We start from the raw sequence: 48,358 nt of genomic DNA on the forward strand, positions 1-48,358 counted from the left end.
CGCGCGGACGCATGCGGCTCCAGGCGGAATCGTCGAAGGCCTGGCGCGCGGCCTGCACGGCACGGTCGACATCCTCGGCGGTGGCAGAGGGCACTTCACCGAGGATTTCGCCAGTCGCAGGATTACGGAAACTCATGGTGTTGCCCTTGACCGCGTCCTGCCACCTGGCGCCGATCAGCATCCGGTGGGGGCGGTCCAGGAACGAGCGGGTTTGCGGAAGAATCGGGGGAGTCTGCATGGGCGGGGCCTCTTGTTGTTGGTGTATGCCCGGCGGGAGCAAGGCCTGTGCCAGCGCCCCGGAAGGCCAGGCGGAGCGCCGCGCGCACAGGGGAACGCATCGTCCTGGCAACGCATCGATTCGGCGGGGTTGTGCCGGACTGGGGCAGGTGTCTCCGAATGAGACAGTCCGGTTGTCTCGCTTCAGCCGAGTCGGCTCGGCGCGATGGCGCCCTGCAACGCGCCGAGGGCCATTTCGCGCAGCAGTGAGGGGGAGCATTGCTCGGGGAGGAAACGCGCGGGCAGCTGATTGAGCAGTGACACCATGCCTCGGGCCACGCTGCGCAGGGCGAGTTCGCCGGCACCGTCTGCCAGTTGTCCGAGGGGCATCAGGAAGTACCCTTCGTAGCGCTGGCGCAAGGCCAGGATGCTGTCGCGGTAGCGGTCGTCCAGGTAGTGGAAATCCTGTTCGGCCAGCTGGAAGTGCGTGGCCATGGTCCGGTGCAGGTCGAGGTGGGCATCCACCAGGGCGTGCAGACGCGCGGCGGGGGCCTGCATGTCGCGCTGTACCTGGCCGGCATTGGCCAGCAGCTCGGAGTAGAGGTCTTCGATCAGTTCCTGGAGCAGGGCGTCCTTGCTGTCGACATGGTGGTACAGCGAGCCCGCGCCGATGCCCAGGGAGGCGCCCAGGTCACGCATGCTGACCTGGGCGAAACCGCGTTGCGAGAAAAGCTCCAGGGCCTTGTCGAGGATATCGGCGTGCCGGTTGGCACGGTCACGAGATCGGCTCGGGGCGGATACGGCGTTGTCCTGGACCTGTCGCATGATGCATGTCCTCGTGGCCGGGAAGGGCCTACACCCGGAACTGTTTGAGGGTCTGGTTCAACTGGTTGGCCAGCGTTCCCAGATGATGGCTCGCCTCGTTCGACTGGCTGGCGGCGAGGGCACTTTCCTCGGCCAGGGAGGCCGCCTGCGTCACGTTCTGGTTGATGTCCTCGACTACCTGGGACTGCTCCAGGGTGGCGCTGGCAATCGACGCGTTCAGGCCCGTCAGGTTGCGTAATGACCGGGCGATCTGCTCCAGGCTCTGGCCCGCCAGTCGAGCCTGTTCGACGGTCAGCGCGGAGGCGTGGCTGCTTTCGTCGATGACCTGCACGGCGGCTGCGGAATTAGCGTGCAGACGTTCGATCATCGTCTGGATTTCCGCCGTGGATTTCTGTGTGCGCTGCGCCAGCAGCCGCACTTCGTCCGCGACCACTGCGAAGCCGCGGCCCTGCTCGCCGGCACGTGCCGCTTCGATGGCGGCGTTCAGGGCCAGCAGGTTGGTCTGTTCGGCGATGGCGCGGATGACCTCCAGCACGGTACCGATCTGTGCGCTTTCGTGGGCCAGGGACTGGATGACGTCGACCGCCTTGCCGATGGTCTCCGAGAGCTGGTCGACCTGCTGCAGGCTGCTGCCGATATTGTCCTGGGCACGCAGCGCCTGCTCTTCGGCATCGCGCATTTCGCTGGAGGCCTGTTCGGCGTTGCGAGCCACCTCCTGTACGGCATAGGAAAGCTCCTGGACCGCGGTGGCGACCAGTTCCATCTGTTGCGACTGCTGTTGGCTCTGGCGCTGGGTGTCGTCGGCGATGACCCCCAGGGATTGCGAGGCCCGGTCGAGCGAGTCGGCGGTTTCCAGCGAGTGGCCGATAACCCCGCGCAGCTTGTGGGTGAAGGCGTTGAAATGCGTGCCCAGGGCGGTCAATTCGTCACGCCAGTGCTCATCGAGGCGGCGGGTGAGGTCGGCCTCGCCGCTGGCGATGTTGGCCATGGCACTCACCGCCTGGTCCAGCGGCGACGCGATGCTGCGGGCGATCAGGATGATCAGGGCAGCGAGCAGCAGGCCCGTCAGCAGGAGGATGCCGAGGGTGTTGAGGGCATGCGCGCGGAACTCGACCTGCACGTCGTCGACGTAGATCCCCGAGCCGACTATCCAGCCCCAGGGCTGGAACAGCTCGACGTAGGAGACCTTCGGCACCGGCTCCTCGGAGCCGGGACGCGGCCAGCTGTAATGGACAAGGCCGGCGCCATCGCGCTTGGCCACCGCCACCATGTCGTCGAACGGCTGGTTGCCGTCCGGGTCCCGCGTGCCGGCCATGACCTTGCCTTCGACCTTGGCGCTGGGGTGCATGACCATGCGCGTGTTCAGGTCCTCCAGCCAGAAATAGTCCTCGCCGTTGTAGCGCAGGCTGCGCATCAGTTCGATGGCGTGCCGCTGGGCCTCTTCGCGGCTGAGCTTGCCGGCGCCTTCCTGCTGGTGGTAGTAGCGCAGGATGCTGCCGGCGGTCTCGACCACGTGGCGGGTCTTCAGGGCCTTGGCGGCGTGCAGGTCGCCGAGGTTCTGGCTGAGCATCAGCCCGGCCAGGGCGAGCAGTACCAGCAGGGAGGTCGAGAGGATCAGCCACAAACGGTGGCTGATGGCGATATGGCGCAGGTTGGGCATGGCGATTGGCTTCTTGTTGTGGGTCTCTGATGGCCGGAGCAAGGCCTGTGCCAGTCACTCCGGGGCCGTGTCGCGCGCTGGGGGCCGGTCGATCCGCCAGTCCGGCATCGTGCCCGGACAGGGCTGCTGGCTCCGAATGAGACACTGGGTTGTCTCATGCCGCCGCAGGGCAGGCTGCGGAGGAAGGATGAAATCGAGTGCAAAAAAAACCGGGCGCTCCACGGGAGCGGAGACGCCCGGAAAACGTGGGTGACTCAGAGTTGGTAGTTGGCCAGCTCGCGTGCGATCACGAGGCGCTGCACTTCGCTCGATCCTTCGTAGATCTGCGTGATCCGCGCATCCCGGTAGTACTTCTCGACCGGGTAGTCCTCCAGGTAGCCGTAGCCGCCGTGGACCTGGATGGCGCTGGAACACACCTGCTCGGCGATTTCCGAGGCGAACAGCTTGGCCTGCGAGGCCTCCGACAGGCAGGGCAGGCCGGCGCTCTTCAGGCGGGCGGCATGCAGGATCATCAGCTGCGCGGCATTGAGGCGGGTCTGCATGTCCGCCAGCAGGTTACCGATGCTCTGGTGCTCGATGATCGGCTTGCCGAACTGCACCCGCTCACGTGCGTAGCCCAGCGCCGCCTCGAAGGCCGCGCGGGCAATGCCGAGGGCCTGGGCAGCGATCCCGATGCGGCCGCCTTCGAGGTTCGACAAGGCGATGGCCAGGCCCTTGCCGCGTTGACCCAGCATGTTGGCTTCCGGCACCACGCAGTTGTTCAGGGTCACGGCGCAGGTGTCCGAGGCCTTGATGCCCATCTTGTGCTCGCTGCGGTCGATGTCGAAGCCGGGCGTCTCGGTGGGCACCAGGAACGCGGAAAGGCCTTTCTTGCCCAGTTCCGGGTCGGTCACCGCGAAGACGATGGCGAGTTTCGCCCGCTTGCCATTGCTGACGAACTGCTTGGCGCCGTTGAGCACCCAGTGGCCGTCCACCAGCTCGGCGCGGGTACGCAGGTTGTGCGCCTCGGAGCCAGCCTGGGGTTCGGTCAGGCAGAAGCAGCCGATGGCCGCGCCGCTCGCCAGGGCTGGCAGCCACTGGTCCTTCTGCGCCTCGCTGCCGTAGTTGAGGATCGGCCCGCAGCCGACCGAGTTGTGGATGCTCATCAGCGCGCCGAGGGCGCCGTCGCCGGCGGAGATTTCCTCCACCGCCAGTGCATAGGCCACGTAGTCGATGTAGGTGCCGCCCCATTGCTCGGGCACCACCATGCCGAGCAGGCCCAGGTCGCCCATCTGGCGCACCAGTTCGTCGTCGATCCAGCCGGCCTTTTCCCAGGCCTGGGCGCGGGGCGCGACTTCAGCGCGGGCGAAGTCCCGCGCCATGTCGCGGATCATGCGCTGTTCTTCGGTGAGTTCGAGATCGTGCATCGTGCTTGTTCTCCCGCAGGATGGCACCGTCAGGCGGTGCGAAGAGGTTTGCCGGCTGCGTTCGGGAAGCCGCTGAAGAAGGACAGGACCTGCTGTTGCGTCAGGTCTGCCAAGGTCGGCGGGTTCCAGCGCGGGGTCTTGTCCTTGTCGATGATCAGGGCGCGGATGCCTTCGATCAGGTCACCCTTGTCGAACCACTGGTCGTCCAGGTGCAGCTCCAGGGCGAAGCAATCGCCCAAGGGCAGGTGACGGCCCCGGCGCAGCAGCTCCAGGGTCACGGCCATCGCCAGGGGCGAGCGGCTGTCCAGCACGCGCACGGTTTCCTCGGCCCAGTCGGAGTATTCGGCGCAATCCTCGGCCAGCAGCGACTGGCGGATGGCGCTGATATCCGGCAGGGCGAAATGCCGGTCGATGGCTGGGCGCAGTGCTTTCAGCTCCGAGCCCGGAATGCGTTCGGCAGCCAGGCAGCCGAGCAGCTGGGCGAGGTTCTCACGGGGCGCGTAGCTCCATTTCAGGTTGTCCAGCGCCTGGTCCAGCTCCCCGATGCGCTCGCTGGGCAGGCAGTAGTCGGCGAGGCCCACATACAGCGCATCGGCTGCGCGTACCTGGCCGCCGGTGACGCCCAGGTAGATGCCCAGCTCCCCCGGCAGGCGTGGCAGGAAGTAGCTGCCGCCGACATCCGGGAAGAAGCCGATGCCGACTTCCGGCATGCCCATGCGGGTGCGTTCGGTGATGACGCGCAACGAGGCGGCCTGCGCCAGTCCCATGCCGCCGCCGAGGACGAAGCCGTCGAGCAGCGCCAGCACTGGCTTGGCGTAGTTGTGCAGGTACTCGTCCAGCGCATATTCCTCTTCGAGGAACACCTGGTGCTGGTTGTCGCCGGCTACATGGCTCTCGTACAGCATGCGGATGTCGCCACCCGCGCAGAAAGCCTTCTCACCGGCGCCGCGAATGACCACGGCGACGATGTCCGGGTCCAGTTCCCAGGCCCACAGGTGCCGATGCAGCTGGCGCACCATAGGCAGGGTCAGGGCATTGAGCCCGGCCGGGCGGTTCAGCGTGAGGTGGCCGACGCGGTTGCGCACGCTGGCCAGGATGGACGCCTCGTTGTCGCTCATGCTCAGGCTTCCCGGCGGAACAGGTTGATGATCGCGGAGAAGTCGAGGCCACCGTACCCTTGCAGGCTGAAGGTCTGGTACAGCTGCTGGGCGGCGGCGCCGAGCACGACCGGCTGTTTCGCGTGGCGCGCGGCCTCGGTGGCCAGCCCCAGGTCCTTGAGCATCAGGTCGGTGCCGAAGCCGCCGCTGTAGCCGCGCGAGGCAGGGGCATTTTCCAGCACGCCGGGGAACGGGTTGTTGATCTCCGAGCTCCAGCAGCGGCCGCTGGAGGTGTTGATGATGCCAGCCAGCACGTTCGCATCCATGCCGAGGGCGACGCCCAGGGCCATGGCTTCGGCGACGCCGACCATGGAGATGCCGAGCAGCATGTTGTTGGCGATCTTGGCCACCTGGCCGTTACCCGTGGCGCCGCAGTGGACGATGTTCCGGCCCATGGCAGCGAGCAGCGGCTGGGCCTGGTCGAACGCGTTGGTAGGACCGCCGACCATGAAGGTCAGGGTGCCGGCCGCCGCGCCGCCGGTGCCGCCGGAAACCGGCGCGTCGAGCATGGGGTTGCCCTGAGCCGTGGCCACCTTGGCAACGTCGCGAGCGCTCAGCGGATCGATGGTGGAGCTGTCGATCAGCAACACGCCCTGACCGATATTGGCCAGCAGGCCATTGGCACCCAGGTAGACATCTTTCACGTGTGCGGCGGTGGGCAGCATGGTGATGATCGCGGCGACGCCGTCACGGGCGAGCTCCGCCGGGCTGTTGGCCGTGCGTGCACCGAGCTCTACGAGTGCGGCGGTCGCCAGCGGCGAGGGGTCGAACACGGTCAGGGTGTGGCCGGCCTTGAGCAGGTTGCGGGCCATGGGGCCGCCCATGTTGCCGAGACCAAGAAATCCGATATGCATGCTGGTGTCCTCTAGATATTGGGCCGGGAAGTTCGGTCAACGATGGGTGAAGTTCGGTGCGCGCTTTTCCACGAAGGCACTCATGCCTTCCTTCTGGTCAGCGCTGGCGAACAGCGAATGGAACAAGCGCCGCTCGAAGCGCACGCCTTCATTGAGTCCCAGCTCGAAGGCGCGGTTGACGCACTCCTTGGTCATCATGGCGGCGGGCAGCGATTTGCTGGCGATGCCGCGCGCCACGGCCAGGGTTTCGTCCAGCAGGGATTCGGCCGGCAGCACGCGGGCCACCAGGCCGGCACGTTCGGCTTCCTCGGCGGTCAGCTGGCGGCCGGTGAGGCACAGTTCCATGGCCTTGGACTTGCCCAGGGCATGGGTCAGGCGCTGGGTGCCGCCGATGCCCGGGATCACCCCGAGGGTCAGTTCCGGCAGGCCGAAGCGGGCGTTCTCGGCGGCGTAGATGAAGTCGCACATCAGCGCCAGTTCGCAGCCACCGCCCAGGGCGTAGCCGGCGACCGCGGCGATCAGTGGCTTGCGCCGGGCACCGATACGGTCGGCGGCAGCGAAGAAGTCGTCGAGGTAGATCTGCGGGAAGCCGAAGGCGGACATTTCCTTGATATCGGCGCCCGCGGCGAAGGCCTTGGCCGAGCCGGTGATCACGATGCAACCGACCTCGGCGTCGGCCTCCAGGTGGTCGAGGGCGAGGTTCAGCTCGGCGACCAGCTGCGAGTTGAGGGCGTTCAGCGCCTTGGGCCGGTTCAGGGTGATCAGGCCGACACGTTCCTGTACCGAGACCAGCAGGGTTTCGTATTCCATGGTGTTTCTCCAGGCGGGCCGGCGCGTAGGGCGCCGGCCCGGTGGGATCATTTCAGGGTGATGGTGGTGTTCACCGGACCGCCGACATCGTCTTCGTCGAACCAGCGTTGGGTGATGGTCTTGGTCTGGGTGTAGAACAGCACCACCTGCTTGCCGTAGGGACCGAGGTCACCCAGCTTGGAGGCGCGGGAGCCGCTGAAGGAGAACAGCGGGACCGGCACCGGGATCGGTACGTTGATGCCGACCTGGCCGACGTCGATCTCTTCCTGGAAGTGCCGCGCAGCAGCGCCGGAACGGGTGAAGAGGGCGGTGCCGTTGCCGTTCGGGTTGTCGTTGATGAAGGCAATGGCTTCGTCGAGGCTGGCAGCGTTCACCACACAGAGCACCGGCCCGAAGATTTCTTCGCGGTAGATGGTCATTTCCGTGGTCACGCCGGAGAAGATGGTCGGGCCGACGAAGTTGCCGTCCTCGTAGCCGGGTACACTCGGATTGCGGCCGTCCAGGACCAGCTTGGCGCCTTCCTCGATACCGGTGGCGATCAGGCCGCTGATGCGGTCCAGCGCGGAGCAGGAAACCACCGGGCCGATGTCGGTGCCCGGCTCGACGCCGGCACTCACTTTCAGGGTCTTGGCCTTCTCTACCAGATCCGGCAACCAGGCTTGCGCCTCGCCCACCAGGATCACCACCGGCAGGGCCATGCAGCGTTGGCCAGCGGCGCCGAAGGAGGCACCCAGCAGGTTGTTCAGGGTCTGCTGCTTGTTGGCGTCGGGCAGGACGATGGCGTGGTTCTTCGCGCCCATCATGCATTGCGCGCGCTTGCCGTTCAGGGAGGCGCGGTTGTAGACGTGGGTGCCGACTTTGGTGGAGCCGACGAAGGACACGGCCTTGATGTCCGGGTGGTCGCAGATCAGGTTCACCGCATCGACGCCACCGTGGATCACGTTCAGCACGCCTTTCGGGATGCCGGCTTCCAGCGCCAGTTCCACCAGGCGCATGGTTACCAGCGGGTCCTGCTCGGAAGGCTTGAGGACGAAGGTGTTACCGCAGGCGATGGCCATGGGGAACATCCACAGCGGGATCATCGCCGGGAAGTTGAACGGGGTGATGCCAGCGCACACGCCGATCGGTTGCAGCAGGGTGTAGGTGTCCACGCCGTTGGCGACGTTGTTGGCCAGCTCGCCCATCTGCAGGGTGCCGATGTTGGCGGCATGCTCCACCACTTCCAGGCCACGGAAGACGTCGCCCTCGGCGTCCGGCAGGGTCTTGCCCTGTTCGGCGGTGAGCAGGGCGGCCAGCTCCTTGATGTTCTCGCGGATCAGTTGCTGGTACTTCAGGAAGATGCGGGCGCGGGCGCCGATCGGGGTCTTGCGCCAGGTCTTGAAGGCGTCCTGGGCGGCGGCGACGGCGGCGTTCATCTCGTCCTGGGTAGCGAAGGGCACGCGGGCCAGGACTTCCTGGGTCGCCGGGTTGACCACGTCGCGCCACTGCTGGGACTTGGATTCGACGAATTCACCGTTGATGAGCAGCTTGACGCTGGGAACGCTGGAAGAGGTCATGTATGGGTCCTGCCTGCTTTCGTTGGGTCGAGTGAGGCCCCTCGGGGCATAGGTCCGAGCGGTCGGGTTTTCGGTTGAGAGGGCCGGCGAGCCGGCCCGGATTCAGCCCTTGAGCTGCGGGAAGTCTTCTTCGAAGTACTCGCCAGCGCCCCGTGCATCGCCCTGGCGGCGCTGCACTTCCATCTGCCGCAGTTCCACGCGGCGGATCTTTCCGGAGATGGTCTTGGGCAGTTCGCTGACGAACTCGATGCGCCGCACGCGCTTGTAAGGCGCCAGGTGCTCGCGGGCGAAGGCGAGGATGTCCAGGGCCAGTTCGGCGCTGCCGGGCTCGTCATGGGCGAGGATCAGGAAGGCCTTGGGCACCGCCAGGCGCACCGGATCGGGGCTGGGCACGATGGCCACTTCCATCACGGCCGGATGCTCGATCAACGCGCTCTCCAACTCGAAGGGGCTGATGCGGTAGTCGGAGGCCTTGAACACGTCATCGGCACGGCCGACGAAGGTGATGTAGCCGTCTTCGCAGATCTGCGCGGTGTCGCCGGTACGGTAATAGCCGTCGCGCATCACTTCCGCGGTTTTCTCCGGGTTGTCTTCGTAACAGAGCATCAGGCCCAGCGGACGGACCTCCAGCGGCAGGGCCACTTCGCCTTCATTGGCAGGCTGGCCGTCGGGGTCGAGCATGGTCACGCGGTAGCCGGGCAGCGGACGGCCCATGGAGCCGGGCTTGAGTTTCTGGCCGGGGGTATTGCCGACCAGGGCGGTGGTTTCCGACTGGCCGAAGCCGTCGCGCAGGTCGAGGCCCCAGGCATGCTGGACCTGCTCGATGATTTCCGGGTTGAGCGGCTCGCCAGCACCCACCAGTTCGCGCAGGCGCAGGCGGCTGCGGTAGCTGGCCAGGTCTTCCTGGATCAGCATGCGCCAGACGGTGGGCGGCGCGCACAGGCTGGTGACGCCGTAGCGTTCGAGTACACCGAGCAGGGCCGGGGCGCTGAAGCGCGCGACGTTATGGATGAAGATGCAGGCGCCGGCGTTCCAAGGGGCGAAGAAGCAGCTCCAGGCATGCTTGGCCCAGCCGGGGGAGGAGATGTTCAGGTGCAGGTCGCCGGGCTGCAGGCCGATCCAGTACATGGTCGACAGGTGGCCGACCGGGTAGCTCTGGTGGCTGTGCAGCACCATCTTCGGTTTGGAGGTGGTGCCGGAGGTGAAGTACAGCAGCATCGGGTCGGTGGCGAGGGTCACGCCCTCGGCCTGGAATTCGGCCGGGTACTGCTCCGCTGCGCTGTGCTGTGTCCAGCCCGACGCATTACCGCCGACGCTGATGCGGGTGAGGCCTTCGGCCAGACCGTTGAATTTTTCCAGGTGGGCGGCGCCGGCCACCACATGGTTGATCCGGCCGCGCTCGATGCGATCGCGCAGGTCTTCGGAGGTGAGCAGGGCGGTGGCGGGAATCACCACGGCGCCAAGCTTGAAAGCGGCCAGCATGGTTTCCCACAGGGCGATGTCGTTGCCGAGCATCATCAGGATGCGCTCGCCGCGTTTCACGCCCAGGGCGCGCAGGTGGTTGGCGACACGGTTGGAGCGCTCGGACAGCTCCTGGAAGCTGTAGCGGCGCTCGCTGCCGTCCTCTTCGACAATCCAGAGTGCCGGTGCCTGGTTGCCCTTGGCCATCTCATCGAAATAGTCCAAGGCCCAGTTGAATTGCGTGAGCTGGGGCCAACTGAAACCGCGTACGGCCGTGTCGTAGTCGGTGCGATGGGCAAGCAGGAAGTCGCGGGCGGCAAGGAAGGGGAGGCTGTTGTTGTTCATGGCGCGAGCCCTTGATTGTTATTTTGAGTCGTTCCGGTTTAAGGCCGGGCTGGTGAATTGAGTATATGCAGGCGTTAATCAAATAAGAACGAGCACAAAAACCGGTGCGATGTGCAAAAAAATCATAGTTGTTCGCACGAGCCCGCGCTGGGGAACTCGATGTACGGGCCCTCTCCCCAACCCTCTCCCTGAAGGGAGAGGGGGCTGCCAGCGCGCGTAGGGTGGATGCCGCTTTTTGCATCCACCATGTGGGGCAGGCGGCAGTCCGTCACGTTGGGTTTCGCTGCGCTCTACGCCAACCTACGTGGGGCGAAGCTAAGTTCGGCGGGCAGCTTCTGTGTAGGAGCGAGCTTGCTCGCGAAAGGGTCCGGCTCGGAAGGTTCGCGAGCAGAGCTCGCTCCTACAAATGCTTCGGTACCGACCTTTGGGGGCGGGGTTGGGATTCGTCGCGTTGGGCGAAGCTAAGTTCGGCGGGGCAGCTTTTGTGTAGGAGCGAGCTTGCTCGCGAAAGGTCTGGCTTGGAAGGTTCGCGAGCAGAGCTCGCTCCTACAAATGCTGACGGGGTGGAATCGGTTACGTTGGGCTTCGCTGCGCTCTGCGCCAACCTACAGGAGCCGGCTCCTGTAGGGGCGAATTCATTCGCCAAGCGGGACGCAGTCCTGCCGCGGGGAACCCTTACCAGAGCGGCAGGGTGTAGCTGAGGATCAGGCGGTTCTCGTCGAGGTCGTTGCCGAAATTGGTCGAACGCACCGTGGCGTTGCGCCACTTCACGCCGACGTTTTTCAGCGGTCCGCTCTGCACCACGTAGGCGATGTCGGTGTCGCGCTCCCATTCCTTGCCGTCTTCGCGCCCGGCGCCCAGTTCCACGCCGTCGCCGCTGAGGTAGCGGGTCATGAAGGTCAGCCCGGGAATCCCTATGGCGGCGAAGTTGTAGTCGTAACGGGCCTGCCAGGAACGCTCTTCGCGGTTGGCGAAGTCGCTGATCTGCACGAAGTTCACCAGGTACGCATCGCTGCCGTTGACGTAGGCGAAGCCGGTGTCGCCGCTCATGCGCTGGTAGCCCAGGCCGACGGCGTGGCCGCCGAAGCCGTAGGTGAACATGGCGCCGAAGGCCTTGTTGTCGACATTGCTGCCACCTTCATCGGTGGAGCGGGCGAAGCGCAGGTCGCTCTTCAGGCTCTGGCCGTCGCCGAGCGCCAGCAGGTGGTTCAGGCTCAGGTAGTGCTGGCGGTAGAAGTCGTCCAGGCGGCCGAAGCCATAGCCGGTAGTCAGGGCGTCGTTCCACTTGTAGCTGAGGTTGGCGAAGTCGAAGGCGTCGCTGGTGGTCTGGCGCGCGCGGATGTTCTTCACCCCGACGGTGGTGATGCTCATGTCCTCGTAGTCGGAGGAGTCGCGCTGGTTCACCTGGGTGAGGCGTCCGGCATCGACGGTCAGGCCGTCGATCTCCAGGGAGTTGAGCTGGCCGCCTTCGAAGGTCTGCGGCAGCAGGCGCGAATCGTTGGCCAGCAGCACCGGCAGCTTGGGCATCAGGGTGCCGAGCTTGAGGGTGCTCTTCGAGGCGCGCAGCTTGGCGGTCAGACCCAGTTCGCCGTATTCGTCCTGGGCCCGCTTGGGGGCTTCGCGATCACGTTTGAGCAGGCCGGAGCCGGCGCGGTCGGGGCTGGAGTCCAGTTTGACGCCGAGCAGACCGATGGCGTCCAGGCCGACGCCGATGCTGCCTTCGGTGAAGCCCGACTCGTAGCGCAGGAGGAAACCCTGGGCCCATTCCTCGGCCTTGGCCTGCGGGGCGGCGTGCTGGCGGAAGTCGCGGTTGAAGTAGAAGTTGCGCAGCTCCAGGCTGGCTTTCGAATCCTTGATGAAGTCCGCCAGGGCGGGTGTGGAGCAACTGAGTGCACCGCCGACGAGCAGCAGGTGGGAGGTGAGGGAGCGGCGATCCATGGAGGCCTCTTATTGTTTTAGTGGACAAACGAATCCGTACCGGCCCGAGGGCCGGTAGCGGGGTGAGACGGAATTGAAAAGGGGCACGCCCCAAAGGAGCGACGAGCGTGCCCGCTAACTGGCTGCGCGATTCGCGTCAGTGGCTGCTGGCGGCAGCGGCTCCCAGGCCGGTCTGGGCGCGCACGAACTGGTCGGCATAAGCCGCCCGTTCACGGTTGGCGCGGGCGCTGCGATCGAGCGTGGAGACGACGATGATCACGAGGAAGGCCAGCGGCATGGAGAACAGCGCCGGCTGGTCGTAGGGGAACAGGGCTTTCTCGTGGCCCAGCACGCCGACCCAGACGGCCGGAGCGCAGATCACCAGACCCATGGCGCTGACCAGTCCGGTCAGCCCGCCCCAGAGAGCGCCACGGGTGGTCAGGCCCTTCCAGTACATGGCCATGATCAGCACAGGGAAGTTGGCCGAAGCGGCGACACCGAAGGTCAGGCCGACCAGGAAGGCGATGTTCATCTGCTCGAAGAGGATGCCCAGGCCGATGGCGACCAGACCAATGGCCACGGTGGCGATGCGCGATACCCGCATCTCGTCCTTCTCGCTGGCGTGGCCTTTCTTCAGTACGCTGGCGTAGAGGTCGTGGGAGATCGCCGAGGCGCCTGCCAGGGCGAGGCCTGCGACCACCGCGAGAATGGTGGCGAAGGCCACGGCGGAGAGGAAACCGAGGAACAGGTTGCCGCCCACTGCCTGGGCCAGGTGCATGGCGACCATGTTGCCGCCACCCACCAGGGCACCGCCCAATTTGCCGTCGACGAAGTACTGCGGGTCGGTGCCGACGATGACGATGGCGGTGTAGCCAAGCACGCACACCACCAGGAAGAAGAAGCCGATGAAACCGGTGGCGAACAGCACCGAACGACGGGCTTCCCTGGCGTTGGGGACGGTGAAGAAACGCATCAGGATGTGCGGCAGGCCGGCGATGCCGAATACAAGGCCGAGGGACAGCGAGACGGCGCTGATGGGGTCGGCCAGCAGGGTGCCGGGGCCCATGATCTTGCCGCCGCTGGCGTGCACGGCGACCGCGCGCTCGGCCAGGTTTTCGAAGCTGAAGCCGAACTCGCTCATGGCCATCACCACCAGCGTGGTGCCGCCGGCCAGCAGCAGGACGGCCTTGGTGATCTGCACCCAGGTCGTGGCGATCATGCCGCCGAAGATCACGTAGACCAGCATCAGCACGCCTACCACCACCACCGCCAGTTGGTAGTCCAGGCCGAACAGCAGCTTGATCAGCTGACCTGCGCCGACCATCTGCACGATCAGGTAGCAGCAGACCACCGTCAGCGAGCCGAGGGCGGCGAAACTGCGTACGCGGGTCTGGTCGAGGCGGTAGGAGACGATGTCGGCGAAGGTGTACTTGCCCAGGTTGCGCAGGCGCTCGGCCATCAGGAAGGTGACGATGGGCCAGCCGACGAAGAAGCCGATGATGTAGACGAAGCCGTCGTAGCCCTTGGCGAACACCAGGCTGGAAAGCCCCAGCAGGGTCGCCGCCGACATGTAGTCACCGGCAATGGCAAGACCGTTCTGGAAGCCCGAGATACCGCCGCCAGCGGTGTAGAAGTCGGCGGTGGAGCGGGTGCGGCGCGCGGCCCACCAGGTGATCACCAGGGTGGCGAGGACGAAGACGAAGAACATGCCGATGGCATGCAGGTTGAGCGGTTGTTTCTGCGCCGTGATGGTGTCGGCGAAGCTGGAGAGCGGTGCCAGGGCGAAGAGGGCGAGGAGGGCTTTCATGCCTGGCCCTCCGCGAGGATTTCTGCGCTCAGCGCATCGAAGCGGTTATTGGCGTGACGCACGTACCAGGCGGTCAGCAGCCAGGAAAGGACAATGATGGCGGCGCCGAGCGGGATGCCGCGGCTGAGGTGACTGCCCTCGTAGAGCGGCATGTGCAGCCAGCCGGGAACGAAGGCCACCAGCATGATGAACAGGTAGTAGACGGCCAGCACGAGGGCGCTGAGCGACCAGGCGAGGATGGCGCGCTCCTGGGCCAGGCGCTGGAATTTCGGGTTGGCCATAATGCGAGCATTGGCCGGGGCGTCGGGGGAGTGGTGAGGTTTCATTTCGGGCTCCGCTTTAATTGTTTTTGTCGTGCCTGTCGCCGCAGCTTTTTCAAGCGTGCAGCATTCCCGGCGGCGCCTCGGGAAGGCGTCGCCAAGTTCTTCGTCAGTGAGGTGTTCTTCAGTGACCGCGGCTCCCTCCGGGAGCCAGCAAATGGTGGGTAGCGCAAGGCGCGGGAAGGCCGGAAACCAGGCATGCGTTCATGCTGTCAGCCCTCCATCTGAGTGATCCCGGCCAAGGCGAAAAAGCTCTTGGCTGCGGGTCGATGGATGTGAGTATATGTAAGCATCCATCCCTTAAAGAACAGGCAAAATATCCTGATGGACATGCAAAAAAGTCCCAGCCAGGAACAGGTCAAATGGGACGACCTGCGATTCTTCCTGGAAGTTGCCCGAACCCGCACTGCAACCGGCGCTGCCCGCCGACTGGGTGTCGACTACACCACCGTGTCGCGACGCGTGCGGGCACTGGAGCAGGCGCTGGGTGCCTTGCTGTTCGAAAAGTCCCGCGCGGCCGGCTTCGTCCTGACGGTGGAAGGGCAGCGTCTGCTGAGTCATGCCGAGACCCTCGAAAGCACCTTGCAGGCCGCCTGCGAGCAGGTGTCGGGCACGCGCCTGGGGCTGTCCGGCCATGTGCGGATCGGCTGTACCGAGGGCTTTGGTTCCTATTTCGTGACGGCGCAGATGAGTCGCTTCCTCGAGCAGTATCCGCATATCTCGGTGGACATCCTGCCGGTGCCTCACTTCGTCAGCCTGTCGCGTCGCGAAGCAGATATCGCCATCACCCTGGAACGCCCCGAGCGCGGTCCCTATGTCTGTTCCAAGCTCGCCGACTACCGCCTGCGCCTCTACGGCACGCCTGAGTACCTGGCCAGCCAACCGCCGATCGAAACGCGCGAAGACCTGGCAAACCACCCCTTCATCACCTACGTCGAGGACCTGGCGTTCAGCCCCAAGCTGCTCTACCTGAATGACCTGCTGCCCGGTGCCATGAGCCAGCTGCGCAGCACGAGCGTCATCGCCCAGTACCAGGCCGCATTGCAGGGCAGGGCGTTGGCGATCCTGCCGTGCTTCCTGGTGGCGGGCGACCCGAGGCTACAGGCCGTGCTGCCCGGTGACGTGGAGGTCACCCGCCAGTTCTGGATCTATTACAGCGAGGACCTGCGCCGCCTCAAGCGCATCACCCTGGTGGCCGAGTACCTGCACCGTTGCGCCGATCTCAATCGCGGCTGGCTGATGGGAGAGGATGACCGGATACAGGTGCCGGCTTTCGAGAAATAGACCTCCAGGGCTCATGGCTCGTATCGCGAAAAAGCCCACATCCAGATCGCACCACTTGAACGAGAGACCGAATGATTACTTGCTACCTTCGTTACATCCTCGATCCCTACAAACTGGCGGAGTTCGAACACTACGGGAAGCTCTGGATTCCACTCGTGGAGAAGTTCGGCGGCCAGCATCACGGCTACTTCCTGCCGTCCGAGGGCGCAAACAATATCGCCGTGGCGATGTTTTCCTTCCCGAGCCTGGCGGCCTACGAGCAGTACCGGCAGGACTCGATGAAAGACGCGGACTGCATCGCTGCCTTCAAGTACGCCGAGGACACGCGCTGCATCCTCAGCTACGAGCGCACGTTCTTCCGGCCTGTCTTCGGTGCTTGAACGAGTACGCTCGGCCTCCTGAAGGGGCGGCGTCGCCCAACTGCAGTTGCTCACTATCAGGCTGCTGATTGCTTCAGGATTACTTGTGCCTCGCCGGCGCGAGTCACCCCTCGCCCGCTTGCGGGAGAGGGGCGGGGGAGAGGGGGCGCAGTTAACGCGCTCATACCCCCGGCCGAAGCGGTACTCGCCCCAGGGCGTCGATGCTGTTCGCCGACGGACATCGCGAGTGCCGGCCACCATGCTGCCGAATGCGCTTGGCATGCTCCGGCGCATCGCCCCGCAGGCGGTGGTGACGGTAAAGGTGGGGGCTAACTCCGCAATCTATCCGATGCTGCTCTAGGCGACGTGGGCATCGTCCGTCCTGGGCATTCTTCCCGAGGATGCCAGCGTGTTCCTGCCCGACTGCCGAGGACTGAGCTCGCTGCGCCACGTGCCGCTCTACGAGGAGGGGCTGAACGTGGTGGTGTCGGCCCAGCATCCGCTAGCCCGGCACCGCAGGCTGGTGTCGCTGGCCGAGCTCCATGATCTGGAGTGGATCGTCCCCACACGCGATTCGGCCACTACCGCGCGGTGCCCAAGTTCTTTCGCGAACAACAGCTGGCCGTGCCCGAGCATGTGATCGAGTCGGTGTCCATCCTCACCAATCTTGAGCTGATCGTGCAGTGCGTGCGCGAAGCATCCGCCCAGGAATGACAACACGGTGTTTGTATTCCTGCGGTTTATAACAGCGCGCCTCGAATTCATTATCCAGGTCGGCGCCCCGCTGAATACAGTCTCCTCATCGGACCGCCTTGCGCAGCGCGCGGGAATCCAAGGAGACAGACATGCGACAGATCGACCTGCAGAGCGCCTCGGACGAGGCGCCGTTCACCCGCCTTCACTGGATCGTGCTGATCTGGTGCGCACTGGCCATCGTGTTCGATGGCTACGACCTTGCCGTGGTGGGCATTGCCCTGCCGTCGATCATGAAGGACATGGGGGTCGATGCCACGCAGGCCGGCTTCATGGCCAGCTCCGCCCTGTTCGGCATGATGTTTGGCAACGTCATGTTCGGCGGCCTGTCGGATCGCTACGGCCGCCGGCTGGTGATGTGCCTGTGTATCGCGATCTTCAGCCTGTTCACGGCGCTGGCGGGGCTGATGCGAGATCCCCTCTCGTTCAGCATGATGCGTTTCATTGCGGGCCTGGGCATCGGCGGCGTGATGCCGAACGTGATCGCGCAGATGACCGACTATTCGCCTCTGCGCATGCGCAGCACGCTGATCACGCTCACGTTCAGCGGCTACTCGGTGGGGGGCATGCTGGCGGCCATCCTCGGCAAGGGGCTGATTGAAACCTACGGCTGGCAGACGGTGTTCCTTGCGGCTGCCGCACCCGTCGTGCTGCTTCCGCTGATCTGGTTGCAGATGCCCGAGTCGCTGGGCTTCATGCTGCGCAAGGGGCAGACCGAACAGCTCAAGCGCGTGCTCACCCGCATGAGCCCCGGCTATGTGCCCCGGGCCGACGACCGGTTCGTGCTGTCGGGTGCGGCGGCAGGGTCCGCGGGAGCCGTGGAGGAGGGTGCTGGCCGGCAGTCGGCCTTCGGCGAGCTGTTCTTGCAGGGGCGAGCCTTCAGCACGCTGATGTTCTGGCTGACCTGCTTCATGGCGCTGTTCATGGTGTATGCGCTCAACTCGTGGCTGACCAAGCTCATGGCGCAGGCGGGCTACAGCCTGGGCTCGGCGCTCACCTTCGTGCTGGTGCTCAATGTGGGCGCCACCGTGGGCGCCGTGTGCGCGGGCTGGGTGGCCGACCGCATGCACATCAAGCTGGTGACCTTCCTGATGTTTGTGATGGCCGCGGTGGCGATCACGCTGATGGGCCACAGGCTGCCCACGCCCGCGCTGTTCCTGGTGGTGGCGATCGCGGGTGCCTGCACGATCGGAACGCAGACCATGACATGCGCCTACTGCAGCCAGTTCTATCCCATGACGGCGCGCTCGACGGGCGTCGGCATGATGCTCGGAGTGGGCCGGGTCGGTGCGATCCTGGCACCCATCGTGATCGGCATGATCGTGAACATGGACCTGCCGCTTGCCAGCAACTTCACGGCGATCGCGATCCCGGCCATCGTGGCGGCCTGCAGCATCCTGCTGGTGCAGCACGGCCGGTCCGACCTGGTGCGCAGCCGCATGGGCACTGCCGTGGGTTGAAGCCCCACAGTCCCCGTCCTGCCTGGGCTGCAAGGCATCTGACCGTTTTCGTGGAGAGCAGCGACATGACACAAGCCCCGCGCTTTGGCCTGCCCAGGAGCCTGGCATCGCTACGCAACTACGCGGACGGCCAGTTCGTCGAGACCGGCAAGACCTTCGACAACGTCTGTAGGAGCAAGCGAGCGTTTTCCCTGCACGTTCTCGACACTTAAGGCCAACTAAACGGCCGCACTTCAAATCAAATCCATTGTCGACGAGCCGTTGGCCCCTTGAGATATGCGGGCAGTTCAGTGCTGCACAAGGTTCTCCGCATTCAATAACAAGAGGTCTGCGCTCATGATGAAAATCGCCAGCTCCCTGGCTTTGGCAACATTCGCCCTGATGGGATTCACATTCGCGGCGGACGCCGCTGAAGAGGCTGGCCGAGGGGAGGGCAGCTTCGTGTTGACCAAGATTTCCGACCATCTCTACGCCATTGGCGAGCCGAACTATTACCAGAAGAACTATTCCTACCTCCTGGTGGGTTCGGACAGGGCCCTGATGTTCGACGCTGGCGCCAATCAGAAGGAAGACATTACCCAGCTCGTGCGGACGGTCACCGACAAGCCGCTTTCGGTATTGCCCTCGCACCTGCATTTCGATCACCTGGGTGGCCTGCACAACTTTGACAGCATCTACCTGCCGGATCTGCCGTTCATTCGAAAATTCAAAGAGGGAGATGGGCTCTACCATGTGCCGGAACCGATCCATCTCGGCAACATCGACCACCTCACCTTGCCGCCCTTCAAGGTCTCCCGCCTGGTCAAACCCGGCGAGGAGATCGACCTGGGTGGCTACAAGGTGAAGCTGGTGAGCACGCCGGGGCACACCCAGGATGAAGTGGCGATCTATGACGAGGCGAACAACATCCTCCTGGCCGGCGACCATCTCTATCCATCCTGGCTGCTGGCCGGGAACCTCGGCGACTACATCGCTTCCCTGTCGGCAACCCTGGCACTGATCGACAAGGACACTCGCATCTACGGCGCCCACGCGGACGAAGACCCAAACCGGGTACCCACCATGGCGTACGAAGACGTGCTCAAGATCCGCGAGAAGATGTTGGCGATCCAGGCTGGCCAGGCCCAGGGGGAGAAGTTCACCGACCCCGAGCTGGTCCGGGATTCGCAGCTCTACAAGGTGGTGAAGGACATCAGCATCCTCACCGACATCCAGTTCACCGATGGGCGCCGCTACGGCTATTGAGCCCGCCGAGGCCGGAACCAGCAGGCTCCGGCCATTGGATTTTCACTGGGTCGTCGACATCAGCCAGTCGATGAAGGCCATGACCTCGGGGCGTTCCCGTTTGCCCTCGGTGCATACGCAGTAATAGTTGTGAACGGCCGGGACCGAGAGTGACAGGGGCTGCACCAGGCGGCCTTCGTCCAGGTCCCGGGCCGACACGATCTCGTCGCTGAGGGCGACGCCGAAACCGTCCCTCGCCGCCTGCAGCACCATGCCGAAGTCTTCGAAATAAACGTCCGAAGCCACCGTCCCTGAGTATCCCGCCTCGGCCAGCCAATGCTGCCACTGGGCACCATTGTCTTCGTGCAGCAGCCGGTGTCGCGCGAGGTCCTCGGCGTTGCGGATGGCAAGGGAACCACGGAGGAACTGCGGGCTGCAGACGGGGATCATGCGAATGCCGTGCAGCAGCCGCCACCAGAAGCCCGGCCAGGGCGGCGTGCCGTAGATCACCGCCACATCGGCCTTGCGCCAGTCCACCTGGTTGAATTGGGTCGCCTTGATCACCTTCAGTTTGACGGCGCGGCTTTCCTCCATGAAGCGGAACAGCGGCGTGGCCAGCCAGGTGACGCCCTCAACGGGCGGGAGGGAAAGCGTCAGCTCAATTTCCTCGGGTGCCTGTTTCGCGCTGCTTTGCACCGCCTGCACGGCCTCGTGGATCTCGCCGAGAGCCCCGGCCACGCGCTGCTGCAATGCACGCCCGGTGTCGGTGAGCACCAGGTGCCGACCGCGCTTCTCGAACAACTCCACGCCCAGGCTGCCCTGCAACGCCTTGATCTGCTGGCTCACCGCCCCGGTGGTGACGTGCAGCTCGACCGCTGCAGCCGCCATGTTGCCCAGGCGGGCGACAGACTCGAAAACCCTGATGCTGTGAAGTGGAGGCAGTGCCATCGTTTCTCCGTGGTTTGCAGCCAAGGGGAGCCGCCCCCTGGCGACGGGTTATAGCAGGACCCGCTCCCGCAGGTCGCGCGAATGCTGTTCGCCGACGGACATCGCGAGCGTCGGCCAAGCTCGGCGGCTGGCAGAAGATGAACGTGGCGGATGCGCCCTTTGCCCACGGCGGTTTTCCCACGCCCTCCGGCAAATGCGAGTTCTATTCCTCACGTATGCAGGCCGCCAAGGCGCGGGTGAGCGACCGCGCGCGGCTGGGCGTGGTTGTCGGATTGTCGATCTGGTGGAAGAAGTTCGCCGAGGATGGCAAGAACGCCAACGAAGTCACCAGCCAGCGCGTCACCGACATGGGCAACGGCGCCACGTTCTATGACGTGCTGGTGCAGGTTGAGAAATGCGAATTTTGAGTTGGCAGGCGCCAACTCAAAGGCCGCATAGGAAGGGTTGAGCCAGTGAAACTCATCCATCCCGATCCGCATGGGTTTCGTGCCTCAACCCATCCTACGAACTGCTTCCGTATGTACAACCACGATATCGAAGAGTTCTTTTCGAAAGTTCCGGCGGGAACCAAGGTGCGGGTCGTCAACGAAGCAAGGGCGCCGAAAGCTTTATAGAGAGGCAGGGTAGGAGCGAGCTTGCTCGCGAACAGTCCGTGCACAGTCTTTCGCGAGCAAGCTCGTCAGGAGCAGCGCGACTACCACCTGCGTTCTGCCTGCGTTGCCTAGCATTGCTATGTCCTCCCAGGGGGATAGGGTGCAACGGCCACTCTCGCTGCACGGGGTCTTACGATGAGCAAGCACGAATACGGTCATCAGCACCAAAGTCATCGCGAAATCGTCAAAAGGTTGAAGCGGGCAGAAGGCCATCTGCGCAGCATCGTCACCATGATCGAGGACGGCCGCGCCTGCGTGGATATCGCTCAGCAATTGCATGCGGTCGAGAAGGCCGTCTGCCAGGCCAAGCGCACGCTGATCCAGGACCATATCGACCATTGCCTGGAACACACCGTGGGGGCGCTCACCAGTGGCGAACGTGCTCCGCTGGAAGAATTCAAACAGATCACCAAGTACCTCTGACCTGCCATGTCCAGCTTCGCCGAAATACTGCAACAGGGGCCGGCCCACGCCTGGCTCTATTTCCCGAGCGCCATCCTCCTGGGGGCCCTGCATGGCCTGGAACCCGGCCATTCGAAGACGATGATGGCGGCCTTCATCGTGGCGGTACGTGGCACGGTGAAGCAGGCGATCCTGTTGGGGTTGGCCGCGACCGTTTCGCACACCGCCGTGGTCTGGCTGGTTGCCCTGGGCGGCATGTACCTGGGCCAGAATCTCGATGCCGAGACCACCGAGCCGTACTTCCAATTGGCATCTGCGGTGATCATCGTGGCCATTGCGCTGTGGATGCTATGGCGGACATGGCGTGGCGAACAGATGTGGCGCTTCGAGCAGGACGATGACCATCACCACGACCACCACCATGACGAAAGCCGGCGCATCGACACTGGCCATGGGCGAGTCGAACTGTCGATTTTCGAGAATGGGGTGCCGCCGCGCTGGCGATTGAATGTTCTCAGTGGTCAGGCCTGGGCGGCCGGCGAGGTGATCTTGCAGACAACCCGAGCGGATGGACGCATGCGGCGTTTTGCGTTCACGGATCGGGGCGGCTACCTGGAGTCCGAGGACGAGATTCCAGAGCCTCATGAGTTCAGCGTGCGGCTGAGCCTGGGCCATGGCAATCATTCCCACGACTACGATCTCGACTTCCGCGAGCATGGGCACGACCACAGCCATGCCGGGCCTGAAGGGCTGGAGCTGTCGCTGGAGGGCTACCAGGATGCCCACGAGCGCGCCCATGCCAACGATATCCGCAAGCGCTTCGCCAATCGGAGCGTGACGACGGGGCAGATCATTCTGTTCGGCCTCACGGGAGGACTGATCCCCTGTCCGGCTGCGATCACCGTGCTGCTGCTCTGCCTGCAAGTGAAGGAAGTCGCCCTCGGCGCCATGCTGGTGCTGTGCTTCAGCATTGGCCTGGCCCTGACTCTGGTCAGTGTGGGCGCAGCGGCGGCCATCGGCGCCCGGCAGGCCTCCAATCGCTGGCCCTGGCTGGGAGCCGTGGCGCGTCGCGCTCCCTACTTGTCCAGTCTGCTGATCATCGGTGTGGGCATCTATGTCGGCATCCATGGCTGGATGGGGTTGAGTGCTTGATCGGTGTGGGAGGTAACCGGCCACGATCATTGGGCGTTCACGGGGAGCCCACTTCATGGCGCGCCTTCGTCTAAAGGCTCCGAGTCGGCCGGCCGGTGTCACGCCAGCCGGAAAAGCCATCGATCAGGTAGCGCGCGTCGAGACCCATGGCTTCGAGGGTGGCGGCGATACCCTGGCTGATTTCGTGGCCATGGGCGCAATAGAGCACCACGGGCCTGTCCCGTGGCACCGAATCCTTCCAGGTAAACACCGACTCGGGATCGAGCCAGCGCGCATCAGGAATGGCCGCCGCGTCAGCTGCACGCGCAGCTTCGCGGCGCACATCCAGCAGCGTGAAGGTGCGTCCTGCCGCTTGCCACTCCATCAATTCACAACTCGTGATTCGGCTCATCGCACACCTCTCAGGTACGTAACAGATGCACCGCCAGCCCGACCAGGGCGCAGCCCAGCAGCACCTGGATGACGCCCCGCTTGTAGCGGAACAGGGCAATCGCCGCTGCCACGGCGATCAGCGCCGAGGGCCATTCGAAATGGCCGTCGAAGCCCTGCGGCCAGAGCACGTGGTAGCCGAAGAACAGCGCCAGGTTGAGGATCACCCCCACCACCGCAGCGGTGATGCCGGTGAGCGGGGCGGTGAACTTCAGCTCGCCATGGGTGGATTCCACCAGGGGGCCGCCAGCAAGAATGAACAGGAACGACGGCAGGAACGTGAACCAGGTGACCAGGGTGGCGGCCACGGCTCCGGCGAGGAAGGCCTGGTCGGCTCCGAACATGGGATGCACGTAGCCACCGACAAAACCCACGAAGGCGACGACCATGATCAGCGGACCGGGCGTGGTTTCGCCTAGGGCCAGGCCGTCGATCATTTGAGTCGGGGTCAGCCAGCCGTAGTGGCCCACCGCACCCTGATAGACATAGGGCAGCACCGCATAGGCGCCGCCGAAGGTGAGCAGGGCGGCCTTGGTGAAGAACCAGCTCATCTGGGTCAGGGTGCCCTGCCAGCCGAACAGCGCGGTGAGCACGCCCATCGGCAGCACCCAAATCAGGGCGCCAACGGCTGCCAGAAGCAACAGGCGTGACCAGCGAAAGCGCGCATGCTCGGGCGTCGACGTGTCGTCATCGATCAGCGCTGGGCCGTAGGTGGTCTTCGCCGCGCCATGGCCTCCACCGAGCGCGAACTTGTCCGGGGCGAGACGGCCACCGATGTAACCGATCAGGGCAGCGCCGAGCACGATCAGGGGGAAGGGGACATTCAGAGCGAAGATCGCCATGAAAGAGGCGGCGGCGATACCCCACAACCAATTGTTCTTCAGGGCGCGCGAGCCGATGCGATGGGCGGCTTGGACCACGATGGCAGTGACTGCCGGCTTGATGCCGTAGAACAATCCGGCCACCACCGGCACCTCGCCAAAGGCGATGTAGACCCAGGACAGCGCGATCAGGATGAACAGCGACGGCAATACGAACAGCGCGCCGGCGATGACACCTCCCCAGGTGCGGTGCATCAGCCAGCCGATGTAGGTCGCGAGCTGCTGGGCTTCGGGTCCGGGCAGCAACATGCAGTAGTTCAGGGCGTGGAGGAAGCGCCGCTCGCTGATCCAGCGCCGACGCTCCACCAGTTCCTGATGCATGATCGAAATCTGCCCGGCAGGCCCGCCGAAGCTGATGAAGCCAAGCTTCACCCAGAACAGGAAGGCCTCGAACAGGCCCACGGGGCGGGTGCCGGGTTGCGGTTGCTCGGCGGAACGCAGGGTGGTCTCACTCATTGTCTTTTCCTTCGTTCGCAAAAGCGGTCAGCAGGCCATCGAAGACGGCGCTGGCGGCGACCAGGAGCTGGTCATCATCGGCAATGCTTTCCCTCAGGCCCGCCAGAAGCCGCTCGATGCCCGCCGCCTCAGCTGGCTGAACACCGCCCACATCCAGGTAGTGCACCAGGGCGGCGACTTTTGCCAAGGACGGTGCGTTCAGCTCGAAGCTGGTTTGCAAGGTCTCGAAGGTGACGCGGTTACCCACGTGGCTGAAGGTGGCGCCGTCGAAATCGAAACCGAGCGCATCCACTGGGCAATCATGGGGCGAGTCCAGCCAGAGGATGCGCGCGTCGTGATCAATGAAGCGACGGATCAACCATGCACTGGCCAGGCGGTCGACCCATGGGCGCTTGCGGGTCGCCCAGCTACGGCCCTGGTAGTCCCGAAGGCTACGCAAGGGGATCGGCTGGTCGAGGCTGCAGGGTTCGTCTTCTGACAGGGCGCGACTGACGGCGGTTTCCAGGTCTTGCAGAGCCGCGTCCGCATGCTGGCGGGCCGGGCCCGGGAAGAAATCGATGTTTTCAAGCTGGACGAAGGCCTTGCGCAGCTTGCGGATCTGCCTGGTGGCGCTCAGGGCGTTCTCGGACGCCAGTTGGCTGTGGCAGGCATCGATCTCGGCGCGCAGGCTCGTGTAGTCCTCGCTGCGATCGAATAGCGGAATGAAGCGTTCGCCCTGCATGTCCTGGATGGGGAGCAGGTAGGCGGTGCCATTCATGGAAAGGATGTCTCGCTCTATGGCGGCGAGCGTTGCGCGGCAGATGTCGCTGTCGGGGAGCAGGTACACCCCGTCTCGCAGCACGGCTGCTCCAGAGCCCTTCAGCGCGCGCCAGGCACGCATGCGTGCAGTGGCATTGGCAGTGGGGAGGGTAAGCACGAGACAAAGCCAACTGTTCATGTAGCGTATCTAACAAAATATGTAATTAGTCCTACATTACTCCTGATCGGGACGGAGTGAAAGCCGGGCAATCGCGTGCCAGAATGCACGCCCATTTCGCCGCCGGATGAAGAGGCCGGCGCGGTGACCGATGCTCTCGCCTCGTTACAGGTTGAGCACTCTGTTCACCCGTACCGCTGATTCCGGTGGATGGCAGCGTCGGGGTTTCGAAGGTGGCGCAGCACGCGGGGGAAGGTTCCCCACAGCCGCCGGTGCGGACGCGGATCGTTGGGTGGGCCGTCGGAGCCGAGCATGCTTTTTGGATGGGCGAGCACGCGGCGCACGTCGACCTCATCCATTTCGTAGTAGATGGCGCCTCCCGGTTCCAGGCGGCGGGCGGCTTCCACCTGGAGTAGCTTCCAGATACCGGCGATTCCCACCAGAGAGGTGGGGTCGAGTAGGGCGTAGATGCTGCGCGGGGCAGGGCGGTTGATGCCCGACCCTGGCGTCGGATCGGGCAACGCACAGTTGTGCGTACTGATGAGGGGAGAGCGGATAAGCAATCCGCACTCAGTGGCGTGTGGCTTGACGCTTGCGCTGTTGTTTCACCTTGTACATCTCGCGGTCGGCCAGTTTGATGGCCTCGTCCGCAGTCATGCTGTCCGGCAGCACCGCCACGACACCCACGCTCGCGCCGGCATACTGGATATCGCCAAGGCCTTCGCCCAGGTCGTAGCGCCCAATCGTCCCTTTGGCCAGACGGTCCTGCAGCAGCTCGGCGCCATGTTGCATGTCCTGCGCCAGGTCCGCGCGTTCCGACGGGGTGCCCAGGGCGATCACGATGAACTCATCACCACCCGTGCGCCCGATGATGTCGCTTGCCCTGAGGACATGCTGCAGCTGGGCTGCTATGCCGCGCAGAAACTGGTCGCCTGCCAGGTGGCCGTAGGTATCGTTGATGAGCTTGAACCCATCCAGATCGATCACTCCCACCAGCAAGTACTTGTTCTCCCGCTGGGCCAGGGCGAACAGGCGCGCGACATCGCTGAGGATGGCGCGCCGGTTGGACAGGCCGGTCAGCGGGTCTGTCAGGGCCAGCTTGGCCAGCTCGGCATTGGCGGTCTGGAGTCGCTCGACCAGCAGCTCACGCTCAAGGGAGTAGCTCAGCAACCCCGAAAGCAGCATCAGCAACGGTTCCACTTCCGGAGAGCGGGCCACCTGATCCGAGCTGGCGGCACAGACCGTGCCCAGCACCCGCCCATCCTGCGACCTGATCGGCGCGCTCACATAGGTCTTGATACCGAGGGCCGCGGCGGCCTCCGAGTCGCCCCAGCATTCGGCGACGTTGTCCGAGTACAGGCGGTTCTCGTCCAGCGCCCGCTTGCACAGGGTGTCGGCCCAGGGCACCACCAGCCCTTCAGGAATCACCATGTCACCCACGTTGCGTGCGAACTCGACACGCTGGACCCCCTCGTCGGTATCGATGGTCGTCAGGTAGGTCGACTCCATGCCGGTTACCTGGCTGAGCAGGGTCAGCAGGGGCCGAGTGAGTTCTTCCAGGGTCCGGGCTTTGGGAACGGTTTCGGAGAGAAGGGAAAGTATCTGGTCCATGTGCACAGTTCGGTGGCGAAGGGGCGCGTCGATTGTCAGCCAATCGGAGGCTTATTGAACAGGTACGGCCTTCACATACTGAATGCGACTGGCGACCAAGAGGCGTTCTCATTGCCAATGTTTGCTGACCGCAGCGCTATCCAGAACAAACTTCCGAATAGCATTAATGGCAACTGGGTAATAGCAATCTAATATCGCGACATTTGGCAAATGTAACTAAAATTTGCCCCACAACAAAAAGGGATGAAGTCTTGTTGTTGTGAGTTCGAAGGCAGGCGAGCAAAGCGTTTCAGGGGGCTCTTCAATCGGGAGTCTTATCGTGGAAAACGCATCGCCCCGCCGCGCGGAATTCGCATTCCCCTCGCATATGCATGTCTCGCCCCTCCTGCATGGCCCACCACCCGTTTGACCAGCAGCGCCACCCTCCCTGGCGCGGTCATCGTTGCCGTAACTGACCATCCTTGACCACTGAAAAGGCGACGTCCTTTCAGATGCGCTCAGGCGGTGGCACTCATCGGGTTAGCGTTCAAACAAGCTCCTGCGAGGAACTTGTAATTGCCACGCAACAAGAAGAGCAGCCGCCATGCTTAGATGGAAAAACAAATTGCCCGCGGCTCGCGGGGAAAAACTCATTCCAGCGAGTGGCTGGAAACCCAGGCCGCCTCACAGTTCCCTCGAGGACGGAGCACGCCGCACGTTCCTGAAATGGTCCACCAGTGCAATGGTCGCGCCGCTATTGCTGAGTGGCCGTGACAGCCCAGCCGCGCAAGGTTCTGGCAGCGGCTCGCAATCGTCGTCTTCAGGCCCAGGCAGTCAAGGTAGTGCCAGCAGCCCACCTACCAGGCCGTGGCTGAGTGTACTGCCGAGGAAGATCGTCCCGTTGAACAAGGTGGACGCCCTGTTCCCACTCTCCGAACTGGAGCCCAAGAGCGAAAACCCGGATCCGCAGCAACGAGAAGCCGGACGCCCTGCCCACCAGCATTTCGAGGTCCTGGAGCGATTGGATGGAACGGACCTCTATGAAATAAGCGCTCAGGCGATACCCTGGCAATTTCATCCCGACTATCCCCAGTCCAAGCAGATCATCTGGACGTACCAGAGCACCGCTCAATCAGCCGGGCCGACGCCGACGTTTCCCCTCACGATCCTCGCGCGCTACGGTCGGCCGATTATCTGCCGCTTCCACAGCCGGCTGGCCGCTTCGACGGATCGACTGGTCGCCCAGGGCTTCGTTCGTCCGAGGGTTGGCAGCCCGGAGATATCCACCCATTTGCACAATCTGCACGCGTCCTCCGGGTGTGACGGCTTCCCGTCCGATTTCTATAGCGCCGCGGACCTGCGCGATGCTTCGCAGATCACGCCTGGGGAGTTCAAGGATCACCTCTATCACAACGTCTACGCCGGCTACTTGGAAAACCTGGAAAATCCCGGCCCATTCACCGGCTACGCCGCCAATGGCCAGGTGATCGGTGACTATCGTGAGGGGCTGGGTACGCTGTGGTTTCACGATCACACCAAGGATTTCACCGCGCCGAACACCTACCTCGGACTGGCGGGCTTTTACCTGATATTCGATGAGTTCGACTCGGGGGACGAGCTTGATCCAAACCCGCGAGCCCTGCGTCTGCCCAGTGGCGCCTATGACTATCCACTGGCCTTTGGCGACAAGCGCTTCGACGCAAACGGCCTGCTGTTCTGGAATGAGCTCGGTCCGGAAGGCGTGCTGGGCGACAAGGTCACGGTCAACGGCAAGATCGAGCCCGTGTTGCCGGTGGACGCCCGCAAGTACCGTCTGCGCCTGCTCAATACGGGGCCCAGCCGCTTCTACGAGTTCTACCTGGTCGATGCCGCTGGCAAGGATCAGCGCTTCGACTACCTGGCCAGCGACGGCAATTTGCTGCCGCAGCCGTTGCGTGGCCAGACCAAGGTGCGCATCGCGGTGGCTGAGCGTGCCGACATTGTCGTCGACTTTTCCAAGTACCCGATCGGCACCGAGCTCTACCTGGTGAATCGCCTGCAGCAGGACAGCACGCGCCAGCCCAACGGCGTGCAAGGTCCGGGCACTCGGGTGCTGAAGATCGTCGTCGATCGTAATCCAGATAAACAGGACCTTAGCCAGGTACCCAACCAACTGCGGCCATTGCGGGAGCTGCCGACGCCGGCGGAACTCAACCGGCTACCCAAGCGGCGCTGGGAATTCGATCGCCAGAACGGCATGTGGACGATCAACAACAAACTGTTCGATGCAGAAGACGTGACCAGCAACATCATTCCGCTGGGTGCCACCGAAGTCTGGGAACTGTCGGGCAAGGGTGGCTGGGACCATCCCGTCCACATCCATCTGGAGGAGGGTCGAATTCTCAGCAAGAGCTCGGGGGCCGTGCCGCCTCACGAGCGAGGTCGCAAAGACGTCTTCGTGCTCGAGGGGAGCATGACCATCCGGTTGTTGGTGCGTTTTCGCGATTTCACCGGCAAGTACGTGATGCACTGTCACAACGTGATTCACGAGGACCACGAGATGATGGTGCGTTTGAATGTCGTGGATACATCCACTTGATCGGCAAGGGTGGAGGTCTCATGAACACACGCAGAGATTTGATGCTTGGTATGGGGACCGTCGCGCTGGGGCTCTATGCCTTGCACAGCATCCTGAACCTGCCGCGCCCGACGGACGCCGGCACGACCGGCGAGCAACGCATTCCCAATACGCCGCTGTACACGCACGAGGGCAAAGCGGTCAGGTTCTACGACGACCTGGTGCGTGGCAAGGTGGTCGCCATCAACATGATGTATGCCAGTTGTACCGGGATTTGCCCGACCGCCACGGCGAATCTCAAGCAGGTACAGCAGCTTCTGGGCGACCGTGTGGGACGCGACGTCTTTATGTACTCGATCAGCCTGCAACCCTTGCTGGATAGTCCGCAGGTTCTCAAGGCCTATGTCGAACAGCACCACATCGGACATGGCTGGCAGTTCCTGACAGGTCGGCCTGAAGATGTCGAGCAATTGCGCTTTGCCCTTGGCTTCTACGACCCTGATCCACTGGTCGACGCGGACAAAGCCAATCACACAGGTTTGCTGCGCATCGGAAGCGATCCGGATCAGCGCTGGACCACGGCGGCTGCCCTGGCATCGCCCAAACAGATCTGGCGCACGATCAATCATGTGGATCGAACGGGCTTGCGGGCGGCATAGGGCGATGGCGTATAAAAGGGGGGCCACGATAACCCGTGGTTCCTCCCTCCGAGTGGTTGATTGACCCGCTAGAGACGGGAGAAGCAATGTCGCGATTCGTCTTGAATCGGGCCAATCGACGTCTTCTCAACTGCAGCTAAAGCCGGCCATCCGGCCGGCTTTTGCAGGGTGTAGCTATCAAGCCAGGGATTCACCGGAAGTCGCGGCGACGCGTTTGCTCACTGAGCGTTGCAGCAGGCTGGAAACCATGAAACCGATTACAGCCAGCACGCTCATCAGCGTGAACACGTAGGTGTAGCCCTGTTCGCCCGGATAGTTGTCGAGCAGTGCGCCGTAGATGATGTAGGCGAACATGCCGGGCGCGTAGCCGATCAGGCAGCCGATGCCGAAGGCCGAGCCGCTGATCCGCGAGGGAATGCCCACTTCGCTCATTGGCGCCCAGAACACGCCGCGCATGGTGAATACCACCAGGGCGAAGGACAGCGTGGCGGCCATGCCGGCATAGATGTAGCTCGCACCATGGGGGATGCTGAAGATCACGGCCATCAGCGGCAGCAGCGCGAGGAAGGCCCACTTCAGGTAGCGGCTCGGACTCTTCAGCCCTTTGTCGGCGATGAAGCCGCCAGCCGGGCCACCCAGCACCTTGAGGAAGTACTGGTTGATGATGCCGTAGGCGCCGACCAGGGCCACCGGCAGCTCGTACATGTCCTTCAGGTAGGGGATGAAGTAGGTCAGGCCGCAGTAGACGATGTAGACCATGAACACGTTCAGGCTCACCAGCCAGATGCCTGGCATACGCACCGCTTCCATCAGGCCGGCGAAGCCGATGGGGTCGCGGTTACCGTTCGCCTGGCGTGCGTCTCTGAGTAGGAACAGCGTAAGCAGGCCGACGCCGATATCGATGCCCGAATAAAACAGGATGGCGGCCTTCAACCCGGCGGCGCCGGAGCCGAGGGCGACGAAAACCCCCAGGGCGGAGAAGGCCACGAGTGTGTCCACCACGCCACGGCCACCTTCGAGGAAGCCGAACATGCGTCCCTGTTCACCGTCGTCGCCGAGGTTGCGGATGGCCTTGAGCAGGGACGGCCAGAAGATGCAGTCGGCGCACACGGCCAGCAGGGCGAAGACGATCAGCAGCTGGCTGTAGCCGGGGAAACTGGCCAGGTACAGGCCCAGGGCACCGGTGCCGATCAGGCCTAGGGGGATCAGCTTGCGCGTCTCGAAACGGTCAGCGAGGAAGCCGCCGACTACGAACAGCGCGGTGGCGATGATGGCGTTTGCACTGAGCAGGGTGCCGATTTCGGTATGGGTCAGCCCCATGTGCTCCTGCATCGGGATGTAGAAGGCGTCCTTGAGGTTGGCCAGCTTGTAGATGGTTCCGCCGCCGAGGACGAGGACCAGGAAACGGAGCCATTTGGCTTTGTTCTGTGCTGTCATTGTTGTTCTCCACAGCTTCCAGAGTTGTCGAAGGGCCGATTGAGCGGCCGGTCAGATGCGTTCTGCGTCGGCCAGCGTCAGTTCGGCCAGCAGGCGCAGTTCCGCCAGCAGGCCGCGCATGTAGCGCACCTGGTTGTTGGCCCAGCGGTGTTCGTCGGCGAGCATGCGTTCGAGGCTGAAGCCCGGTGGCAGCAGCGTCTCGCTCATTTCGCGGTAGGGAATGAAGGGATCGGCGTCTTCGCCGGTCTGCCGGAAGGCGGGCGCGATGTAGTGGTTCTCCTGCTCGAGGATGAACGCCACCACCTGCGGAGTGGTTTCGCCCAACAGCAGCAGTTCCAGCAGCATGCGCGCGCCAGGCAATTGGTCGTCGGCCCCGCCCTGGAGCACGCCGTAGTGGCCGAAACCGTTCTGCTCGGGCACCACGCGCACGCCCTTGAGGTGCACCTGACGAATGTAGGGCGCGAGATGGGCCAGTGCCGGTAGCGGTTGCTCGCAGGCATTGATCATGTTGCCGAAGTCGAACAGGGCATTCAGGCGTGGGTGACCAACCCGGCGAAGCAGGCTGGCGATCTCGTCGCTCTTGAGTTCCTCGTGCTGCTCGAAATCGAAGTTGAGGTCGTGCTCGTCGGCCAGCCGCGCCAGTCGTTGCAGGTCGTCTTCGATCAGGTCCATCACGCGCGAGAGGTGGCCCTCATAACGGGAGTAGACGCGGATATTGCGGCTGCCGATGGCCCGGGCCACGGCCACCGCCTGATCGACGTCCTCGGGCAGGGTGCTGCTGATCTCCACGTGCACGTCCAGTTCCAGCGCGCGGGCCTTGTCGGCGAAGGCGGCCAGGCGTTCGGCGGACATGCGTGAAAGGCTGTTGTGCTCGCCGTCCAGCAGGTGCAGCGAGAGGCCGTCGAGCTCATGCCGGTAGGCGAAATCGAGCATGTCCTCGGGGGTGACACGCCCCTGGGTGAGGTTGGTCAGCAGCGGATAGCCGTGGGCGAACAGGCGCATGCTGTCCAGGCGTTCCAGCAGGCGGCGGGCAAGGTCGGTAGTCAGAGGCGGGGGCGCACTCTCCGCCCCGGCGTTATGGCTTAGCAGGGCGGCGAATCGGGCTTGTATAGCGTTCATTATTGTCATTCCTGATAGCGACGCCGGGGTGGCCGGCAGTGCTTTTATCGCTCCGGAATGGCGCTATACCTATAGCCACTATTGTTCGGTTTAAATAGCCATTTTGAGCGCAGGCCCGCGCTCAAATCCGTACGCCAAGGGCACTCAGACCCCGCGCGAACTCCTGCACACGCTGTTCGGCCTGCGTTTCCGGCATGGCGGCGAAACCTAGCAGTAGCCCCGGCGGCATCTGGTGGCGGATGCAGTAGTCGCGCAAGGCGTAGGTGTAGACCTGATGGTCGGCGAGCGAGCGGGCGAGGGCGGCGTCATCCGTCGCTTCGGGCAGCCAGCCGATGAGGTGCAGTCCTGCTTCCACGGCATTCACCGTCAGGAAACCGCCCAGGTGGCGCTGCAATACCTCTACCAGACACGCCTGGCGCGCCTGGTAGAGATTGCGCATGCGGCGTATGTGGCCCAGGAAGTGACCGTCCAGCATGAAGTCGGCGGTGGTGGCCTGGTGCAGCGTGGAGGGGCTGCGGTCCATGACGGCCCGAATGGCACAGAAGGGTTCCACCAGGTCCTCCGGGAGGATCACGTACCCCAGGCGCAGGGACGGATACAGCACCTTGCTGAAGGTGCCTACGTGGATGACCTTGTCCCACTGGTCCATGGCGTATAGCGCTGGCTGCGGGCGACCGACATAGCGGAACTCGCTGTCGCAGTCGTCCTCGATGATCCATCCCTGGTAGCGCCCGGCCCAGTCGATCAGTTCCTGGCGCCGCGCGTAGCTCATGGTGGTGCCCAACGGGTGCTGGCGCGCGGGGGTGGTAAAGGCCAATCGCGCCTCCGGGCATTCACGCAAACCCTGCTGCACGTCCAGGCCCTGGTCGTCGATGGGCAAGGGCACCAGTTGACAGCCCTGCGCCTGGAAGGCGATGCGCGCGGCGATATGGCCGGGGTCCTCCATCCACACACTGTCACCCGGATTGAGCAGAAGCATGCCGAGGAGGTTGAACGCTTGCTGGGCGCCGGACGTGATGACCACCTGGTCTGCGCTGCACTCGATGCCGCGTGCGTCAGCGACATACTCGACGATGGCCTCGCGCAGACGCAGCAAACCCTTCAGTTCGCCGTACCCCAGTTCAGCCTTGCCCGGTTTGCGCAGGTGGCGGTTTATCAGGCGCTTCCACGCCGGCATTGGAAAGGCATCGTAGGCCGGGTGGCTGGGCAGGAAGGAGGTCGGGCAATCCGGCGCCCAGGCGCTGTAGGACATGCCGCTGAAAAGGTCACTGCGCAGGGAATGCACGGCCTGGCTCATGCTCGACAGGCGGGGTGGTTTGCGCGGTTTATCGGCCGCGGCCTTGCGTCCCTCCCACTCGTTGCCGACATAGGAGCCCGCCCCCGTACGCGACGCCAGGAAGCCCTCGGAGGTCAACTGGTCAAAGGCATTGAGCAAGGTGATGCGCGACAGCCCCAGCTCCTTGCACAGGGTTCGCGTCGAGGGCAGGCGCGTGCCGCCGGGCAGACGTCCGGAGAGGATCTGCTTGCGTACCTGCAGATAGAGCTGACGGTAGAGGGGAACAGGGCTGGAACGGTCCAGTTCGATGCCAGTCAGCAACATACCGCCGGGGGTCTTCATCGAGGGCCGCCTTGTGTCGGGAGGTGCGTTGGAAACCAGCATATTGTCATTCTTGAGTGGCGAGCCGGTAGGGCGATGGCCTGGCGCTGGGAATGGTGATGGGTTTCGCTGCGCTCTACGCCATCCTACGGGTGCATGGGAGGGATCGGACACCGCGGCTTGAGCGCGACGTGAATCCCCGTTTGTAGGATGGGTAGAGCCTGCGAAACCCATCATCTACAGGCAAGGAAGCCTCGCCATGACCAACTACCGTCGCGACCACACCCCGGGCGCCACCTGGTTCTTCACCCTCAACGTGGCTGACCGTAACAGCCATTTACTCACCGAACATATCAACCTGCTCCGTTTCAGTTTCCGTGAATGCATGAAGCGCCATCCCTGGCGCATCGACGCTATCGTGATCCTTCCAGATCATCTCCATGCACTCTGCAGCCTCCCCTCAGGTGATTCGAACTACGCGCTACGTTGGCGCCAGATCAAAAGCAGCTTTTCCCGCGCAATACCGGCGAGCGAATCACTTTCGGCTAGCCGACGAAACAAAGGCGAACGCGGCATCTGGCAACGGCGCTTCTGGGAACACCGCATTCGCGATGATGACGACTTCGCCCGGCATGTGGATTACATCCACCACAACCCGCGCAAGCATGGGCATGTGGAGCGGGTGGCCGATTGGCCGTGGTCGTCGTTTCACCGGTATGTGAAGGCGGGAATCTTGCCGGCGGATTGGGCGGGGGATGGAGGAGACATAGAACAGGGTGCAGGGGAACGCTGATGGGTTTCGCAAGCTCTACCCATCCTACGAGTCGTTGCTCCCGTATGGGCTCCCCAACTCGTCCTGAACTGGCTGGCTAGCGGCGTAGGATGGCGTAGAGCGAAGCGAAACCCATCAAACAAAAAAGCCCCGGCGATTGCCGGGGCTTTTCTGTTTCAACTCACTCAGGCCGCAGGCGGCTTATCCCTTGAAGCCTTTACCCACCAGATAGACCTCCCGCGACCGCGGCCGCGACGCCTCTGGCTTGCGTATAACCACCTTCTCGAACGAGGTGCGGACGTCCTTCAGGAACTCGTCGGAGCCTTCGCCCTGGAAAACCTTGACCACGTAGTTCCCATTGGGCTTGAGCACCTGCCGGACCATGTCGAGCGTGAGTTCGACCAGGTACATCGAGGAGGCCTGGTCGGCGGCAGCGACGCCGCTGATATTGGGGGCAATGTCGGAGACGATGAGGTCGGGCTTCCGGCCGTCCAGCTTGTCGAGAATCTGCTGGAACACGGCATCGTCGGTGAAGTCGCCCTGAATGAAGTCGACGTTATCCAGACCGTCCATCGGCAGGATGTCGGTGGCCAGAACCCGTCCCTTTTCGCCCACCAGACCTGCGGCGACCTGCGACCAGCCACCGGGGGCGGAGCCGAGGTCCATGACCAGCATGCCGGGGCGAATCAGCTTGTCCTTCTCGTTCAGCTCAACCAGCTTGTAGCTGGAGCGGGAGCGCAGGCCATCCTTCTGGGCCTGTTTGACGTAAGGATCATTGACGTGTTCATCCAGCCAGCGACGGCTGCTTTTGGAGCGTTTCATGATAGAGCGAGCCACGGAAAATCAATGTGAGGAGCGGACCCATGGAGGGGGCAGGGGGACGCTTTCGGGCGCAAAAAGGCGGCGATTATAAGCCGATAGACACCCGGCAGGTTAAATTTGCCGGGCCTGACAGGGCGGGTGGTGGAGGGTACAATTCGCGCCTTACTCCCCCCTCTGTTGCTTCCTTTGCCGGAGTCACCGGCCAGGATTACCGCCATGATTCGCATCAACGAACTGTCTCTGCCCCTCGATCACTCCGCCGATGAACTGCGCACGGCCATCGTCAAACGCCTGAATATCAGCGACGCCGATCTGCTGAATTTCACCGTGTTCAAGCGCAGCTACGATGCCCGCAAGAAAAACAGCGTCATTCTGTTCATCTACATCATCGATCTGGAGGCTCGCGACGAGGCGGCGATCCTGGCGCGCTTCGCCGATGACCAAAACGTACGGCCGGCCCCGGACACCAACTATTACCCAGTTGGACAAGCGCCAGCCGATTTGAGCGAGAGGCCGCTGGTCGTGGGCTTTGGTCCCTGCGGATTGTTCGCAGCGTTGTTGCTCGCGCAGATGGGGTTCAAACCCATCGTGCTGGAGCGCGGCAAGGATGTCCGCAGCCGTACCAAGGACACCTGGGCCCTGTGGCGGAAGAAGGTCCTGACGCCGGAATCCAACGTGCAGTTCGGCGAGGGTGGTGCGGGTCTGTTCTCGGACGGCAAGCTCTACAGCCAGATCAAGGACCCCAAGTTCTACGCCCGCAAGGTGATGCACGAGTTCGTCCGCGCTGGTGCGCCGGACGAGATCATGTACGTCAGCAAACCGCATATCGGCACCTTCCGTCTCACCGGCGTGGTTTCCGCCATGCGCGAGGAGATCATTGCCCTCGGCGGCGAGGTGCGCTTTGAAAGCAAGGTCACCGATTTGCTGATCGATGATGGCCAGCTCGTTGGCGTGGTGCTGGCGAACGGCGAAACCATCCGCAGTCGCCATGTGGTGTTGGCGCTGGGCCACAGCTCCCGCGACACCTTCCGCATGCTGCAACGGCAGGGTGTGTTCATCGAGGCCAAGCCCTTTGCCGTCGGTTTCCGCATCGAGCATCCGCAAGGCCTGATCGACCAGGCCCGTCTGGGCAAATATGCCGGCCATCCCGAGCTCGGCGCTGCCGACTACAAGCTGGTGCATCACGCCAAGAACGGTCGCGCCGTCTACAGCTTCTGCATGTGCCCCGGCGGTACTGTGGTGGCGGCCACTTCCGAGCCGGGTCGAGTCGTTACCAACGGCATGAGCCAGTACTCCCGCAATGAACGCAATGCGAATGCCGGCATCGTCGTCGGCATCAACCCCGAGCAGGATTTCCCGGGTGACGCGCTGGCTGGCGTGGAATTGCAGGAGCGCCTGGAATCCCGCGCCTATGAACTGGGTGGCAACGACTACTGTGCGCCCGCGCAGTTGGTTGGCGACTTCATTCGCGGCGTGCCGTCGACCGAATTTGGTGAGGTGGAACCGTCCTACAAACCCGGTGTGCGCCTCGGCGATCTCGCGCCTTCGCTGCCGGATTACGTGATCGAGGCGATCCGCGAGGCGCTGCCGGCATTTGGCAAGCAGATTCGCGGTTTCGATCGCGATGATGCGGTGCTCACCGGTATCGAAACCCGCACATCCTCCCCGGTGCGCATCACTCGCGACAACGAGACATTGCAGAGCCTCAATCTGCGCGGCCTGTATCCGGCCGGTGAGGGCGCCGGTTATGCCGGTGGCATTCTGTCGGCAGGCGTGGATGGCATCAAAGTCGCCGAGGCGGTGGCCAAATCGCTGCTGTCCGAACTGAACAAGACCGAAGCGCAGTCTCACTGAGCGCCAGATCGATGAAACTCGACGACATCAAGAAACTTCACCAGAAAAAGTACCGTGCCGAGTTCGGGCATTTTCTGGTGGAGGGCGAGCACCTGCTGCTGGAGCTGCAAAAAGCGGCCCTGCACAATCCGCTGCTCCAGCGCAGTCAGCTGTATGTGACCGGCGCCTACGAGCACTGGCAAAGTCCGTTTGAAACCCATGTGATCAATGATCGCCAAATGGCGCAGATGGCCGACACCAAGACACCGCAGGGCATCATTGCAGTGGTGCCCATGCCGGCTACAGGCACGTCGGCTTCGGCCCTCGCCAAGAACGAGCGCGCCATCTACCTGCATGAAATTCAGGACCCGGGCAATCTCGGCACCATCCTGCGTACCTTGGCGTGGTTCGGTCATTTTCGCTGCCTGCTCAGCCCCGGCAGCGTTGATCCGTACAACCCCAAAGTCGTGCGCTCCAGCATGGGTGCCATCTTTCATGCGCCCATGGAACTGGATGTGGAATTGGATTCCCTGGGCGGGCGCTTCGAGCGCATCGCCTGTCTGGATATGACTGGCGACCGCGTGCAATCCGCTGGCTTCAAGAGCTTCGATTGTTATCTGTTCGGCAACGAAGCCCGTGGTGTGCCCCGCGAGCAACTGATCGCGCTCAACGCCCAGCCTTTCACGATTTCCGGCTGCGGCGCCATCGAATCGCTGAACCTGGCCACAACGGTCAATATGTGCGCGTACGAGTTGAACAGATAGCGGAGCAGGGCGCCGTGCCCAGCGAAACCTCCCTCGAACCTTCTGGCTGCTTATGTCCTCCAACGCGCTGTACACCGACCTGTCCTCCTACTACGACCTGATGTGCGCCGACATCGATTACCGCGCGCAGAGCCACAGCGTGCGTCGGCTGCACCAACTGTTCGGTAATCAGGGGAACAGGCACCTGGACCTCGCCTGTGGCACCGGGCCGCACGTGCGCCATTTCCTCGACTTCGGCTACCGCAGCGCCGGCCTGGACATCAACCAGCCCATGCTGGATCTCGCCCAGTTGCGCTGCCCCGAGGCACAGTTCAGTCGGCAGGACATGGCGGACTTCCGCGTGGACGAGCCGCTGGACCTGATCACCTGCTTCCTCTACTCGATCCACTACAACGCCGGGCTGGAGCAGCTGCGGGCGTGCCTGGCCAGCGTGCACGGCGCGCTCGCGGATGACGGCGTGTTCTGCTTCAACACGGTGGACAAGCGGCAGATCGACAACCGCTCGTTCGTGCGCCATTCCGTGGAGCACGAGGACAGCCACTTCACCTTCGGCTCCGGTTGGTACTACAGCGGCGAGGGCGAACGACAGGCGTTGCGCCTCAGCATCGAGAAGACCTCGGCAGGGGTGACCCAGGTCTGGGAGGACGAACACGCCATGGTCGCGCTGAGTTTCTCTGAGCTTGAGCAACTGTTGCAGCCGCACTTCGAGGTGCACATCTTCGAGCATGACTACGAACGGATCACGCCCTGGGACGGCGCCTCCGGGAATGCATTGTTCGTCTGCGTGAAGCGCTGAGGGCTTGCCGACGATTTCTTGATCGTCGGCAAGATTGTCACGCAGGAGCAGCTGCAAGCTGGCCAATCAGGCTCGGTGTTGTTCGCATTCTCTTGACCAGCCAATTGCAGCGGCGCTGACCGTTTAAAGCCAAGTTCCCGATTTGTGGAACCTGAATTCGTAGCTTGCCGAAAATGGTACGTCGCGCCTTTAAAAAACTTTACGAAGGAGCGCAGACACCGGATTATCTCAAGTCAGCGAGCGCATCAACCTCACCTAAAAAAACAAAAACAGGTGTCTCTATGCTACTCGAGCATGCGTTGTTAGCCGATGTCAGCGGCAAGCCGATACGCCAGCATCACAAGATTTATTCAACCGATTGGGATGAAATTAGCGACTGGTCGGATCGCGTTTACATGCCCTATCGTGCGCTTCCAGTCGGGCATGCCATCAAGCCGCAGGCAAGTATGCATTCGTCCAGAATTGGCGAATTGACGTTGACTCGTTTCGGCTATGGAGTCGCGGTTAACGTCGATGACTTCTCACCCGAAGCGGGGAACGCGCTGCTGCTCACGACCATTCGCGGCAATGCACGGCACTGGACGCAGCGTTCCGTCACTCAAGATACGGCAATAGGTGAATCCTTCATTGCCGATTGCAGTCGTGTCGATTACCGGGTCGACCTCGACCCGGATCACCTGCAACTGAATCTGACCATTCCTCATGTGGTTTTGGAGCGCCTGGCGCAGCAGTGGCTTGGGTTCGTGCCCGATGATCAGTTCTGGAGATATAAGTGCACCATCGGCGGAGTGGGTTCGAGCTGGCTAAGTCTGCTGAAGTACGCGGTTCGTTGTGTTGCCGAGAATCCCGAGCACATGGCTGAAGGACGCATTGGCGCCCACTTGGAGCAAAGTCTTTGCTTTCATTTGCTGCACGAGTGGACTGGCCGCGCCGCGCAAGCTGGGCTTGATGTGAATAACCCAATGAACCGGATTGCACCCCGTTATGTCAGGGCGGCAGAAGAGTTCATGAGAGCCAATGCCGCGAGCCTCCCGACAATTGGAGAAGTTGCCAGTGCGGTTGGGACCAGTGTGCGGGCCTTGAGTGGCGCCTTCACGCGTTTTCGCGGTATGACGCCCGGCGCATTCATGCGCGAGCAGCGGTTGCAGGGAGTGCGCCGCGATTTATTGGCGACAGATCCGGAGTCGGGAGCGACAGTTTCGGCCATTGCCTTTCGGTGGGGATATCTGAACCTGGGTGAATTTGCGGGCGTCTATCGCAAGCGTTTCGGTGAGTTACCTTCCCAAACCTTGCAGCGGCGATTGCGCTAGCATCCTGACGCAGGAAAAGGCACCGAGAGTGGCGTCAAAACCCACTCCCGGTGCCCAGGAACCCCATCATTTTCTGCGGGTTAGAACACCCACAGCAGCCGTAGGTTAACCCGCTGCTTTTCCTTGAAGCCGTTGTCGACCGATACGTCCTGACCGTAATTGAGCAGGGTCTGGAAAGTTGGGGTCATCCAGTATGAGGCCCCAACACGGTACTTGCTGGTGTTGGGTTCATCGTTCTGATCCTGCCCATCAATGCGCGTCTCACCGCCCCAGAGTTGAGATGCACCGACATGCACCGACAGCTTTGGGGTTACGGCGTATCTCAGGTAAGTCTGGGCTTGCCACAGTGGCTTTTGGCGCAATGTCAGGCCTTGACTCGTGAAGTCGTCATTTTTGCGAAACAGGGTCACATCCGCGGTGAGGTCCAGGGACAGTTTTTCAGTGAGACCTGTCGCATAGCCGGTCTGCAACGTTAACTTCCAACGGTTTTCGCCCAGGTTGAGTACATCGTTTCGGTCATAGTTGCCGGTCGGCACGAAGAGGTAGGGCGCAATGCCCCAGTAACGTCTCTTCGCCGGATCATTCTCGAGCCACAGGGTGGACGCCAGAATCAAATCACCCACGCCACTGGTTTGTCCCAGCGAGTCGTTATCGCGTGCTCCTTCCAGACGACCGAAGGGCAACAGGAACTGCGTATTGATCGTGTAGTCACCCAACTGCTGGTAATGCGCGGCGCGCAGTATGCCGATATCCGAGTCGAGCCCCGCCTTTATCCCGATCTTGTGACCATCGCTGTAAAGCGACCGCCTCTGTGCATGCTGAAGGTAAAGCAAACCGATACTGCTGCCGGCTGGAAGCGCAGCCGTGTATTCACCGGCGTCCACATCGATAGCCTGGGCGTTACCCGCCAGAACTGCCAGTACAAGACCGGTACCGATCTTTGACGTGCCAAGTGCGCAAACTATGGGACGAACGCGCACAGGAGGGCATATGGAGATCTCCATGAGTCACCTATTTTGTTTTTGTTGGTTTTCAGAGAGGGGGCAGTTTTCTTGCGCCATTGCCTGGAACCCCTGGCGGGGCTCAGACCTGAATCGAATCAGTTACTGGCTTATCTGGTGAGATAGCGGTAAGCCGTCGTTTCGAACTCCAGATAAGAGTTGGTCGAAACGGGGTCTACGAACGGCAATATCTGGGTGGCCCAAAAACCACCGATGCCGTTTTTGCGGTCGATCCAATAGAAGAGATTGGCTAATCCGGCCCACGCCAAAGAGCCCGCAGGGCGACCGGTAGGTGCGTCTTGTTCATTGACCATGAAACTCAACGCCCACGACTTAGGCATGCCCGGGAAGAACTCAGCGGTTTTGGAAAGGTTGGGGATGACGCCGGGAAGGGCTTTGATTTTCAGACTTTCCAGACCGTTCATTTCAGCGAAACGAATCGTTTCTGGCTTGAGAATTCGTCCGTGATCACCCTGCCCATCGTTTAGCCAGGCGCGGATAAACTGACAATAATCCTTCACCGTCGAATACAGGCCATGGCCTCCCATGTGTACTTCGGGGTCCTGTGGGAGGATTAGATCTTCGAGTACGGTCAGCGATCCGTCCTCTTCACGCTGGTGCATGCCAGCCCGCCGCTGGAGCATCGACTGGGTCATGGTAAAAGCGGTATCGGTCATGCCCAGTGGCTCGAAGATGCGCTGCTGCATGACTTCGCCCAGACGTTTGCCGGTGATGGCTTCTACCACCAGGCCGGCCCAATCTATGTTGGAGCCGTACTCCCACTGTTCACCTGGCTCAAACAACAAGGGTGTTTTGAGCGCGGCCAACGACCCGCTGATGATGCTGGGTTGTCCTTGTTCCTGGGATAGCCTCTTGTAGTTTTCGTTGAAGAACTCATAACCCAAGCCTGCCGTATGAAGCAGAAGCATTCGGGTAGTAATTTGTTTTCTGGGGGGGCGAAGCCGGGGGGTGCCGTCGCTATCAAATCCCTCGAGTACCTTCAGTTCGTCGATGATCGGCACATAGTCCCTGGCAGGCGCATCGAGATCCAGGAGACCTTCCTCGACCAACTGAAGCACCGCTGTGGCGGTTATCGCTTTGGTCGTGGAAAACATGGCGAAAACACTGTCGGTCGTCATTGCTCCAGCTTGACCGAGCGTTCGTTGGCCTGAAGCACCTTCATAGACCAGGCCGTCGCGCCCGACTACTGCTGCGACTACACCTGGGACGCGCTGTTGACCAGCCGTGGCGGCATCGAGCAAGTGATTGAGTGCTGATGTGAAATCTGGGCTCATTTTCTTATTCTCCTTACATCCGCCCATAGTCAGCTCGGCTAGAGCTTATGGCGCGGTGCGCAGTGGCAGGACTGACTGGCCCGACGTAAAGCGATGAGCGTCGGGGCCAGTGGAGAGTAAGAAAATCGAATCGGAGCTTCTGTCGGCTGCCGGCAGGGGGTGTCGGAATCAGGCAGTTATTTAAGTACCGCAGCGGCAGGAGATGTGTGATCAATTGGGCACACAGCGAGTGGAGCGGTCGAAACTTGGTTTGCTCCTTCTCTGCCCGTTGGCTTAATCGTTAGTGTTCGCTCTCGTCGATTTCTGCCGGCTTCTGCTGCCCATTTTGGAGCGGGCTCTGCCCGCTTCGATCGATTGAGAGGGGTCGAAGCGTTCGCTCTGATCCGCTTTCGATCCAACCTCGACGGATGTCCATCTAACGCATCTCTAACAGCAATAGTGCATCGCGGCACTATTGTGAGGCCGTGTCCCCCCTTCGATGATGAACCCCAAGCCAGGAGGCGCACGGGTTCGCGGAAGCCTGGCCGGATGGCCCCATTCCACGTCGTTCGATAACCGTGCTCCTTCCTGGCTTCCTCCTTTTCAGGAGTCGGGGCTTTTGATCCTGCCCAGCTCGAAAAGACAAGAACAATTTCACAACAGGATTGAAGTTATGGTCGCGCTCAACAGCAACTATCCAGACGTTCATCAGGACGACACATTGAAGCGGGATCTCAGCCTGTCTTCGACTTTCTCCCTGGCCTTCGCCTTCATTTCACCCATCGTTGCGCTGTACTCCATTTTCGGACTAGGAATAGCGGAAATCGGTCCAGCGTTCTGGTGGGGACTGATCATCGCCATGGCGGGGCAGCTCCTCGTAGCCCTATCGTTCGCGATGCTCGTTTCGCGTTTTCCCTATGAGGGCAGTATCTACCAGTGGTCCAAACATCTACTGGGACACAAATACGGCTGGTTCGCGGGTTGGACCTATATCTGCACATTGCCGATCACGATGGCTGCTGTTGCCCTCGGTGGCGCGGATTTCCTCGCTCAGTTGCTGGGCCTTGACCCAGACGCCAAGGTTGTCGGTGTTTCACTCGCCTTGGGCCTGATCGCGTTTGCGACCTGGGGAAATACGCAAGGTCGCAAGATATTCGCCACCATCGTCTGGCTGTGCATCGCCGCCGAGATCATCGGGTCCGTCGGGGTGGGCATCCTGTTGCTGACCAAGTTCCAGATAAATCCGCTTTCGATTGTCTTGCCCTCCGCCGATATGTTCACCGGCGACGGGAGCCTTGATGGGATTTTCAGTTCCAAAGCAGCATTAGCGATCGCTTACTGCGGGTGGGCTTTTCTGGGGTTCGAAAGTGCAGGTGCTGTGGCGGAGGAGGTGCGGCGGCCGGAGCGGGCGGTACCGAAAGCAATGCTGCTCTGCCTGCTTTCCGTTGGGGGTATCGTCGCGTTCTCGGCGCTGTCGCTGATTCTGGCGCTGCCGACGCTCGACATTCCTGTGGGCTCCGATCCAGTCGCAGACATCCTTGTCCATCATTTCGGACCTATGGCCTATAAGGGGATGTTGGTGTTGTTCGTGATCGGCTTTCTCGCCTGCATGCTGGGCATCCAGGCCTCAGTATCCCGAGTTATCTGGGCCTTCGCACGCGACCGTAGCCTGCCATGCCACAAGTGGCTGAGCAGACTCAGCGAAGGTGATTCATTGCCCACGAATGCAATCGTTCTCACCGGAGTCTTGGCGTCGCTTCTGTTCCTACTGTCCTTTACCAATATCTATTCGCTGCTGTTGAGTTTCACCATCTCCGGCTTTTACATCGCCTTCGCATTCCCCCTTGTTGCAGCCTGTCATTCGGCGCTGCGCGGAGACTGGGTCAACGGCCCATTCAATTTGGGACGGTTCAGCATCCCTCTACTGTTCACCGCCACGATCTGGACACTGTTGGAGGCCATCAACATCTCCTGGCCCAGATCCCCACAGCTGCCTTGGTACGAGAATTGGGCTGTACCCTTGATGGTCGGGGTTTTGTCCATAATCGGACTGCTAATCTACAAAAGCGTATGCGCCGCCAGGCAACCCAATGGCTTGGGAGTCGCATAGGGCTCGAGAATCAAGGTGCGGAGATAACCCTGGCTAACCCCTCGTTACCTAATACCTTCGAACGAATCGCGGCGCTGATAGCAGCGATTGGCACGAACCAGTTCTACGATCGAGTGCTGGCTCTGCTGGTTGCCTTGGTCGATTACGAGCGGCGGCTGGTCGTCAAGTACAGCCGCTTCTCTGCGCCCGAGTTCCTGGTCAACGAATCGATGGACGAGGATTCCACGCGCAATTACCTCGGCTGGCTCTATCGCCTCGATCCCCTGCTGCGTCTGGTCAGCGAAGGCAACGTGCCGACAGTCACGACCTTTGCGCAGATGCGCAGCGAGGATCATTCGAACGCTTTCTACGACGAAATCTTCAAGTCGGGAAAAATCTTCGACGAACTGGTTTTGTTCCTGGAGGCGCCCGGCGGGGCCTATATCGCATTCTGTTTTGACCATGACTCCCGATTGGCCACCCTCGAAGAAATCGCGGCATTTCGCGCGATCGAACCTGTGGTGGCGGAGGCCCATCGACTGCATGTGCAAAATGCGATTGTCGGTGGCCTGGAATCCATCTACGGCGACCGTCGCGTTGGCGTACTGGTGACGGACGCAGAGGGGCAGGCGATTTACCGGAACAGCGCCTGGGAAACGTCTGTCCCTGATGACCAATGCGACGAATTGATCCAGTTGGCGTTCTCTGGCGGGGAACGCGAGCCGAGTAACTGGCACGAACATGTATTGCATTGGGAGCATCTGGACCTCGATGTCGCGCAGGTCAGATCCAGTCGAATCCTGTTTCTTGAAAGCCACGCACCGGGCTATTTGAAAACCGACATAGAAACGGCATTGGCTGCCTTCTGCAGCCACTACCGGCTAAGCCATCGTGAACGCCAGATCGTCGAGAAGACGATGCTTGGATATCCCACCAGTCTCATTGCAGAGAAGCTCGAGCTCAGCGCCGGGACCATCAAAAACTACAAGCAACGGCTCTATCTGAAGCTCGATATCACCTCGGAACGGGAAATCTTCTCGCTCTTCATGAGCCACCTGCTCGGACTGATCTGACGTTCGATTCTTGTGCTGACGCGTGCCTTAGCAGGTAACGCCGGCGGGGCAATAGTGCTGATCGGCATTATGGGCAGCTACCCACACCTGGTGGAGCATGGACCTCAATGGCCACGAATCGAACTCGGCTATTGATCAGTCTGACCCAATACAAGAAAGGTGAACACGATGACAATCGAACGCATGAATTATCCCGACGGCTACTTTCCGGAGGATGAATATCTGGCCCGCTGGGAAAAAGTTCACGCTGAAATGCGCTTGCGCCAGTACGACATTGCCATCGTCTGGGGTAAGACTGCCGGGCACTACGAGCGCGCGATGGAAACGCTGTGGTTGACCAACTTCTGGTCTGAGCACTCTGGGCAGGAGCCGGATTCGCCGATCTGGAATGCGCGAGGTTTCTGCTGTGTCATTCTGGAACCAGGCAAAGCCCCGGAGCTGCACGGCGATGTGGCCGAGGTTCGGCGTAGCCTCGTGCGCTGTGGCGACTACCACTTCAGCGATGACCCCATCAGCAGCGTCGCCCGCTCGCTCGCAGCTCGTAAGCCGCAAGGCCCAGTGGCCTTCGTTGGAACCGATTGCTTGCCGGTCAAGTACGCCAAGCAACTGGAGGCCGCCACCCCCGGTATCAGGTACGCCTACGACGACAACCTGATCCGCCGCTGCCGTCGCATCAAAAGCCCGCGTGAACTCGATCTGTTCCGCGAGGCCGGTGAAATGGTTTCCAGCGCCCTCTATCGGGTATGCGACAGCCTCTATGCGGGTAAGACCTGTGCCGAGGCGGCAGCCGAGGGTGCCTATGAATTAACCCGGCGCGGCGGTGGCTGGCTGCGCATTCCGATCAACTACGGAACCGACGACGATAGCCGCTTCTTCGAGCGGGACCCGATGTATGGCTACTCGCAGCAGGCCCCGCAGAAGGGCGACATGTTGCGCACCTGGATCTACGGACCGACGCATCAAGGCTACTGGCTCGATCCCGGCCGCTCCCTGGTATGTGGCGGTAAACCGACGAATGCACAGAAGAGTCTTCTGATCGACTCCTATTCCATCACGGACGCCGTTCTCAAGTCCGCAAGGCATGGTGTACGTGTGCTCGATGTGGTGGCGGAGGCGGAGCGGGTGCAACGCTCGGTCGCAGACGAACACGATCTGGCGAGCAACCAGTGGCCTTACTTCGGGCACGGCAATGGCTCCATGTGGGAACACCCGATCATCAATCGCGATTCGGTGACGCCGGATGACTACTTCGAGGAAGGAATGGTGGCTTCCGGTGAGTCCTTCATGACGCGATCCGGAGTCGGAAGCGTTGGCTGGGAACAGAACTTCATCGTCACACGCGATGGCATCGAACTGCTGACGACGACTCCGGTGTTCTGGTTCTGATCGAATAAAGCGCGGCGTACCCGTTGGCGCGCCGCGTCTCCAGTCAATGACAGGAAGAATTGAAATGAATGTTCTGTTGGCGCAGATGCCGATCGTCGATGCGGACGTCGGGCGTAACCTGGAAGCGATGCTGGAAATCATCGAGAGCGCGGGAGGCACTGCGGATCTGATCGTGTTCCCCGAAACCACGCTCTGCGGATTTCCTGACAAGACCGAAATCGGCGATGTCGCCATGACTGTAAACTCACAGCCTATCCAACTGCTCAAGGCAGCCGCCCACCGGTGGAGAGTGGCCTTGGCATTCGGCTTTGCCGAGCAGGATGGGGGCGCTTTCTACAACACTGCAGTGCTGCTGGATCGAGAGGGCCGCATTGCCTTGCGCTACCGCAAAAGCCATCTTTGGCCGCACACGGACCGCGGAGTGTTTGCAGCAGGCGATGCCTTCTTCGTGAGCGAAATCGCTGGTGTGAGGGTCGGGCTTATTGTCTGTTATGACGTGGAGTTCCCGGAAACCAGTCGCGCCCTTGCGCGCTTGGGGGCGCAACTGATCTTGGTGCTGGATGGCAACATGTCTCCGTATGGACCCGTGCATCGGCGTGCCGTGACTGCCCGTGCCATGGAGAACCAATGTTTCGCAGTCCTGGTCAATCGGGTAGGTACCGGCCGTGAATTGGAGTTCGCCGGTGAGAGTCTTGCGGTCGATCCGTATGGAGAGATCATCGACGAAGTCGAGGGTACGGCTCCGCTGTTGATTACGCTCGACCTGTCTGCGGTGGAGGCCAGCCGGAAGGACTATCACTATCTTCAGGACGCGCGATTACCCATGGCGGAAGTAAGCGAGTCTGTCTCTGTCGATGGCGTGGCGAATCGTATGTTGAAGATCGGAGCTGTACACCTCTGCTAAGTACCGGGCTCCCATATGTGTCCCGTTCTATCGGTTCCCACCGGTAGCATTGGGGCGAAAGCAGCCTGGCCTGAGTGGCTGCTTCTGGCCCAGGCCGTGTAAAAATGCAGCGGGTGATGGATAG

Annotated in this window: 43 protein-coding genes and 2 pseudogenes; 21 read left to right on the plus strand and 24 right to left on the minus strand. The window is 62.4% G+C overall.

The features are described from left to right. From MnOB_RS12125 to MnOB_RS12180, 12 genes are all read right to left on the minus strand, one after another. On the minus strand, window positions 1-238 hold a 238-nt coding region (locus MnOB_RS12125; RefSeq protein ID WP_158713802.1), incomplete at its 3' end, for an aldehyde dehydrogenase family protein. A 182-nt stretch (window positions 239-420) separates the two neighbouring features. Further along, a complete protein-coding gene (locus MnOB_RS12130) occupies window positions 421-1,041 on the minus strand; it encodes a TetR/AcrR family transcriptional regulator (protein ID WP_077524478.1) in 621 nt (206 codons plus the stop codon). Window positions 1,042-1,069: 28 nt separating this feature from the next. Then, window positions 1,070-2,701 (minus strand): methyl-accepting chemotaxis protein, encoded by a 1,632-nt coding sequence (locus tag MnOB_RS29815; RefSeq protein WP_077524479.1) that lies wholly within the window; start codon window positions 2,699-2,701, stop codon window positions 1,070-1,072. A 254-nt stretch (window positions 2,702-2,955) separates the two neighbouring features. Further along, entirely contained in the window at window positions 2,956-4,107 is a 1,152-nt protein-coding gene (locus MnOB_RS12140; protein ID WP_077524480.1) for an acyl-CoA dehydrogenase family protein, read from the minus strand. 29 nt (window positions 4,108-4,136) lie between these two features. Then, complete coding sequence (locus MnOB_RS12145; RefSeq protein ID WP_077524481.1) at window positions 4,137-5,225, minus strand: enoyl-CoA hydratase/isomerase family protein; 1,089 nt, start codon at window positions 5,223-5,225, stop codon at window positions 4,137-4,139. A gap of 2 nt (window positions 5,226-5,227) precedes the next feature. Then, window positions 5,228-6,118 carry a 3-hydroxyisobutyrate dehydrogenase gene (gene mmsB / locus MnOB_RS12150; protein WP_077524482.1) on the minus strand — a complete coding sequence of 297 codons (891 nt, stop codon included), beginning with the start codon at window positions 6,116-6,118 and terminating at the stop codon, window positions 5,228-5,230. 36 nt (window positions 6,119-6,154) lie between these two features. Continuing rightward, window positions 6,155-6,928: an enoyl-CoA hydratase gene (locus MnOB_RS12155; RefSeq protein WP_077524483.1), complete on the minus strand. Its 774-nt coding sequence runs from the start codon at window positions 6,926-6,928 to the stop codon at window positions 6,155-6,157. A gap of 47 nt (window positions 6,929-6,975) precedes the next feature. Next, the gene (locus MnOB_RS12160) at window positions 6,976-8,484 is read right to left on the minus strand and encodes a CoA-acylating methylmalonate-semialdehyde dehydrogenase (RefSeq protein ID WP_077524484.1); all 1,509 of its coding nucleotides are present in this window, start codon (window positions 8,482-8,484) and stop codon (window positions 6,976-6,978) included. Window positions 8,485-8,586: 102 nt separating this feature from the next. Beyond that, window positions 8,587-10,290 carry an AMP-binding protein gene (locus MnOB_RS12165; protein ID WP_077524485.1) on the minus strand — a complete coding sequence of 568 codons (1,704 nt, stop codon included), beginning with the start codon at window positions 10,288-10,290 and terminating at the stop codon, window positions 8,587-8,589. Between the two features lie 675 nt (window positions 10,291-10,965). Further along, window positions 10,966-12,228 (minus strand): OprD family porin, encoded by a 1,263-nt coding sequence (locus MnOB_RS12170; RefSeq protein ID WP_077524486.1) that lies wholly within the window; start codon window positions 12,226-12,228, stop codon window positions 10,966-10,968. A gap of 136 nt (window positions 12,229-12,364) precedes the next feature. Further along, entirely contained in the window at window positions 12,365-14,014 is a 1,650-nt protein-coding gene (locus MnOB_RS12175; RefSeq protein ID WP_077524487.1) for a cation acetate symporter, read from the minus strand. Beyond that, window positions 14,011-14,340 (minus strand): DUF485 domain-containing protein, encoded by a 330-nt coding sequence (locus MnOB_RS12180; RefSeq protein ID WP_077524488.1) that lies wholly within the window; start codon window positions 14,338-14,340, stop codon window positions 14,011-14,013. The genes MnOB_RS12175 and MnOB_RS12180 overlap by 4 nt, the downstream gene beginning before the upstream one ends. Window positions 14,341-14,658: 318 nt before the next feature. Between MnOB_RS12180 and MnOB_RS12185 the strand changes: the two genes are divergently transcribed. The 7 genes and pseudogenes from MnOB_RS12185 to MnOB_RS12205 all read left to right on the plus strand — a co-directional run bounded on the left by MnOB_RS12185 (window position 14,659) and on the right by MnOB_RS12205 (window position 19,435). Beyond that, window positions 14,659-15,618, plus strand: coding sequence for a LysR family transcriptional regulator (locus MnOB_RS12185; protein ID WP_199824528.1), 960 nt, complete (start codon window positions 14,659-14,661; stop codon window positions 15,616-15,618). 71 nt (window positions 15,619-15,689) lie between these two features. Beyond that, window positions 15,690-15,998 carry an NIPSNAP family protein gene (locus MnOB_RS12190; protein ID WP_077524489.1) on the plus strand — a complete coding sequence of 103 codons (309 nt, stop codon included), beginning with the start codon at window positions 15,690-15,692 and terminating at the stop codon, window positions 15,996-15,998. A 463-nt stretch (window positions 15,999-16,461) separates the two neighbouring features. Next, window positions 16,462-16,509, plus strand: a pseudogene (locus tag MnOB_RS29595) (hypothetical protein); the annotation flags it as partial. A 20-nt stretch (window positions 16,510-16,529) separates the two neighbouring features. Beyond that, a complete protein-coding gene (locus MnOB_RS29200) occupies window positions 16,530-16,691 on the plus strand; it encodes a hypothetical protein (protein ID WP_234358240.1) in 162 nt (53 codons plus the stop codon). Window positions 16,692-16,822: 131 nt separating this feature from the next. Then, complete coding sequence (locus MnOB_RS12200; protein ID WP_077524491.1) at window positions 16,823-18,190, plus strand: MFS transporter; 1,368 nt, start codon at window positions 16,823-16,825, stop codon at window positions 18,188-18,190. Window positions 18,191-18,255: 65 nt separating this feature from the next. Further along, window positions 18,256-18,402: a hypothetical protein gene (locus tag MnOB_RS28825; RefSeq protein ID WP_158713804.1), complete on the plus strand. Its 147-nt coding sequence runs from the start codon at window positions 18,256-18,258 to the stop codon at window positions 18,400-18,402. Window positions 18,403-18,631: 229 nt separating this feature from the next. After that, window positions 18,632-19,435, plus strand: a complete 804-nt coding sequence (locus MnOB_RS12205; protein ID WP_234358241.1) for an MBL fold metallo-hydrolase — start codon at window positions 18,632-18,634, stop codon at window positions 19,433-19,435. A 42-nt stretch (window positions 19,436-19,477) separates the two neighbouring features. On the opposite strand, the gene MnOB_RS12210 is transcribed toward MnOB_RS12205, so the two are convergent. Next, the gene (locus MnOB_RS12210) at window positions 19,478-20,362 is read right to left on the minus strand and encodes a LysR substrate-binding domain-containing protein (protein ID WP_077524493.1); all 885 of its coding nucleotides are present in this window, start codon (window positions 20,360-20,362) and stop codon (window positions 19,478-19,480) included. A gap of 143 nt (window positions 20,363-20,505) precedes the next feature. Here MnOB_RS12210 and MnOB_RS12215 point away from each other — a divergent pair, with 143 nt between their 5' ends. The 3 genes from MnOB_RS12215 (at window position 20,506) to MnOB_RS12225 (ending at window position 22,569) form a co-directional block, all read left to right on the plus strand. Then, entirely contained in the window at window positions 20,506-20,769 is a 264-nt protein-coding gene (locus MnOB_RS12215; RefSeq protein ID WP_199824530.1) for a molybdopterin-dependent oxidoreductase family protein, read from the plus strand. Between the two features lie 381 nt (window positions 20,770-21,150). Beyond that, entirely contained in the window at window positions 21,151-21,438 is a 288-nt protein-coding gene (locus MnOB_RS12220; RefSeq protein ID WP_077524494.1) for a metal-sensing transcriptional repressor, read from the plus strand. A 6-nt stretch (window positions 21,439-21,444) separates the two neighbouring features. Next, window positions 21,445-22,569 (plus strand): nickel/cobalt efflux protein RcnA, encoded by a 1,125-nt coding sequence (locus tag MnOB_RS12225; RefSeq protein WP_077524495.1) that lies wholly within the window; start codon window positions 21,445-21,447, stop codon window positions 22,567-22,569. A 70-nt stretch (window positions 22,570-22,639) separates the two neighbouring features. On the opposite strand, the gene MnOB_RS12230 is transcribed toward MnOB_RS12225, so the two are convergent. The 5 genes and pseudogenes from MnOB_RS12230 to MnOB_RS12250 all read right to left on the minus strand — a co-directional run bounded on the left by MnOB_RS12230 (window position 22,640) and on the right by MnOB_RS12250 (window position 26,862). Further along, window positions 22,640-22,960 carry a rhodanese-like domain-containing protein gene (locus tag MnOB_RS12230; RefSeq protein WP_077524496.1) on the minus strand — a complete coding sequence of 107 codons (321 nt, stop codon included), beginning with the start codon at window positions 22,958-22,960 and terminating at the stop codon, window positions 22,640-22,642. 10 nt (window positions 22,961-22,970) lie between these two features. After that, window positions 22,971-24,335 carry a chromate efflux transporter gene (gene chrA, locus MnOB_RS12235; protein ID WP_077524497.1) on the minus strand — a complete coding sequence of 455 codons (1,365 nt, stop codon included), beginning with the start codon at window positions 24,333-24,335 and terminating at the stop codon, window positions 22,971-22,973. Continuing rightward, a complete protein-coding gene (locus MnOB_RS12240) occupies window positions 24,328-25,272 on the minus strand; it encodes a chromate resistance protein ChrB domain-containing protein (protein ID WP_077524498.1) in 945 nt (314 codons plus the stop codon). The genes chrA and MnOB_RS12240 overlap by 8 nt, the downstream gene beginning before the upstream one ends. Window positions 25,273-25,484: 212 nt before the next feature. After that, window positions 25,485-25,694: pseudogene (locus MnOB_RS12245) on the minus strand (D-aminoacylase); the annotation flags it as partial. Between the two features lie 127 nt (window positions 25,695-25,821). Further along, entirely contained in the window at window positions 25,822-26,862 is a 1,041-nt protein-coding gene (locus MnOB_RS12250) for a sensor domain-containing diguanylate cyclase (protein WP_077524499.1), read from the minus strand. 889 nt (window positions 26,863-27,751) lie between these two features. On the opposite strand from MnOB_RS12250, the gene MnOB_RS12255 reads away from it, so the two are divergent. Together MnOB_RS12255 and MnOB_RS12260 are read left to right on the plus strand one after the other, a co-directional pair. Next, a complete protein-coding gene (locus MnOB_RS12255) occupies window positions 27,752-29,419 on the plus strand; it encodes a multicopper oxidase family protein (protein WP_234358244.1) in 1,668 nt (555 codons plus the stop codon). Window positions 29,420-29,439: 20 nt separating this feature from the next. Then, window positions 29,440-30,057 (plus strand): SCO family protein, encoded by a 618-nt coding sequence (locus MnOB_RS12260; RefSeq protein WP_077524501.1) that lies wholly within the window; start codon window positions 29,440-29,442, stop codon window positions 30,055-30,057. Window positions 30,058-30,234: 177 nt separating this feature from the next. On the opposite strand, the gene MnOB_RS12265 is transcribed toward MnOB_RS12260, so the two are convergent. The 3 genes from MnOB_RS12265 to pdxR all read right to left on the minus strand — a co-directional run bounded on the left by MnOB_RS12265 (window position 30,235) and on the right by pdxR (window position 34,231). Then, window positions 30,235-31,494, minus strand: a complete 1,260-nt coding sequence (locus tag MnOB_RS12265) for an MFS transporter (protein WP_077524502.1) — start codon at window positions 31,492-31,494, stop codon at window positions 30,235-30,237. Between the two features lie 51 nt (window positions 31,495-31,545). Further along, window positions 31,546-32,613 (minus strand): sugar phosphate isomerase/epimerase family protein, encoded by a 1,068-nt coding sequence (locus MnOB_RS12270; RefSeq protein ID WP_371579471.1) that lies wholly within the window; start codon window positions 32,611-32,613, stop codon window positions 31,546-31,548. A gap of 121 nt (window positions 32,614-32,734) precedes the next feature. After that, window positions 32,735-34,231: a MocR-like pyridoxine biosynthesis transcription factor PdxR gene (gene pdxR / locus MnOB_RS12275; RefSeq protein WP_077524503.1), complete on the minus strand. Its 1,497-nt coding sequence runs from the start codon at window positions 34,229-34,231 to the stop codon at window positions 32,735-32,737. A 238-nt stretch (window positions 34,232-34,469) separates the two neighbouring features. On the opposite strand from pdxR, the gene MnOB_RS12280 reads away from it, so the two are divergent. Further along, window positions 34,470-35,003 carry an REP-associated tyrosine transposase gene (locus MnOB_RS12280; protein ID WP_077524504.1) on the plus strand — a complete coding sequence of 178 codons (534 nt, stop codon included), beginning with the start codon at window positions 34,470-34,472 and terminating at the stop codon, window positions 35,001-35,003. 180 nt (window positions 35,004-35,183) lie between these two features. Here MnOB_RS12280 and rlmE read toward each other — a convergent pair whose 3' ends face one another. Beyond that, window positions 35,184-35,804 carry a 23S rRNA (uridine(2552)-2'-O)-methyltransferase RlmE gene (gene rlmE / locus MnOB_RS12285; protein WP_077524505.1) on the minus strand — a complete coding sequence of 207 codons (621 nt, stop codon included), beginning with the start codon at window positions 35,802-35,804 and terminating at the stop codon, window positions 35,184-35,186. 216 nt (window positions 35,805-36,020) lie between these two features. Between rlmE and MnOB_RS12290 the strand changes: the two genes are divergently transcribed. From MnOB_RS12290 to MnOB_RS12305, 4 genes are all read left to right on the plus strand, one after another. Continuing rightward, window positions 36,021-37,658, plus strand: a complete 1,638-nt coding sequence (locus MnOB_RS12290) for an NAD(P)/FAD-dependent oxidoreductase (RefSeq protein WP_077524506.1) — start codon at window positions 36,021-36,023, stop codon at window positions 37,656-37,658. Window positions 37,659-37,669: 11 nt separating this feature from the next. Further along, window positions 37,670-38,401 carry a TrmH family RNA methyltransferase gene (locus MnOB_RS12295; protein WP_077524507.1) on the plus strand — a complete coding sequence of 244 codons (732 nt, stop codon included), beginning with the start codon at window positions 37,670-37,672 and terminating at the stop codon, window positions 38,399-38,401. 52 nt (window positions 38,402-38,453) lie between these two features. Then, entirely contained in the window at window positions 38,454-39,197 is a 744-nt protein-coding gene (locus MnOB_RS12300; RefSeq protein ID WP_077524508.1) for a class I SAM-dependent DNA methyltransferase, read from the plus strand. Between the two features lie 281 nt (window positions 39,198-39,478). After that, the gene (locus MnOB_RS12305) at window positions 39,479-40,507 is read left to right on the plus strand and encodes an AraC family transcriptional regulator (protein ID WP_077524509.1); all 1,029 of its coding nucleotides are present in this window, start codon (window positions 39,479-39,481) and stop codon (window positions 40,505-40,507) included. A gap of 80 nt (window positions 40,508-40,587) precedes the next feature. On the opposite strand, the gene MnOB_RS12310 is transcribed toward MnOB_RS12305, so the two are convergent. Together MnOB_RS12310 and acmB are read right to left on the minus strand one after the other, a co-directional pair. Beyond that, window positions 40,588-41,511, minus strand: coding sequence for a transporter (locus MnOB_RS12310; protein ID WP_077524510.1), 924 nt, complete (start codon window positions 41,509-41,511; stop codon window positions 40,588-40,590). 107 nt (window positions 41,512-41,618) lie between these two features. Further along, complete coding sequence (acmB, locus tag MnOB_RS12315; RefSeq protein ID WP_077524511.1) at window positions 41,619-42,803, minus strand: methyl acetate hydrolase AcmB; 1,185 nt, start codon at window positions 42,801-42,803, stop codon at window positions 41,619-41,621. A gap of 652 nt (window positions 42,804-43,455) precedes the next feature. On the opposite strand from acmB, the gene MnOB_RS12320 reads away from it, so the two are divergent. From MnOB_RS12320 to MnOB_RS12335, 4 genes are all read left to right on the plus strand, one after another. Continuing rightward, complete coding sequence (locus MnOB_RS12320; RefSeq protein ID WP_158713805.1) at window positions 43,456-44,892, plus strand: APC family permease; 1,437 nt, start codon at window positions 43,456-43,458, stop codon at window positions 44,890-44,892. Then, window positions 44,853-45,944, plus strand: coding sequence for a helix-turn-helix transcriptional regulator (locus MnOB_RS12325; RefSeq protein WP_077524513.1), 1,092 nt, complete (start codon window positions 44,853-44,855; stop codon window positions 45,942-45,944). Before MnOB_RS12320 ends, MnOB_RS12325 begins: the two co-directional genes overlap by 40 nt. Window positions 45,945-46,112: 168 nt before the next feature. Then, entirely contained in the window at window positions 46,113-47,330 is a 1,218-nt protein-coding gene (locus tag MnOB_RS12330; RefSeq protein WP_077524514.1) for a M24 family metallopeptidase, read from the plus strand. 64 nt (window positions 47,331-47,394) lie between these two features. Beyond that, entirely contained in the window at window positions 47,395-48,234 is an 840-nt protein-coding gene (locus MnOB_RS12335) for a carbon-nitrogen hydrolase family protein (protein WP_077524515.1), read from the plus strand. The last annotated feature ends 124 nt before the right edge of the window (window positions 48,235-48,358 follow it).

The sequence above is a fragment of the Metapseudomonas resinovorans genome (assembly GCF_002003485.1).
Lineage (GTDB): Bacteria > Pseudomonadota > Gammaproteobacteria > Pseudomonadales > Pseudomonadaceae > Metapseudomonas > Metapseudomonas resinovorans_D.

What these genes read in the sequence shown, in the direction of transcription:
- MnOB_RS12130 (WP_077524478.1), bottom strand. Translation starts at nt 1,041, where the DNA reads ATGCGACAGGTCCAGGACAACGCCGTATCCGCCCCGAGCCGATCTCGT.
- MnOB_RS29815 (WP_077524479.1), bottom strand. Translation starts at nt 2,701, where the DNA reads ATGCCCAACCTGCGCCATATCGCCATCAGCCACCGTTTGTGGCTGATC.
- MnOB_RS12140 (WP_077524480.1), bottom strand. Translation starts at nt 4,107, where the DNA reads ATGCACGATCTCGAACTCACCGAAGAACAGCGCATGATCCGCGACATG.
- MnOB_RS12145 (WP_077524481.1), bottom strand. Translation starts at nt 5,225, where the DNA reads ATGAGCGACAACGAGGCGTCCATCCTGGCCAGCGTGCGCAACCGCGTC.
- mmsB (WP_077524482.1), bottom strand. Translation starts at nt 6,118, where the DNA reads ATGCATATCGGATTTCTTGGTCTCGGCAACATGGGCGGCCCCATGGCC.
- MnOB_RS12155 (WP_077524483.1), bottom strand. Translation starts at nt 6,928, where the DNA reads ATGGAATACGAAACCCTGCTGGTCTCGGTACAGGAACGTGTCGGCCTG.
- MnOB_RS12160 (WP_077524484.1), bottom strand. Translation starts at nt 8,484, where the DNA reads ATGACCTCTTCCAGCGTTCCCAGCGTCAAGCTGCTCATCAACGGTGAA.
- MnOB_RS12165 (WP_077524485.1), bottom strand. Translation starts at nt 10,290, where the DNA reads ATGAACAACAACAGCCTCCCCTTCCTTGCCGCCCGCGACTTCCTGCTT.
- MnOB_RS12170 (WP_077524486.1), bottom strand. Translation starts at nt 12,228, where the DNA reads ATGGATCGCCGCTCCCTCACCTCCCACCTGCTGCTCGTCGGCGGTGCA.
- MnOB_RS12175 (WP_077524487.1), bottom strand. Translation starts at nt 14,014, where the DNA reads ATGAAAGCCCTCCTCGCCCTCTTCGCCCTGGCACCGCTCTCCAGCTTC.
- MnOB_RS12180 (WP_077524488.1), bottom strand. Translation starts at nt 14,340, where the DNA reads ATGAAACCTCACCACTCCCCCGACGCCCCGGCCAATGCTCGCATTATG.
- MnOB_RS12185 (WP_199824528.1), top strand. Translation starts at nt 14,659, where the DNA reads ATGGACATGCAAAAAAGTCCCAGCCAGGAACAGGTCAAATGGGACGAC.
- MnOB_RS12190 (WP_077524489.1), top strand. Translation starts at nt 15,690, where the DNA reads ATGATTACTTGCTACCTTCGTTACATCCTCGATCCCTACAAACTGGCG.
- MnOB_RS12200 (WP_077524491.1), top strand. Translation starts at nt 16,823, where the DNA reads ATGCGACAGATCGACCTGCAGAGCGCCTCGGACGAGGCGCCGTTCACC.
- MnOB_RS28825 (WP_158713804.1), top strand. Translation starts at nt 18,256, where the DNA reads ATGACACAAGCCCCGCGCTTTGGCCTGCCCAGGAGCCTGGCATCGCTA.
- MnOB_RS12210 (WP_077524493.1), bottom strand. Translation starts at nt 20,362, where the DNA reads ATGGCACTGCCTCCACTTCACAGCATCAGGGTTTTCGAGTCTGTCGCC.
- MnOB_RS12220 (WP_077524494.1), top strand. Translation starts at nt 21,151, where the DNA reads ATGAGCAAGCACGAATACGGTCATCAGCACCAAAGTCATCGCGAAATC.
- MnOB_RS12225 (WP_077524495.1), top strand. Translation starts at nt 21,445, where the DNA reads ATGTCCAGCTTCGCCGAAATACTGCAACAGGGGCCGGCCCACGCCTGG.
- MnOB_RS12230 (WP_077524496.1), bottom strand. Translation starts at nt 22,960, where the DNA reads ATGAGCCGAATCACGAGTTGTGAATTGATGGAGTGGCAAGCGGCAGGA.
- chrA (WP_077524497.1), bottom strand. Translation starts at nt 24,335, where the DNA reads ATGAGTGAGACCACCCTGCGTTCCGCCGAGCAACCGCAACCCGGCACC.
- MnOB_RS12240 (WP_077524498.1), bottom strand. Translation starts at nt 25,272, where the DNA reads ATGAACAGTTGGCTTTGTCTCGTGCTTACCCTCCCCACTGCCAATGCC.
- MnOB_RS12250 (WP_077524499.1), bottom strand. Translation starts at nt 26,862, where the DNA reads ATGGACCAGATACTTTCCCTTCTCTCCGAAACCGTTCCCAAAGCCCGG.
- MnOB_RS12260 (WP_077524501.1), top strand. Translation starts at nt 29,440, where the DNA reads ATGAACACACGCAGAGATTTGATGCTTGGTATGGGGACCGTCGCGCTG.
- MnOB_RS12265 (WP_077524502.1), bottom strand. Translation starts at nt 31,494, where the DNA reads ATGACAGCACAGAACAAAGCCAAATGGCTCCGTTTCCTGGTCCTCGTC.
- MnOB_RS12270 (WP_371579471.1), bottom strand. Translation starts at nt 32,613, where the DNA reads ATGAACGCTATACAAGCCCGATTCGCCGCCCTGCTAAGCCATAACGCC.
- pdxR (WP_077524503.1), bottom strand. Translation starts at nt 34,231, where the DNA reads ATGAAGACCCCCGGCGGTATGTTGCTGACTGGCATCGAACTGGACCGT.
- MnOB_RS12280 (WP_077524504.1), top strand. Translation starts at nt 34,470, where the DNA reads ATGACCAACTACCGTCGCGACCACACCCCGGGCGCCACCTGGTTCTTC.
- rlmE (WP_077524505.1), bottom strand. Translation starts at nt 35,804, where the DNA reads ATGAAACGCTCCAAAAGCAGCCGTCGCTGGCTGGATGAACACGTCAAT.
- MnOB_RS12290 (WP_077524506.1), top strand. Translation starts at nt 36,021, where the DNA reads ATGATTCGCATCAACGAACTGTCTCTGCCCCTCGATCACTCCGCCGAT.
- MnOB_RS12295 (WP_077524507.1), top strand. Translation starts at nt 37,670, where the DNA reads ATGAAACTCGACGACATCAAGAAACTTCACCAGAAAAAGTACCGTGCC.
- MnOB_RS12300 (WP_077524508.1), top strand. Translation starts at nt 38,454, where the DNA reads ATGTCCTCCAACGCGCTGTACACCGACCTGTCCTCCTACTACGACCTG.
- MnOB_RS12305 (WP_077524509.1), top strand. Translation starts at nt 39,479, where the DNA reads ATGCTACTCGAGCATGCGTTGTTAGCCGATGTCAGCGGCAAGCCGATA.
- MnOB_RS12310 (WP_077524510.1), bottom strand. Translation starts at nt 41,511, where the DNA reads ATGGAGATCTCCATATGCCCTCCTGTGCGCGTTCGTCCCATAGTTTGC.
- acmB (WP_077524511.1), bottom strand. Translation starts at nt 42,803, where the DNA reads ATGAGCCCAGATTTCACATCAGCACTCAATCACTTGCTCGATGCCGCC.
- MnOB_RS12320 (WP_158713805.1), top strand. Translation starts at nt 43,456, where the DNA reads ATGGTCGCGCTCAACAGCAACTATCCAGACGTTCATCAGGACGACACA.
- MnOB_RS12325 (WP_077524513.1), top strand. Translation starts at nt 44,853, where the DNA reads ATGCGCCGCCAGGCAACCCAATGGCTTGGGAGTCGCATAGGGCTCGAG.
- MnOB_RS12330 (WP_077524514.1), top strand. Translation starts at nt 46,113, where the DNA reads ATGACAATCGAACGCATGAATTATCCCGACGGCTACTTTCCGGAGGAT.
- MnOB_RS12335 (WP_077524515.1), top strand. Translation starts at nt 47,395, where the DNA reads ATGAATGTTCTGTTGGCGCAGATGCCGATCGTCGATGCGGACGTCGGG.